The organism is Spirillospora sp. NPDC048824 (assembly GCF_043198455.1).
GTDB lineage: Bacteria > Actinomycetota > Actinomycetes > Streptosporangiales > Streptosporangiaceae > Spirillospora.
In genome coordinates this window covers 1-57671 of sequence record NZ_JBICUS010000001.1, presented here as the reverse complement: position 1 = coordinate 57671, position 57671 = coordinate 1, and the positions used below count along the sequence as shown (strand labels likewise).

General features: G+C 70.9%; 48 protein-coding genes, 1 tRNA gene and 1 pseudogene (1 of these 50 running past the window's edge). 25 read left to right on the top strand and 25 right to left on the bottom strand.

The features are described from left to right. The 5 genes in view from ACGFIS_RS00250 to ACGFIS_RS00230 are tightly spaced (at most 46 nt apart) and all read left to right on the top strand, a layout consistent with a single transcriptional unit that may run on beyond the window. Positions 1-1568 carry the 3' portion of a glycosyltransferase family 2 protein gene (locus ACGFIS_RS00250; protein WP_392968706.1) on the top strand. It extends 43 nt beyond the left edge of the window, so only the last 1568 of its 1611 coding nucleotides appear in the window; its start codon lies beyond the left edge, outside the window; it ends in the stop codon at positions 1566-1568. 3 nt (positions 1569-1571) lie between these two features. After that, positions 1572-2885: a nucleotide sugar dehydrogenase gene (locus ACGFIS_RS00245; RefSeq protein ID WP_392968703.1), complete on the top strand. Its 1314-nt coding sequence runs from the start codon at positions 1572-1574 to the stop codon at positions 2883-2885. After that, entirely contained in the window at positions 2882-4111 is a 1230-nt protein-coding gene (locus tag ACGFIS_RS00240) for a glycosyltransferase (RefSeq protein WP_392910156.1), read from the top strand. Before ACGFIS_RS00245 ends, ACGFIS_RS00240 begins: the two co-directional genes overlap by 4 nt. Further along, on the top strand, positions 4108-4671 hold the full coding sequence (locus ACGFIS_RS00235) for a hypothetical protein (RefSeq protein WP_392910154.1): 564 nt from the start codon (positions 4108-4110) through the stop codon (positions 4669-4671). Before ACGFIS_RS00240 ends, ACGFIS_RS00235 begins: the two co-directional genes overlap by 4 nt. A 46-nt stretch (positions 4672-4717) precedes the next feature. Then, entirely contained in the window at positions 4718-6310 is a 1593-nt protein-coding gene (locus ACGFIS_RS00230; RefSeq protein WP_392910152.1) for a glycosyltransferase family 4 protein, read from the top strand. On the opposite strand, the gene ACGFIS_RS00225 is transcribed toward ACGFIS_RS00230, so the two are convergent. The 11 genes from ACGFIS_RS00225 to ACGFIS_RS00175 form a co-directional block, all read right to left on the bottom strand. Then, positions 6244-6864, bottom strand: coding sequence for an acyltransferase (locus ACGFIS_RS00225; RefSeq protein WP_392910150.1), 621 nt, complete (start codon positions 6862-6864; stop codon positions 6244-6246). The genes ACGFIS_RS00230 and ACGFIS_RS00225 overlap by 67 nt on opposite strands. After that, positions 6861-8885: a glycosyltransferase family 2 protein gene (locus tag ACGFIS_RS00220; protein ID WP_392910148.1), complete on the bottom strand. Its 2025-nt coding sequence runs from the start codon at positions 8883-8885 to the stop codon at positions 6861-6863. Before ACGFIS_RS00220 ends, ACGFIS_RS00225 begins: the two co-directional genes overlap by 4 nt. A 55-nt stretch (positions 8886-8940) precedes the next feature. Then, a complete protein-coding gene (locus ACGFIS_RS00215) occupies positions 8941-10746 on the bottom strand; it encodes a CDP-glycerol glycerophosphotransferase family protein (protein ID WP_392910146.1) in 1806 nt (601 codons plus the stop codon). Between the two features lie 90 nt (positions 10747-10836). Next, positions 10837-12255, bottom strand: coding sequence for an SDR family NAD(P)-dependent oxidoreductase (locus tag ACGFIS_RS00210; protein WP_392969291.1), 1419 nt, complete (start codon positions 12253-12255; stop codon positions 10837-10839). Positions 12256-12431: 176 nt separating this feature from the next. Next, the gene (locus tag ACGFIS_RS00205; RefSeq protein WP_392910142.1) at positions 12432-13586 is read right to left on the bottom strand and encodes an acyltransferase family protein; all 1155 of its coding nucleotides are present in this window, start codon (positions 13584-13586) and stop codon (positions 12432-12434) included. Positions 13587-13730: 144 nt separating this feature from the next. Then, positions 13731-14834, bottom strand: a complete 1104-nt coding sequence (locus tag ACGFIS_RS00200) for an acyl-CoA dehydrogenase family protein (protein ID WP_392968700.1) — start codon at positions 14832-14834, stop codon at positions 13731-13733. After that, complete coding sequence (locus ACGFIS_RS00195; RefSeq protein ID WP_392968697.1) at positions 14825-15817, bottom strand: VOC family protein; 993 nt, start codon at positions 15815-15817, stop codon at positions 14825-14827. The genes ACGFIS_RS00200 and ACGFIS_RS00195 overlap by 10 nt, the downstream gene beginning before the upstream one ends. 8 nt (positions 15818-15825) lie before the next feature. Continuing rightward, complete coding sequence (locus ACGFIS_RS00190; protein ID WP_392910136.1) at positions 15826-16584, bottom strand: enoyl-CoA hydratase/isomerase family protein; 759 nt, start codon at positions 16582-16584, stop codon at positions 15826-15828. 44 nt (positions 16585-16628) lie between these two features. After that, positions 16629-17861, bottom strand: a complete 1233-nt coding sequence (locus ACGFIS_RS00185) for an acyl-CoA dehydrogenase family protein (protein WP_392910134.1) — start codon at positions 17859-17861, stop codon at positions 16629-16631. Then, on the bottom strand, positions 17858-19450 hold the full coding sequence (locus tag ACGFIS_RS00180; protein WP_392910131.1) for an AMP-binding protein: 1593 nt from the start codon (positions 19448-19450) through the stop codon (positions 17858-17860). Before ACGFIS_RS00180 ends, ACGFIS_RS00185 begins: the two co-directional genes overlap by 4 nt. 372 nt (positions 19451-19822) lie before the next feature. Beyond that, positions 19823-20818: an aldo/keto reductase gene (locus ACGFIS_RS00175; protein ID WP_392910129.1), complete on the bottom strand. Its 996-nt coding sequence runs from the start codon at positions 20816-20818 to the stop codon at positions 19823-19825. A gap of 128 nt (positions 20819-20946) precedes the next feature. Here ACGFIS_RS00175 and ACGFIS_RS00170 point away from each other — a divergent pair, with 128 nt between their 5' ends. Continuing rightward, positions 20947-21807: a helix-turn-helix transcriptional regulator gene (locus ACGFIS_RS00170; RefSeq protein WP_392910127.1), complete on the top strand. Its 861-nt coding sequence runs from the start codon at positions 20947-20949 to the stop codon at positions 21805-21807. Between the two features lie 34 nt (positions 21808-21841). Here the strand turns inward: ACGFIS_RS00170 and ACGFIS_RS00165 are convergent, their stop codons facing one another. Beyond that, on the bottom strand, positions 21842-22465 hold the full coding sequence (locus tag ACGFIS_RS00165; RefSeq protein WP_392910125.1) for a helix-turn-helix domain-containing protein: 624 nt from the start codon (positions 22463-22465) through the stop codon (positions 21842-21844). A gap of 70 nt (positions 22466-22535) precedes the next feature. On the opposite strand from ACGFIS_RS00165, the gene ACGFIS_RS00160 reads away from it, so the two are divergent. After that, complete coding sequence (locus ACGFIS_RS00160; RefSeq protein ID WP_392910123.1) at positions 22536-23717, top strand: pyridoxal phosphate-dependent decarboxylase family protein; 1182 nt, start codon at positions 22536-22538, stop codon at positions 23715-23717. 95 nt (positions 23718-23812) lie between these two features. After that, complete coding sequence (locus ACGFIS_RS00155; protein WP_392910121.1) at positions 23813-25528, top strand: BCCT family transporter; 1716 nt, start codon at positions 23813-23815, stop codon at positions 25526-25528. A gap of 6 nt (positions 25529-25534) precedes the next feature. On the opposite strand, the gene ACGFIS_RS00150 is transcribed toward ACGFIS_RS00155, so the two are convergent. After that, positions 25535-26197: a hypothetical protein gene (locus ACGFIS_RS00150; RefSeq protein ID WP_392910119.1), complete on the bottom strand. Its 663-nt coding sequence runs from the start codon at positions 26195-26197 to the stop codon at positions 25535-25537. Positions 26198-26278: 81 nt separating this feature from the next. Further along, positions 26279-27073, bottom strand: a complete 795-nt coding sequence (locus ACGFIS_RS00145; protein ID WP_392910117.1) for a GntR family transcriptional regulator — start codon at positions 27071-27073, stop codon at positions 26279-26281. Between the two features lie 401 nt (positions 27074-27474). Between ACGFIS_RS00145 and ACGFIS_RS00140 the strand changes: the two genes are divergently transcribed. After that, positions 27475-28392: a hypothetical protein gene (locus tag ACGFIS_RS00140; protein ID WP_392910115.1), complete on the top strand. Its 918-nt coding sequence runs from the start codon at positions 27475-27477 to the stop codon at positions 28390-28392. 6 nt (positions 28393-28398) lie between these two features. Here the strand turns inward: ACGFIS_RS00140 and ACGFIS_RS00135 are convergent, their stop codons facing one another. Both ACGFIS_RS00135 and ACGFIS_RS00130 read right to left on the bottom strand, forming a co-directional pair. After that, entirely contained in the window at positions 28399-29223 is an 825-nt protein-coding gene (locus tag ACGFIS_RS00135) for an oxygenase MpaB family protein (RefSeq protein ID WP_392910113.1), read from the bottom strand. 101 nt (positions 29224-29324) lie between these two features. Then, positions 29325-30056, bottom strand: coding sequence for an isocitrate lyase/phosphoenolpyruvate mutase family protein (locus ACGFIS_RS00130; protein WP_392910111.1), 732 nt, complete (start codon positions 30054-30056; stop codon positions 29325-29327). 134 nt (positions 30057-30190) lie between these two features. On the opposite strand from ACGFIS_RS00130, the gene ACGFIS_RS00125 reads away from it, so the two are divergent. The 4 genes from ACGFIS_RS00125 to ACGFIS_RS00110 all read left to right on the top strand — a co-directional run bounded on the left by ACGFIS_RS00125 (position 30191) and on the right by ACGFIS_RS00110 (position 36076). Continuing rightward, a complete protein-coding gene (locus tag ACGFIS_RS00125; protein ID WP_392910109.1) occupies positions 30191-31219 on the top strand; it encodes an alpha/beta hydrolase in 1029 nt (342 codons plus the stop codon). Positions 31220-31550: 331 nt separating this feature from the next. Next, positions 31551-33959: a M4 family metallopeptidase gene (locus ACGFIS_RS00120; RefSeq protein WP_392910107.1), complete on the top strand. Its 2409-nt coding sequence runs from the start codon at positions 31551-31553 to the stop codon at positions 33957-33959. A gap of 71 nt (positions 33960-34030) precedes the next feature. After that, positions 34031-35554, top strand: a complete 1524-nt coding sequence (locus tag ACGFIS_RS00115) for a M28 family peptidase (protein ID WP_392910105.1) — start codon at positions 34031-34033, stop codon at positions 35552-35554. A 303-nt stretch (positions 35555-35857) separates the two neighbouring features. Continuing rightward, positions 35858-36076, top strand: coding sequence for a DUF2277 domain-containing protein (locus tag ACGFIS_RS00110; protein WP_392910103.1), 219 nt, complete (start codon positions 35858-35860; stop codon positions 36074-36076). A gap of 13 nt (positions 36077-36089) precedes the next feature. Here the strand turns inward: ACGFIS_RS00110 and ACGFIS_RS00105 are convergent, their stop codons facing one another. Beyond that, the gene (locus ACGFIS_RS00105; RefSeq protein ID WP_392910101.1) at positions 36090-37109 is read right to left on the bottom strand and encodes an aspartate-semialdehyde dehydrogenase; all 1020 of its coding nucleotides are present in this window, start codon (positions 37107-37109) and stop codon (positions 36090-36092) included. Positions 37110-37208: 99 nt separating this feature from the next. Then, a complete protein-coding gene (locus ACGFIS_RS00100) occupies positions 37209-38360 on the bottom strand; it encodes an acyl-CoA dehydrogenase family protein (RefSeq protein ID WP_392910099.1) in 1152 nt (383 codons plus the stop codon). A 138-nt stretch (positions 38361-38498) separates the two neighbouring features. On the opposite strand from ACGFIS_RS00100, the gene ACGFIS_RS00095 reads away from it, so the two are divergent. After that, positions 38499-38840, top strand: coding sequence for a PspC domain-containing protein (locus tag ACGFIS_RS00095; RefSeq protein WP_392910097.1), 342 nt, complete (start codon positions 38499-38501; stop codon positions 38838-38840). Positions 38841-38886: 46 nt separating this feature from the next. Here the strand turns inward: ACGFIS_RS00095 and ACGFIS_RS00090 are convergent, their stop codons facing one another. Both ACGFIS_RS00090 and ACGFIS_RS00085 read right to left on the bottom strand, forming a co-directional pair. Then, a complete protein-coding gene (locus ACGFIS_RS00090; RefSeq protein WP_392910095.1) occupies positions 38887-40233 on the bottom strand; it encodes an MFS transporter in 1347 nt (448 codons plus the stop codon). 95 nt (positions 40234-40328) lie between these two features. Beyond that, complete coding sequence (locus tag ACGFIS_RS00085; protein ID WP_392910093.1) at positions 40329-40679, bottom strand: metallopeptidase family protein; 351 nt, start codon at positions 40677-40679, stop codon at positions 40329-40331. Between the two features lie 23 nt (positions 40680-40702). Here ACGFIS_RS00085 and ACGFIS_RS00080 point away from each other — a divergent pair, with 23 nt between their 5' ends. Both ACGFIS_RS00080 and ACGFIS_RS00075 read left to right on the top strand, forming a co-directional pair. Then, a complete protein-coding gene (locus ACGFIS_RS00080; protein ID WP_392968693.1) occupies positions 40703-42424 on the top strand; it encodes a metallophosphoesterase in 1722 nt (573 codons plus the stop codon). Positions 42425-42497: 73 nt separating this feature from the next. After that, positions 42498-42570, top strand: a tRNA-Glu gene (locus ACGFIS_RS00075). A 792-nt stretch (positions 42571-43362) separates the two neighbouring features. On the opposite strand, the pseudogene ACGFIS_RS00070 reads toward ACGFIS_RS00075, so the two are convergent. The 4 genes and pseudogenes from ACGFIS_RS00070 to ACGFIS_RS00055 form a co-directional block, all read right to left on the bottom strand. Next, positions 43363-44424, bottom strand: a pseudogene (locus tag ACGFIS_RS00070) (recombinase family protein); the annotation flags it as partial. Further along, positions 44385-44597, bottom strand: a complete 213-nt coding sequence (locus ACGFIS_RS00065; RefSeq protein ID WP_392968690.1) for a hypothetical protein — start codon at positions 44595-44597, stop codon at positions 44385-44387. The pseudogene ACGFIS_RS00070 and the gene ACGFIS_RS00065, both read right to left, overlap by 40 nt. A 378-nt stretch (positions 44598-44975) precedes the next feature. Beyond that, positions 44976-45854, bottom strand: a complete 879-nt coding sequence (locus ACGFIS_RS00060; RefSeq protein ID WP_392968687.1) for a TRM11 family SAM-dependent methyltransferase — start codon at positions 45852-45854, stop codon at positions 44976-44978. Next, complete coding sequence (locus ACGFIS_RS00055) at positions 45851-46789, bottom strand: hypothetical protein (protein ID WP_392968684.1); 939 nt, start codon at positions 46787-46789, stop codon at positions 45851-45853. The genes ACGFIS_RS00060 and ACGFIS_RS00055 overlap by 4 nt, the downstream gene beginning before the upstream one ends. Before the next feature lie 467 nt (positions 46790-47256). Between ACGFIS_RS00055 and ACGFIS_RS00050 the strand changes: the two genes are divergently transcribed. The 9 genes from ACGFIS_RS00050 to ACGFIS_RS00010 all read left to right on the top strand — a co-directional run bounded on the left by ACGFIS_RS00050 (position 47257) and on the right by ACGFIS_RS00010 (position 57242). Then, positions 47257-47715, top strand: a complete 459-nt coding sequence (locus tag ACGFIS_RS00050) for a pilin (protein WP_392968681.1) — start codon at positions 47257-47259, stop codon at positions 47713-47715. Positions 47716-47827: 112 nt separating this feature from the next. After that, positions 47828-48031, top strand: coding sequence for a hypothetical protein (locus ACGFIS_RS00045; protein WP_392968678.1), 204 nt, complete (start codon positions 47828-47830; stop codon positions 48029-48031). A 55-nt stretch (positions 48032-48086) separates the two neighbouring features. Beyond that, positions 48087-49415, top strand: coding sequence for a hypothetical protein (locus ACGFIS_RS00040; RefSeq protein WP_392968675.1), 1329 nt, complete (start codon positions 48087-48089; stop codon positions 49413-49415). 23 nt (positions 49416-49438) lie between these two features. Continuing rightward, positions 49439-50398: a PrgI family protein gene (locus ACGFIS_RS00035; RefSeq protein ID WP_392968673.1), complete on the top strand. Its 960-nt coding sequence runs from the start codon at positions 49439-49441 to the stop codon at positions 50396-50398. 101 nt (positions 50399-50499) lie between these two features. Next, positions 50500-52230, top strand: a complete 1731-nt coding sequence (locus ACGFIS_RS00030) for a VirB4 family type IV secretion system protein (RefSeq protein WP_392968670.1) — start codon at positions 50500-50502, stop codon at positions 52228-52230. Further along, positions 52227-54734: a helicase HerA domain-containing protein gene (locus ACGFIS_RS00025; RefSeq protein ID WP_392968668.1), complete on the top strand. Its 2508-nt coding sequence runs from the start codon at positions 52227-52229 to the stop codon at positions 54732-54734. The genes ACGFIS_RS00030 and ACGFIS_RS00025 overlap by 4 nt, the downstream gene beginning before the upstream one ends. After that, positions 54731-55639: a replication-relaxation family protein gene (locus tag ACGFIS_RS00020; protein WP_392968665.1), complete on the top strand. Its 909-nt coding sequence runs from the start codon at positions 54731-54733 to the stop codon at positions 55637-55639. Before ACGFIS_RS00025 ends, ACGFIS_RS00020 begins: the two co-directional genes overlap by 4 nt. Then, positions 55639-56634: an NlpC/P60 family protein gene (locus ACGFIS_RS00015; RefSeq protein WP_392968663.1), complete on the top strand. Its 996-nt coding sequence runs from the start codon at positions 55639-55641 to the stop codon at positions 56632-56634. The genes ACGFIS_RS00020 and ACGFIS_RS00015 overlap by 1 nt, the downstream gene beginning before the upstream one ends. Further along, the gene (locus ACGFIS_RS00010; RefSeq protein WP_392968660.1) at positions 56631-57242 is read left to right on the top strand and encodes a DUF2637 domain-containing protein; all 612 of its coding nucleotides are present in this window, start codon (positions 56631-56633) and stop codon (positions 57240-57242) included. The genes ACGFIS_RS00015 and ACGFIS_RS00010 overlap by 4 nt, the downstream gene beginning before the upstream one ends. Positions 57243-57265: 23 nt before the next feature. Here the strand turns inward: ACGFIS_RS00010 and ACGFIS_RS00005 are convergent, their stop codons facing one another. Then, positions 57266-57574 carry a transposase gene (locus ACGFIS_RS00005; protein WP_392968657.1) on the bottom strand — a complete coding sequence of 103 codons (309 nt, stop codon included), beginning with the start codon at positions 57572-57574 and terminating at the stop codon, positions 57266-57268. Positions 57575-57671: the final 97 nt, after the last annotated feature.

Here is a 57671-nt window from a genome sequence, read left to right as displayed (position 1 = left end):
GGGAACCCGACGTCAGCGTCGTCGTCGCCGTCTACAACACGATGCCGTACCTCACCACCTGCCTGGACTCGCTGGTGGGGCAGAGCATCGGCCGCGACCGCATGGAGGTCGTCGCGGTCGACGACGGCTCCACCGACGGCGGCGGAGCCGAACTCGACCGGTTCGCCGAGGAGTACCCGGACGTCGTCACGGTGCTGCGGCAGCCGAACTCGGGCGGCCCCGCCGCCCCCAGCAACCGGGCCCTGGACGTGGCGTCCGGCCGCTACGTCTACTTCGTCGGCGCCGACGACCACCTCGGCCCCGAGGCGCTGGAGCGGATGGTGGCGGCGGCCGACGAGTGGGGCTCGGACGTCCTCGTCGGCAAGATGGAGGGCGTCAACGGGCGGGAGATACGGCAGGATCTGTTCACCGAGAACCGCCCCGACGTCGACCTGTACGACTCCCCGCTTCCCTGGCTGCTGTCCAATTGCAAGCTCTTCCGCCGCGACCTGGTGGAACGGCACAAGCTGCGCTTTCCCGAGCACATGCGGATCGGCAGCGACCAGCCCTTCACCATCGAGGCGTGCGTACGCGCCGGGAAGATCTCGGTGCTGGCCGACTACACCTGCTACTACGCGATGCTCCGCGAGGACGACGGCAACATCACGCAGGGCACCGTGGACGTCTACACCCGGCTGGAGTGCGCCGAGCGGCTCTTCGATTTCGTCGCCGGGCTGATCGAGCCGGGACCGCGACGGGACAGGATCACCCACCGGCACGCCAAGTGGGAACTGACGAAGCCGCTCCGTGAGGGCCTGCTCCAGCTCGACGACGACGCGCGGCGCGACGTGTGCGCACGCGTCGGCGCCCTCGTCGAGCGGCACGTATCCGACGAGGTCCTGGCGCTGCTGCCGATCCGGCGCCGTGTCCGGCTGCGCCTTGCGCAGCACGGCGAGGTCGACCGGCTGTGCGACGCCATCCAGGCGGACGCGGACGGGAAGCGGTTCCCCATCGCGCTCAAGGAGGGGCGCGCGTACTACGCCTACCAGGGGTTCGAGGATCCGGACGCGAACCTGCCGGGCGAGCTGTACGAGATCACGAAGGGGCTGCGCAGGCGGTTGCTGGACGAGGTCCGGGCGGTCGGCGCGCGACACGCGGGGGGAGACCTGGAGGTCACCGTCCGGACGCCCTTCACCGGTCCCGGCGCCGAGGACCCGGCGACCGTCCGCCTCACCCTCGCCGGGCGCGGTACCGAGCAGCGCGTGGAGCTGAACGCCGTCGACCGGGCCGCGGGCGAGGAGGGGCTGACGTTCACGGTCCGGATTCCCCTGGCGCTGCTCGTCGGGCCCGCCAGGACGAGGCACACCCTGCGGCTGGCCGTTGACGCGTCCGGGCGGACACACGACATCCCCGTGCCGGCCGACCTTTCCGGCCCGCGCGGCGAACTGGTCTGGCATCGCGCCAGGCCCCACCGGTTGTCGGTGACCCAGGCCGACAAACCCGGCACGGTGATCGAGACGCGACCGGTGCGTCCGGCCCGGGCCGTGGCCCGCAGGGTCCGGCGCGCGACGTCCCTTGGAGGTAAGTAGCACATGCGGATCTGCGTGGTCGCGCTCGGGAAGATCGGTCTTCCGCTGGCGGTCCAGTTCGCCCGCAAGGGCCACCGCGTGATCGGCGCCGACGTGGACGAACGCGTCGTCGCCGACGTCAACGCCGCCCGCGAGCCGTTCCCCGGCGAGGCCGACCTCGGCCTCCACCTCGGCGAGGCGGTCCGGGCGGGGCTGCTGACGGCCACGACCGACACGGCGGCGGCCGTCGCCGAGTCCGACGCCGTCATCGTGGTCGTCCCGCTGTTCGTGGACGGAGAAGGCACACCCGACTTCGGCTGGATGGACGCCGCCACCCGGTCGATCGCGGCGGGACTGCGCCCCGGAACGCTGATCAGCTACGAAACGACACTCCCGGTCGGCACCACCCGCGACCGCTGGGCCCCGATGCTGGCGGAGGGCTCCGGCCTGACCGCCGGCACCGGCTTCCACCTGGTGTTCAGCCCCGAACGGGTGCTGACCGGCCGGGTGTTCGCCGACCTGCGCCGCTACCCCAAACTCGTCGGCGGCATCGACGACGCGTCCGCCGCGCGCGGCGTGGAGTTCTACCAGCAGGTCCTCGACTTCGACGACCGGCCCGACCTGGACCGACCCAACGGCGTCTGGGACCTCGGCTCGGCAGAGGCGGCCGAACTGGCCAAGCTCGCCGAGACCACCTACCGCGACGTCAACATCGGCCTGGCCAACCAGTTCGCCCGCTACGCCGACACCGTCGGAGTGGACGTCACCAAGGTGATCGAGGCGTGCAACACCCAGCCCTACAGCCACATCCACCGGCCCGGCATCGCCGTCGGCGGACACTGCATCCCCGTCTATCCGCGGATGTACCTGTGGAACGACCCGGACGCGACCGTCGTCCGCGCCGCCCGCGACGCCAACACCGCGATGCCCGACTACGCCGTCGGCCTCCTCACCGGCGCCTACGGCGACCTCACGGGCGCACCCGTGCTCGTCCTCGGCGCGGCATACCGGGGCGGCGTCAAGGAGACCGCCTTCTCCGGCGTCTTCCCCACCGTCCAAGCGCTGCGCGCACGCGGAGCCGTCCCCTACGTCTCCGACCCGATGTACACGCCGCAGGAACTGGAAGCCCTCGGCCTGCCCCCGCACCGCGGCGAACCGGTGACCGCCGCGATCGTCCAGGCCGACCACGCCGCCTACCGCGACCTGGCACCCGACGACCTGCCCGGCGTCAAGGCCCTCGTCGACGGCCGCCGCATCACCGACCCGGCCCGCTGGACCGGCGTGGAACACGTCGTCATCGGCGGCTCCGCCGACCGGGCCCACGGGACGGATCGGTGAGCGAACCGGCCGACCGCCAGGTCGCGGTCGTCACCCCCTGGTATCCGTCCGCGGACCGAGCCTTCGCGGGGGTCTTCGTCCAGGCGATGGTCGAAGCCACGGCGCCGGCGTGCGACGCGGTCACCATTTATCACACCGACGCGTGGCGGATGCCGGATCCGACCGTCCTCGCCGCGGCGTCCGACGCACATCGTGTGCTGCTGCCACGCGCGTTCCGCCCGGAGCCGGCCGTCGCCGGGGCCGAACTGTGGCGTGTCCCGGTCCCCGATCCCGTCCCCACGGGGGGCAGCTTCGCCGAGCGGGCCCGCCACCATGCGAACTGGCTCCGCGAGGCGCTCGGCGGGAAGCCGATACCGGCGGCGGTCGTGCACGCGCACGTCGGCCTGCGCGGCGGCTGGACGGCACTGGAGAACGCCCGGCCCGACGCGCGCGTGTTCGTCACCGAGCACGCCTCGTATCTCACGACGCTGCTGGAACAACCCGAATCACGGGAGATGTACGAGCAGGTTCTCGATCGATGCACCGGTTTCTTCGCGGTCGGCGAGACGGTACGGAACCCGCTGGCCGAAACGTTTCCGGAGCACGCGGGCAAGATCGAGCTGGTCCCGAACCCGGTGTCCTTCGATCTGCCCCGGCCGCGTCCCGTCACCGGGTTGCGCCGCTGGCTCTACGTGGGCAACCTCACCGAGCACAAGGGTGTCGACCTCCTGCTGGAGGCGTTCGCCGAGTGCCTGGCAGATGACCCGGCGCTGACACTGACACTGGTGGGCACGGGCAAGCTCGCTCCCCGGCTGAAACGCCGTGCCACCGAACTCGGAATCGACGGCGCCGTGAGCATGACCGGGGCGCTCTCACCTGACGAAACCCTGCGCCGGATGAAGGACCACGACCTGCTCGTCCACCCGTCCCGGGGTGAGACGTTCGGCGTTTCGATCGTCGAAGCCGTGGCCGCCGGGCTGCCGGTCCTGGTCACCCGCTGCGGCGGCCCGGAGATCACCCTGGCCGGTGTCGAGGCCGCCGCCGGAGAGCTGATCGACGTGGACGACGACCCGGAGACGATCGCCGCCGGATACCGCCGGCTGAGGAAACGCTTCCCGGACGGTCTCGACCTCGGGAAGGCCCGCGCGGTCCTGGCCGAACGCTACGGGTACCGCACGGTCGCCGAAGCGCACCACCGGCGCTGGTTTCCAGAGGCCGCCGTGGCCACCGACGGGAGGCGGACGTGAACGTCGTGTTCCTGGCCCTCGGGGCGACCCGCCGCACAGCGGTGGTCGCCGAGTCGGGGCGTGTGGTCGCCGGGGGCGGCACCGCGACCGTCCTGCTCGACCGGCCGTCCAGCTGGGAGAAGGACCCGCTTCCGGACGGTGTCGTGGTCGTCGAGCTGCCGGTGCTGGAGCAGAGCTACCGTCCGGCCGCGGTCTCGCTCCTGCTTTTCCGCATACCGAGACTGCTTTTCCGCGTGTGTGCGCGAGGGCCGCTGCGCGAATGGGGTGAACGGCTCGACCGCGCGTTCCGGCGGCGCGTCGCGCGTCCCGTCGACCGGGGGCTGGCGCGGATCTACCGGCGCGACCCCGCCGTGGTCCGCACCCGGGCCGTGCGCCGGGCCGTGCTGGCCGGTGGATCCCCGGACCTGGTCGTGGTCGCGGACCCGCAATCCCTCACACCCGCCGCCGAACTGGTGGCCAAGGGCCCGGGACGCCGTCTCGACGTGGCCTTCTACGCCCCGGCGAAACCCGACCAGGTAGCGCGAGGCGCCCTGCCGTACCGGCCCCGTCAGGCCCGCTGATCTTCGCGAAACCGATGCTCCGGGAGGAGCGATGGAGGAGAACCCAATGGAGATCGAAGACGGATCCGGCCCCTCGGCGTCACGGGGCCGGATCGTCATGATCGTCGACAACGGGGTCACGGCGGACTCCCGGGTGCAGAAGGCGGCGCACTCGGCCGCCGCGGCGGGCTGGGAGGTGCACCTCATCGGCCGCGCCCCCGGGAAGAAGTCGCGTTCCTGGATGCTCGGTGACGCACACGTGCGCCTCATACCCGTCCCGATGACGCTGGGCGACCCCCGGCGCGTGGTCCGCGCCCAGCTCCGGCGTCCGCTCGCGTACTCCGACGAGCACATCGCCGAGTACCGCCGCAGGCTCGTCCAGTCCCGGAGGGCCGATCTCGCCGCCGGACGCCTCGCCCTCACGTCAGGCGCGTCCTCGCCGCGCGCCCTCTGGCTGATGGCCCGGCGGGTGGCCGCCAAGCTCCAGGACCGCTGGGTCGCGCTGCGCGAACGCCAGACCGAGTCCCTGGCCAAAGCCCGGCGGGATCTGCACTCGCCGCTCGAAAGGCTCGCCATCCGCTTCTGGCAGAAGCTCCTCGGCGACCGATGCTGGCGGGTACTCGACCGCACCCTGTGGGACTGGGAGATCGCCTACGGCAAGGTGATCGACAAGCTGCGGCCCGACATCATCCACGCCAACGACTTCCGCATGCTCGGTGTCGGCGCCCGCGCCGCCCGCCGGGCCCGCGCCGCGGGCAGAGACGTCAAGCTGGTGTGGGACGCGCACGAGTTCCTGCCCGGCATCAGCCCGTGGCGCGCCGGGCCGCGCTGGCTGCCCGCGATGTGCGCACACGAGCGGGAGTACTCCGGGGTGGCCGACGAGGTCCTGACCGTGTCGGAGGCGCTCGGCGACCTGCTGGTCGAACGGCACGGGCTGGGGAAGCGGCCCACGATCGTCCTCAACGCCCCGGTCACCGAGCCGGTCGCGGACGGGGCCGAGCCCACGCCGGACGAGGCCGGGCCTGTGCCCAGCCTCCGCGAACTGTGCGGCGTCGGCCCGGAGACCCCGCTCGCCGTGTACAGCGGCGCCGCCGCGGTGCAACGCGGGCTGGACGTGATGGTCGAGACGCTGCCGAAGCTGCCGGACCTGCACGTCGCGCTCGTGGTGTCCAAGCCGAACTCGGACTATGTCCAGGGACTGCTCGCCCGCGCCGCCGAACTCGGCGTCGCCGACCGCGTGACCGCGCTGGGCTACGTGCCGTTCGACCAGGTCGTGGAATTCCTGTCGGCGGCCGACTTCGGGGTCATCCCGATCCACCACTGGCCCAACCACGAGATCGCGCTGATCACCAAGTTCTTCGAGTACTCCCACGCCAGGCTGCCGATCATCGTCAGCGATGTGAAGGCGATGGGCGAGATGGTCCAGGCCACCGGGCAGGGGGAGGTCTTCCGCGCCGACGACGCCGCCGACTACCTCCGGGCCGCCGAGGCTGTGCTCGCCGACCCGGACCGGTACCGCGGCGTGTACGACAGCCGTCCCGAACTGCTCCGCGAATGGACCTGGGAGGCGCAGGCCGAGGTCCTGGACGGGGTTTACGCCCGACTGCTGCCCTCGGACTCGACGAGGACCACCGCGTCCCCGGCGGGCCTCTCGGCGTAGACCTCGCCCGTTCGCGGGCACTCCCAGCCGCCGTCCGGACGCTGGGTGAGGCGTGCCCCCGCCCGGCCGACCCAGCCGATCCGGCGGGCGGGGACGCCGGCGACCAGCGCGAAGTCGGGGACGTCGCGGGTCACGACGGCGCCCGCGGCGACCATCGCCCAGCGGCCGATCCGCACCGGCGCGACGCACACGCTGCGGGCGCCGAGGGACGCGCCCTCGCGGACGTGCACGCCGACGGCCTCCCAGTCGCCGCCGCGCTTCAGCGTCCCGTCCGGGTCCACCGAGCGGGGCTCCCGGTCGTTGGTGAGAACGACGGCGGGACCGACGAACACGCCGTCCTCCAGCACGGCGGGCTCGTAGACGAGCGCGTGGTTCTGCAGCTTGACGTTGTCGCCGATCCGCACGCCCGCGCCGACGTAGGCGCCGCGGCCCACGATGCAGCCCGCGCCCAGCTTGGCGTCCTCACGTACCTGAGCGAGATCCCAGACCGTGGTGCCCTCACCGAGTTCGGCGCTCGGGTCGACCTGGGCGCTCGGCGTGATCCGGTGACTCATTCTCTGCCCTTCTTCACATGCTGCTCGGTTTCCGGCGCCGCGCCGGAGCGGGCGCCCAGGCTTCGTCTCACCCGCCGCAGCCGTGCCGACAGCGGAACCGTGACGTGCACGGTGAGCGGCTTCTTGTCGAGCCGGACGTACATGCGGCGCGGCGGCAGAATGGACGCGGTCACCGGTCCGAGAACACCGCTTCCGTCCGGGAGGCGGATCTGCGTCGGCTCGCCCAGCCCCTCGATCTCGAACGACGCCCTCCAGCGACCGGGCCGGGCACCGGTGAGCGCGACATCGGCGCGATGGTGCGTCCGCCGGTCCGGATCGGTCACGAGCGGAGCCCGGAGCACGGTGCCGGCGTCTCCGCCGCCTCCGGGGGGTCCGAGGGGTCCGAGAAGCACGCTCATGCTCGGCGCGGGACCGGGCCCCAGGACGGGCGGCGGTTCGCCCAGAACGCGCAGCCGGCGGCCGGGCCCCCAGCGGACCTCGACGTTCCGCAGGTCGGTGGGAGCCAGGGCGCCGCCCACCTCGACGGTGAACGGCCCGCGTCCCCGCGGCGGCAGCGGCCGGACGAGGCGCCACCGCCCTTCGGCCTCGACGAGCACGGCGTGCGGGACGGCCATGCCCCGCGGCTTGGTCAGCGGCGCGGTGAGGATGTGCCCTTCGAGGACCGCCTCCATGCTCATCGTCCAGCGGCCGTCCGCCCAGGAGGCCGGCACCGGCGGGACCGTCGCGGTGAAGGTCGTCGCGCGCCCGTCGTCGTCCGGGCCGCCGGGGCCCGTCGCGCATTGGAACCGCCGGCGGGCACCTTCGCCGTTCTCCAGCACCAGATGGACGGTGGGCCGCCCCTCGTCCACGCCGCGCACCACGACCGTCCCGCTGACCACCAGTCCGGACCGATCCCACGCGGCCCCGGTGAGGGCGGGCTGGAGAACCGGAGATGTCTCGAAGCACGTGTCGGGGATGCCCGTGGCCTCGTCCCGGAAGAACGGATACCGGGCGAAGGCGCGCGCGTCCTCCAGAAGGACGCGGGGACGTTGCCCGCTCCGGTGGAACCGCAGGAGCTCCTCCAGTTCCGCGTCGAGATCGTGCTGCAGACAGTGGGCGAGCACCCGGCGCAGGGGGTTGTAGCGGGCCAGCAGTCCGGGGGTGAGCCAGGTGTCCAGCAGCTCCCGGCACCCGGCGAGGGTGACCTTGCGTTCGTCGTCGGAGGAATCCAGGAACAGCAGTTCGAGCCGCCCGAACACCTCCAGCTGCAGGTACCGGTGGTGCAGCCGCTCGCGGATCTCGCCGGGTTCGGTGTGCTCGGCGACCAGCGCCATCGCCTGGGCGGCGATCGCGTGGACGTCGGCGGTCGGGGCGCCGCCGACCTGGGTGCTGCTCGTCCCGTCCGCCCTGGCGTCCCAGTAGTAGCAGTCGTAGTCGGCGAGGACCGACACGCCGCCGGCGTTCAGGTAGGCGCCCGCGGTGAAGAGCTGGTCCTCGTGGGACAGCAGGCCCTCGGTGAAGCGCAGCCCGGCGCGCTCGATCAGGGAACGGCGGAACAGCTGGAGCGCCGCCATCGACATCCGGGGGAACAGGTCGCAGTCCGGGTCGAGCACATGGGTGCGTTCGATGGTGCGGTCGAAGACCTTGGGCACCTTGCGCCCGCCCGTCCCGACCTGCTTTCCGAGCACGATGTCGGTGCCGTTGCGCTCGGCCATCTCCGTCATCCGCGCCAGCGCCTCCGGGCCCAGCCGGTCGTCGGCGTCGAGGAAGAACACGAACCGCCCGGACGCCCGGTCGAGGCCCCGGTTGCGCGGCGCGCCCGCGCCCCCGGAGTTGGGCTGGTGGATGACCACCAGCCGGTCGTGGGCGCGGGCCAGCTCGTCCAGCAGTTCCGCGCTGCCGTCGGTCGAGCCGTCGTCGACGGCGATGATCTCGACCTGGTCGGCGGGCAGCGTCTGGGCGAACGCCGACTCCAGCGTCCGCCCGACCGTCTCGCGGCAGTTGTAGACCGGCACGATCACGCTGACCAGGTGTTCCGTCACGGTCCCCCCAACCGTCGCCGAGCCCTGATGTCGTGACCCAGGTCCGAAGGACACTCTAAGCGGGTTCGGCGGCGGCGGTGACCGCCGACCCCGCCTGGCCGTACATGGTCGCGCGGGGCCCGGCCTCGGCGAGCGCGTCGACGGCGGCGGCGAACCGCGTCATCGCGTCCGGCTGCTCGGGGCCCAGAAGGTAGTCCCTGAGATCGCGCCGCTCGCCGGCCAGCGGATCCCGGCCGGGCGTCGCCGCGACGGCGAGGATGTCGGGCAGTTCGGCGCAGGACGGGCCCAGCAGGTACGAGGCCGACGCCGACGGGAACTCGGCGCGGAAGACGGCCTCGTCCTTGCCCTCCGGGTTCGTGACCACGTACGGCTTGAGACTCGGCATGTAGTCGGAGATCACGCTGGAGATGTCGGTGATGAGCACGTCCGACTGGTTGAAGCACTCGTGCAGCGAGGCCTCCGCGCCGGTGACGACGCGGTGCGAGCCGCCGCCCTCGTTGGCCCGTTCGATCATCTTGATGATCCGCTGGTGCGCCGCCCCCGCGGACGCCAGCCGCGTCCCCGTGTACGGGTGCGGCCGGTAGATGACCTGGAGCCGCGATCCCCGTTCCAGGAGCGTGCCGATGATCTTCTCGCCCATCGGAAGCAGCGAGCTGTAGCTGTGGTCGCCGTCCCAGCCCTCCCAGGTCGGGGCGTACAGGAGGGTCGGCACCTGGTTGCCGGACGGCCCGGTGGCGACGCCTGCGAGCTGGGGCCGTCCCACCTCGACGATGGCCTCGTCGCGCACCCCCGCATCGGAGTTGCGGTAGCGGTCACGGCCGGCCGGACCGGCCACCCACACCTCGTCGAAGACTTTGCTCACCGGGTTGGAACTCGAATCCTTGTCGCTGTCCCCGTGGCCGATGAACACGTGCTTGATGTCCGGCTCGCGGAGCATGTGGAGGTTCTTGCCGGTGTTGCCGGTGTAGAGCGCCACCCGCACGCTCGACCAGTCGAAGTTCATGACGTCGTCGGCCCGCGTGATGCAGACGACCGGCAGCGGCGTGGCGGCGAGCGCGGCCAGGGCCTCCGGCGAGCGGACCAGGACCATCGCCTTGCGGTTCAGCCGCTCCAGCGCCTCCAGCCACATGTTGCCCTGGTACACGTTCACGGCCGTTCCGGTGAAGTACAGGATGACCTCGGGCTTGTAGGCGCGCACCCGCTTCCGCACATTGCGGCCCACCCTGTCGGCGTCCTGCAGAGCGCGCATCCGGCGCAACAGCCCGGTCTGCGCGGTCTGCGCGGCCAGCAGGGCCGCCCCCGTGACCAGCAGCCCGGTGATGAGCAGCGCGGGAAGGTCGACCAGCAACCCTGCGGTGCCGAGCAGGACGGGGAGGACGTCGGCCCGGCCTTCGAGGAGATCGACCAGCCGCGTCTGCCAGGCGGGCCCGGCCTTGGGGAACTCCGGTTCCCCCTTCCCCAGGTTCCGGGTGACGAAGGGGATCTTGCTGACCCGGCGGAGCGCGACCGACCCCGCCAGGACGGCGGTGCGCAGCCAGTCGAGGACGACGAACCCGACGGCGGCGGTGACGATCAGCGCGTCTCCGGTGTCACCGGCCCGGACGAGCAGCAGCACGAGCGCGGCCTGCCGGACGAGCATCCGCGCGCCCACGCCCATCTGGCCCCAGCGCAGCAGCCGCGCCGCGTCCGGTGTCAGCCGCTCGACGGCCGGCTCGGCGAGGTAGCAGGCGATCACCGCGCCGAGGAACCAGCCGGGGGATCCCGCCACGGCCGCCACCAGCAGCAGCACGAGCGTGATGGGCAGTAGCAGCACCGGTGAGAAGCGCGCGAGCTTCCGGAACCGGGAGACAAGTCGCCGCACGGGCGAACCTCCATCTGTTCAGCGCGGCCCTTGAGGGGCGTTGGGGGTAGGGCACCGGGGCACCCGCGGGCCGACGGGTGCGCAGGGGGATCAGCCGGATGTGCCGCCGGCGAGGGGGTCTTCGCGGCGCACGTCGATGACCTGCCCGGTGAGGTCGGAGAGCAGCACGCTCAGCGACGTCCGGGCCACCTGGTCGGCGCTGAGCAGGGTGTGCGGGGGTTCCTGCCCGAACGCCGCCGTCCGCATCGGGGTGCTCGTGCGCTCCGGGTTGATGCAGTTGATCCGGACCCCGTCGCCCGACCACTCGTCTGCGAGCGCCTGGGTCAGGTTGACCGTCGCCGCCTTCGCGGACGAGTACAGGCTGTAGTCGGCGCGGCCGCGGGTGTAGGAGCTGGACGTGTACAGCAGCAACTGGCCGCGGCTCTTCGCGAGGTAAGGGAACGCCGCGCGGGCGATGTGGATCGGCGCGAGGTAGTTGATCCGCAGCGCCTCCTCGATCGCCTCGGGGTCGATCGCGTCGAGCCGGCCGATCCGCAGGATGCCCGCGGTGTTGACGACGTGGTCGACGCGTCCGGTCGCCGAGTACGCCTGCGCCAGCGCGGCGGCGACGTCGTCGGGCCGCTCCACGTGCGTGCGGGTGGCTCCGCGGCTGTATCCGAAGACGCGGGCGCCGAAGCCCTGGGCGAGTTCGGCGACGGTGGCGCCGATGCCCTGGCTGGCGCCGAACACGACCACCGTCTTCCCGGCGAGCGCCTCGGCGAACTGGTCCTCGGTGAGGGTCGGCGTGTCCGTCGGGGCGAGCTGGAACAGCTTGTCCGCGATGAACATGTCGACCGGCTCGGTGACCTTCATGTTGTGCTCGTCACCGGGGACGACGTAGATCGGCGTGCCGGGCAGGTAGCGCAGCACCACCGAGCAGTCGTCGGTCGCCTCGAAGTTCTCGTCCTGCCACGCGTTCTCGTAGGCGGCGCGGATGACGGAGAGCCTGAACCCCTGCGGGGTCTGCCCGCGGCGCAGGCTCCCCCGGGGCGGAACGTCGACGATCACGTCCCCGTCGACCTGGATGATGGTGTCGGCGGACGGGATGGCGACGTCCACGGCACGGTGCTCGCGGAGGGCGGCCACGCAGTCGCGGATGATGCGCTGGGACAGCAGCGGCCGGACCGCGTCATGGAACAGCACGCTGGTCGTGTCGGCCGGGTGGTCGGCGAGCGCGTCCAGGGCCAGTTGCGTTGTCGCGTTACGGGAAGTCCCGCCGGGAAGGACCGCGGTGACCTTCTTGCAGCCGGCCTTCTCCACGCACTGCGCCGCGTCCTGCAGGAAGCCGGGGTTCATCAGAATGATGATCTCGTCGATGTCCGGGGCATCCTCGAAGACGCTCAGCGTGTGTTCGAGGATCGTCTTTCCGGCGATCTTGAGGAGCTGCTTGGGCGTGCTGAGCCCCATCCGCTGTCCGCTGCCACCCGCCAGAATGACGGCGACGGTGCGCTGTTCGCCCTGCTGTGCCATTGCCAACGCGTCCATCCTTTTCTCGATTGCAGCCCGAACGGCCACCTAGAGGGAAGGTGAGCAGTCACCGGTCGGATCTCCCAGCGGGGCGACACGGGGGCACTTAGGGCATCGGATCCAAACCGGGAGAATACTGCCGCTTTACTCTACCGCCTCCATCAGTTCACGTAGCGGTCTTACGATCTTCGGCCGCTTTCCGGTGTCCCCGCGTCGCGGGGAGCCGCCTGCCGGGCCGTCCCCGTCCGGGTGAACAGCGGTGCGAGGTTCGGTTCGACGGCCCAGCGGGTCACGAGGCGGACCGGGTGTGTGCTCAGCAGTGTGACGACCACGAAGCACACGACCACCACCGACAGCACGCCGGGGATGTGGTCGAACCAGCCGGATTCATGCCAGTTCTGGAATGTGAAGAGCCGGGTGAGGAACCCGTGCAGCAGATACCCGAACAGGGTCGCCATGCCGAGGTCGCTGTACCAGGTGCGGCGGGACGGAACGACGGCCAGGAACGCGGCGACGAGCACGAAGCCCGCGGCGAGCAGCGCCAACCGCATCATCGTGCCGGTGAGTTCGTCGACGCCCATGTCGCTGTTGGAATGGGTCCAGCGAACCCAGCGCACGTTCATCCGGTCGTAGGTGAGGTAGGCGATCGCGAACCCGGCGGCGAGGGTCACGGCGCCCAGGACGCGGACCGGGGGCCGACGGACGATCTCCAGCAGTTCGGGCCGGAGCGTGAGCCCGAGCACGTAGAACGGGACCAGCCCCAGAATCCGGTACAGGTCCAGACTGCTGCCGATGTCGGTCATGAACACGAGGAGGCTGATGAGCAGTGCCGTCGCCACCGGATACCGCAGCCGTCTCCACACCGGGGTGAGCAGCCGCCAGACGAACAACGCCAGCAGGAACCACGTCACGTAGTAGGGGTTGAGCAGGTCGACCTTGAACTCTCGGCCACCGACCTGCCAGGCGAACAGGCTGTAGGCGGCCTGGAATATGAGGTACGGGGCGAGCGTGGAGCCGACGAGCTTGACCGCCTTGTCGTCGGTGAGCGTGAACCTCTTCGAGAGATAGCCGCTGACCACGACGAACACCGGCATGTGGAACATGTAGAAGAAGTTGTAGAGCGCCGCCGCGAGCGGGACGTCCCTGAGGCTCGCCACGCCGTGCCCGGCGGCGACCAGCAGGATCGCCAGATACTTGGCGTTGTCCAGGTGGGGGTCGCGCCGCCGTGGGGCCGCGCCGCCCGGCGCCTGCCGTGTCTCGGTCTCGGGCGCACGCTCCGCAGAGCGTTCCACGATCGTTTCGCCGGCGACGGACGCCTCAGGTGTCTGTGTCATGGGCAATCTGATTCTGGGAGGGGCCCAAGGAGCATACCGGCCCAGAAACCCCAGATTCCCCCGTGTCGGCCACCCGGTGCGACGCCCGGCCGGATCGGCCGGCCGGGCGTTCGCTTGCGGATGGGTCAGGTCTCGGCGGCCGGGTCAGGGCAGATCGAGGCGGTCGGCCAGGGCGTCGAAGTGGGCGTCGCCGTCACCGAACGCCAGGGACGCCGCCATGGCGTGCTGCGAGAACAGGTGCAGATCGTGCTCCCGGGTGAAGCCGATGGCGCCGTGCACCTGGTGGCCGAGCGCGCACACGCGTTCGTACGCCTCGCTCACCCACGCCTTCGCCATCGACACCTCCTGCGCGGCGTCCCGGTTCACCGACAGCAGCCAGATGGCCTCGTAGGCAATGAACCGGGAACCGAGCACATCGATGGACATGTCGGCGCAGTGGTGCTGGACGGCCTGGAAGGACCCGACCGGGCGGCCGAACTGCTCCCGTTCCGTCGCGTACCCCACCGTCATGTCCAGGACGCGTTGTGCCGCACCCACCATCTCGGCGCAGGTGGCGGCCGCGCCGAACAGTGAGATCGCGTCGGCGGCGTCCGCGGTCATGGCGGATTCGGCCGGCACGCGGACATCCGACAGTTCGACATGGCAGGGGCGGTCCGCGCCGACCGTGCCCAGCGGCTGGAGCATCACGCCGGAGGACGAGGCGTCCACCCAGAACGCGCCGGCCGGGCGGGCCCCGGCTTCGCCGTCCGGCCGCGCCACCACGAGGATGTGCTCGGCCGAAGCGGCGTACGGGACGAACGTGGCGGTGCCGTTCAGGACGAAGCCGCCGCCGTCACGTGCGGCCGCCGGCCCGTCCCCGGGACGGTCCCAGGGCAGGGGCGCGGCGGTCACGATCCGGCCGTCCGCGATGGCGCCCAGCCACCGCTCCTTCTGCTCGGACGTGCCGAACCGGGCGACCGGCATGCCGCAGCACGCCACCGACGCCAGCAGCGGGCTCGGGACCTGCGCGTGGCCGAGCTGCTCGAACAGCAGGCAGACGTCGAGGAACTCGCCGCCGACGCCGCCGTGCTCCTCCGGGAAGGCGAGGCCCGTCCAGCCGAGTTCGACCATCTCCTTCCAGAGCGCGGCGGAGTAGCCGGCCGGGTCGCCGTCCATCGCCCGCGCCCCGGCCGTCGCGGCCCGTGACTCCAGGAGCTCGCGGGCGGTGCCGGCGATCAGCTCCTGGTCCTCGGTGAGGCTCAGGTCCATGGCGGCGGGATCTTGTCGGAGCGGACCCACACGCCCGGCCGTTCCTCCCAGAACAGCTGGACGAGGACGCCACCGGTGTGCTTCGGATGGATGAACGTGTCCCGCCACGCGGCGCCGTCGGTGCTGCCCTCGTTGTCGTCGAACGTCGGCGTGCCGTGGTGCTCGCACGCCGCCATCGCCGCGTCCCAGTCGGCGACCTCGAACGTCACGTGGTGCGCGGCGGGGCCGCTGCGGTTCAGGAACTTCTCGATGAACGAGTCCTCGCCGCGCGAGGTGATGACCTCCCAGCAGATCGTCGACCCGGGGATGTTCAGCACCAGGTCGGCCATGTCGGGATGCTCGTCGTCCGGCGTCCGCCACACCTGCACGAACCCGGCGAGGTCGTGGTACCAGCGGGCCAGTTCGTCGCGGTCGTGGAACGCCTGGCAGACGTGGTCGAGTCCCACGATGCCGAGGGACGGGCCATCGAGCGCAGCTCGTCCGTTGAATGGCGGTGGGTGGGGGCTGGAGGACGGTCCGTCCGGCTCAGTGACCTCCGTGGTGGAGTGCGCCGAGTCGCCGCACATGTCGAGGCCGCCGGGGCCGCGCAGGCGGAACAGGACGCCGGGGCCGTGCTCGGGCGGGGTCAGCGACGCCTCCAGCCATCGCCCCCGGACCCCGTCGGTCGGCTTGATGCCGCGTACTTCGAGTTCCGCGCGGACGGCCTCGAGGTCGGGTACCTCGGCGCCGACGTGGTGCAGGCCGGGACGCCCGTTGTGGTCGTCCAGCCAGGTCTGCAGTGCGGAGCCGTCGCCGGCGGGCGCCACCACCTCCCACGCCTGCCCCCCGCTGCCGGGGATCTCCAGCCGGGCGCCGCGTACGCCCTCGCCCGGGTTGTCCCAGCTCCGGACCCGCCGGAACCCGAACAGGCCCTCCAGCAGCCCGACCTGCGCGTCGAGGTCGGCCGCCACCTGCGCGACATGATCGATGCGGTAGATCTGCACGGGCTCTCCTAGCTCGGGTGGGGCTCGATCCAGTCGTAGCCGTAGGTGACCAGTTCCTTGACGAGCCGCAGGTTGTAGCGGTTCATCGCCGCGATCCGCTCGGCCAGCTCACCGACCCGCTTGTCGAACTCGTCCGCCGGGTACACGTCGTTGACCAGGCCGAGCTGCAGGGCCCGGTCGGCGCCGATGCGCGCGCCGGTGAACAGCAGCTCCTTCGCGCGGGCCTTGCCGATCCGCTCCGGCAGCCGCTTCACGCCTCCCCAGCCGGGCGCCGACCCGCCGAACTCGGGCTGGTCGGGGTCGCCGTCCTCGGTCATCTTCGGGCGGTACGGCGGACGCGCCGACAGGGTGATCTCGACGAGGCCCATCTTGGCGTTGTCGGAGGCGACGATGAAGTCCGCGGCGAGCGCCAGCTCCAGGCCGCCGCCGACGGCGTAGCCGTGCACGGCCGCGATCACCGGGACCGACGTCCGCTCCATCATCGCGAACGTCTTCTCCCCGAGCCGGCCCTGCTCGATCCGTTCACGCGGGGTCAGCTTCTCCGACCAGGCGAGGTCCATCCCGGCGCAGAACGCGCGCTCGCCCGCGCCGCGCAGCACGACCACGCAGACGTCCTCGTCGTCGTCGACGCGGGTGAAGATGTCGCGCAGTTCCGCCATCGTCGTCGGCGTCAGCGCGTTGAGCTTGTCCGGCCGGTTCAGGGTCAGCCAGGCGACTCTCTCCTCGATCCGCAGATCGACGGTCTCGTAGGCGTTCTCGTCGGGCATATGCGTTCGCTCCTCCTCGTTGGTCGGGCTGCGGGGCAGGGTGCTCAGCCGCGGGGCAGATGCAGGCCCCGGGTGGCGATGACGTTGCGCTGGATCTCGGTGGTGCCGCCGAGGAAGGTGGACGCCACCGAGTCCCTGCGCATGTGGGTGAACGCGGCGCCGAGGGGAGCCCCGTCACGCTCCCAGAGGGCGGCGGACCGTCCGAACGCCCGCGCGCCGGTCCGGGCGAGCCGCTGGTGCAGCTCGGCGCCGAAGAGCTGGTTGATGGACGCCTCAAAGTCGGGTTCCTCGCCCGCCGCCTGCCGCGACACCGTGTAGCGGGCCAGGTTGTACAGGACGCGGATCTCGGTCTGCCGGCGGGCGATCTCCTGGCGCAGCGCGGGGCTGGAGCGTCCGAACCGCGCGCCCTCCGGCGACCGCAGGTAGGCGACCAGCTCGGCGAGCGCCTGCTCGTACTTGATCGTCGCGCCGATCCCGGCCCGTTCGAAACCGAGCGCGGACATCGCGACGTACCAGCCGCGGTTCTCCTCGCCGACCCGGTCCGCCACCGGGACCCGGGCGCCCTCGAAGAAGATCTCGCAGAACGGCGCCGCGCCGCGCAGATCGGTGATGGGACGGATCGTCACACCCGGCGCATCCGCCTTGACCAGCAGGAACGTGATGCCCCGGTGCGGGCGCCCGGCATCGGGATCGGTGCGCACCAGGACGAACAGCCAGTCGGCGTACTGGCCGAGGGACGTCCACACCTTCTGGCCGTCGACCACGTACTCGTCACCGTCGCGGACGGCCCGCGCGCGCAGGGACGCCAGGTCGGAACCGGAGCCCGGTTCGGAGAATCCCTGCGCCCATGTCGCCTCGCCCTTCGCGATCGCGGGCAGATGCCTGGCCTTCTGCTCCTCCGTGCCGTGCACCAGCAGCGTCGGGCCGAGGAGGAACGCGCCGATGCCGTTCACGGTCGGCACCCGCGCCCGCATCATCTCCTCGTGCAGGATGAACTCCTCCAGCGGCGACAGCCCGGCGCCGCCGTACTCCCGCGGCCAGTGCGGCGTGATCCAGCCCCGCTCCGCCAGCGCGGCCGCCCATGCCCGCGCGCCCTCGCGGCGGGCCGGATCGTCGGCGACCCGGTCGACGGGCCAGTTGTAGCCCGCCACGTCCTCCGGCTCAAGGCTCTGCTCCTCGCCGCCCGCCGGGCGGTACGACGCGGGGAACCTCTCCTTGACAAAGGCCCGCGCCTCCTCGCGGAACGCGGCCTGCTCCGGTGTGTCGTCCCAGTTCACCGGCCGCCCGCCTCCCGGTCCCACGTCGTCTCGGTGATCCCGCTCTCGCCCTGCGCCCGCAGCTTGAACTTGGCGACCTTGTCGGTCGGCGTGCGCGGCAGCGCCTCCACGAACTCGACGTAGCGCGGCACCATCGACCGCGGCAGCCGCTCCTCGCAGTAGGCGATCAGCTCGGCCGGGTCCATGCCGGTGTCCGGCTGCACCACGATCGACACCTTGATGTCCTCGTCCTCCAGCTCCGAGGGCACGCCGATGGCGGCGCACTCCAGCACCGCCGGATGCTGGTTGATCTCGGTCTCCAGGTCGAAGGCCGAGATGTTCTCACCGCGCCGGCGGATGGCGTCCTTCATCCGGTCGAGGAAGAAGAAGTACCCGTCGTCATCGCGCCATACCCGGTCTCCGGTGTGGAACCACATGTTCCGGAAGCAATGGGTCGTCGCCTCCCAGTTCCCGTAGTAACCGGTCGTCAGCACGAACGGCTGCCTCGGCCGCAGCACCAGTTCACCCGGCTCCCCCGGGCCCACCTCCCGGTCGTACTCGTCCACCACCGCGACCTGGAACCGCTCCTCGTGCGCCTGCCCGCACGAGCCCGTCCGCCACTCCCCGTACGGGCTGCCGGTCGCGATGCCCGCCTCGGTGCTCGTGTACGTCTCCACCGACCGGACCCCGAAACGCTCCCGCATCGGCTCGTCCAGGTTCGACTTGCCCATGTAGAACGTCTCTAGCCGGTGGTCGCGGTCCCGCGACGTCGGCGGACGGTTCAGCAGGATCGGGATCATCGAGAACACGCTCATGCACACCTGCGCGTCGAAGCGGCGCACGTCGTCCCAGAACCTGGAGGCGCTGAACCGCTCGACGATCGCGATCGACCCGCCGCCCAGCAGCGCCGACAGCATCCCGTCCCACAGCGCCGCCGCGTGGAACAGCGGCAGCGGGCAGTAGATCGTCTTGCCCCACCGGTCGAGAAAGTCCAGCGAGTCGTAGGCGCAGGTCAGTGCCAGCGCGTGCGGGACCATCGCGCCCTTGGACGGCCCGGTCGTCCCCGACGTGTACATGATCGCCTGCATGTCGGCGAACCCGACCGGCACCTCGACGGGCCCGTCCCCGTCGTCCGGCAGGGCGGAAAGGTCCCGCGCGGGCTTCCCGAGCCTGTCGAGCAGCACGCCGTTCGCCGCCGCGTCGCGCACGACGACCCCGCCGAGCTTCGGCAGCCGGTCCGCGACGTCGACGAGCCGTTCCGCGTACGGGCCGTCGATGACCAGCCAGCCCGAATCCGAGCTGTCCAGCACGTGCCGCAGCAGCTCGCCCCGGTAGGCGATGTTGATCGGCACGGCGACCGCGCCCAGCCGCGCCAGCGCGAAGACCAGATGGACGAAGTCGGCGCAGTTGGGCAGCATCACGCCCACATGGTCGCCGCGCCCGATTCCGGCGCCCGACAGCGCGCGGGCCAGCCGGTCGGCGGTCGCGTCGACCTCGCCGTAGGTGATCTCGCCGTCCCGGAACTTGAGAAACGTCTGCCTTCGGTGAACCTGCGCCTGCGACCGGAGAACGTCTCCGAGGACGAAGCTCTCCAGCGTCTCCTTGCGCATCCGGACCTCCGCTGTCGCTGTGTGCGTCGTCGTAGGTGGCGTGCGTCGTCGGTGGGTGGCGGTGTTCGGGTGGAATGGAATCGGCCAGGAGTGATCCGCAACCGGACATTGCCTAAATTAGGGGAACACGAAACGCTATAACCGGCAAGACTGACCAAAAGGGAACAACACTGTTCTAGTGGTGATCTACTGGGACGGAAGCGACAAGTGTGACCAAGGCCACACTTCCCTCATTCCCCGATTTCGGTCGCCCACCCCACCATCCCGGTGACGCCCGTAACCCGTCCCCGCCCCGCTCCGGTCGCGGGCTTGAGCGGCATCCTCGATCGTGACCGGCCTGGGCGCCGGAGCGGGGTTCCACCGGGGACGGGCTCAGTTCCCCACGCCGAGGCCGGACATGAACGCGGGCGGGTAACGGTCGCCGCGGGCCGCGCCCGGCGGCACCGCCTCCTCGATCTCGGCCAGGTCGTCCGCGGTGAGGTCCACCTCCATCGCGGGCAGCGCCTCGGCCAGCCGCTCGCGGGTGCGGGCGCCGACCAGCGGCACGATGTCCTCGCCCTGTGCGGCCACCCAGGCGATGGCCAGCTGGGCGACGGTGACCCCCTTCGCCGCGGCGATCCGGCGCAGCGCGTCCACGAGGGCGAGGTTGTGCTCCACGTTCCCGGCCGAGAACCGCGGGCTGAAACCGCGGCCGTCGCCCGGGCCGGCGGTGCGGCCGGGGGCCCAGTGCCCGGAGATGAGGCCGCGGCTGAGGACGCCGTAGGCGGTCAGGCCGATGCCGAGCTCCCGCAGCGTCGGCAGGACCTCCGCCTCCACCGCCCGGGAGATCAGCGAGTACTCGATCTGCAGGTCGGCGATCGAGTGCACGGCGTGCGCCCGGCGGATCGTCGCGGCGTCGACCTCCGAGAGCCCGATGTGCCGCACGTGCCCGGCGTCCACCATCTCCTTGATCGCGCCGACCGTCTCCTCGATCGGTACCGCCGGGTCCAGCCGGGCGAGACGGTAGATGTCGACGTGGTCGGTGCCCAGCCGGGTCAGCGAGTAGGCCAGGAAGTTCTTCACCGCCTCGGGACGGCCGTCGATCCCGCTGAACTCGTGGCCCGGACCCCGCAGCATGCCGAACTTGACGCTCAGCCGGTAGCCGTCACGGTCCCGGCCGCGCAGCGCCTCGGCGAGCAGCGACTCGTTGTGGCCCATGCCGTAGAAGTCGCCGGTGTCGAACAGCGTGACGCCGGCCTCCAGCGCGGCGTGCACGGTGGCGATGCTCTCCGTGCGGTCGGCCGCGCCATAAGCGCCCGACATGCCCATCGCGCCCAGGCCCAGCGCGGAAACGGCCGGGCCGGTCTTGCCCAGCGTTCGTGTCTGCATCGTGCTTCTCCTTCGTCGTCGCTCTGTCACCCACCTTGCGTACGCGCGGCGGCGCACGGGAGAGGAGCGTTCATCGTGGGAGAGCCGCTCCCTGGATGGGCTCGTCCGCCGCGAGGCACCATGGAGCCATGCGCCGTGACGAACTCGCCGATTTCCTGCGCCGCCGCCGCGAGGCGATCCGCCCGGCCGAGGTGGGGCTCGCCGAAGGACCCCGCCGCCGCACCGCCGGCCTGCGCCGGGAGGAGGTGGCGATGCTCGCCGGCATGTCGGTGGACTACGTCGTACGCCTTGAGCAGGGCCGCAGCAGTCAGCCCTCGACCCAGCTGCTCGGCGCGCTGGCCCGGGCGCTGCGCCTGTCCGACGACGAACGCGCCCACCTGTTCCACCTGGCCGGCCACCGGCCCCCGCCCGCCGACGGGGCGGCCCGCCTGGCCCGCGCCGGCCTGGTGCGCATGCTCGACCTGCTCGGCGGCACCCCGGCCATGGTGGTGTCCGACCTGGGAGAGGTCCTCGCCCAGAACCGGGCGTCCGTCCTGCTGTCGGGCGATCACACGGGCTTCTCCGGCGACCGGCGCTACGTCGTGTACCGCTGGTTCACCGAGCCCGCCGCACGCGCCGCACAGCCGCCCGAGGAGCAGGAGCATCAGGGCCGTCAGCTCGTCGCCGACCTGCGCGCGACCGCCGGACGCCGGACCGGCGACCCCGTGGTCGCCGGGCTCGTCGAGCGGCTGCGGGCCGCGAGCGCCGACTTCCGGCGGCTCTGGGCCGAGCACGAGGTGGCGGTCCGGCGCGCCGACCGCAAGACCGTGCGGCACTCCCGCGTGGGCCTGCTGACGATGGATTGCGAAACCCTCGTCACCCCGGACCAGGGTCAGCAGCTGGTGGTGCTCACCCCGGCGGACGACGAGGCCCGCGAACGGCTGGAGCTGCTGCGGGTGCTCGGCATCGAGGAGTTCCCCGCGGGGGCGACGGGCACGCCCGCACGGTGAACCGGCCGTACGCGCGGCCGTACCGGTGCGGCCGTCACCGCGGCGGCGGCTGCCAGGGACGGGACGAGAACGCGCGCCGGTAAGCGGTCGGGGGGACGCCGACGGTGCGGGTGAAGTGGTGGCGCAGGTTGGCCGGGCTGCCGAGACCGCAGCATTGGGCCACCTGTTCCACGGGCAGGGACGTGGTCTCCAGCAGCTCGCGGGCGTAGTCGATGCGCATGCCGCGCACCCAGGCCATGGGCGTCGTCCCGGTGACGGAGTGGAAGCGCCGGATGAGGGTGCGGGTGGTGACGTTGGCCTGGCGGGCCAGGATGGTGACGGTCAGTGGTTCGTGCAGGCGTTCGCGAACCCAGTCGAGGAGGGGGCCCAGCTCTTCCGCGTTCTGGACGGCCGCGCCCGCGTCTATGTACTGGGCTTGGCCGCCCGGACGGTGTGCGGGCATGACGAGGCGTTTGGCGAGGGCTCCGGCGACGGCGGCGCCGTGGTCGGTGCGGACGATGTGGAGGCACAGGTCGAGCCCGGCGGCGGCGCACACGCGGAAGTCGTACCAGGACGTGGTGAGCCCGGGCCGGTGGTAGCCGAACACCTCGCACGGGATGGCCAGCTCGAAGATCGGCACGCCTTCGGTGACGGCCACGGCCACGGCCAGGGTGTGCATGTCATTAATTTAGCGGTAATGGTCGTTTCTGCCACTTGGAGCGGTTCCGCCGGGGCACAAGGGTGAAGGCATGGACGATTTCCCTGTCGGACGTGCTTCCTTCGATCCGCCGCAGCAGGTGGCGGAACGGCTGTGGCGGCACGTCGCCGGCGTGCTCCGGGACGAGCGCGAGCTGATCGCCGGGCGGGACGTGAGCGCGCCGGTGGACGTCCGGCGCCTCCGGGCCGCCGTCGGCGCGTACGACTTCGACCGCCCGGCCGATCCCGAGGCGGTGATCGACGAGGTCGCCGAGCTGCTGCGGGCCGCGACCGTCCACACGACGCATCCCCGCTACTTCGGCCTGTTCAACCCCACGCCGGCCCTGATGGGAGTCGTCGGCGACGCCCTGGCCGCCGCGTTCAACCCGCAGCTCGCCGCGTGGTCGCACGCGCCCGCGGCGGCGGAGATCGAAGCCCATCTGCTGCGGTTCCTCGGCGGACGGCTGGGCTACCCGCCCGAGACGGTGGCGGGGTCGTTCACCAGCGGCGGCGCGGAGGCGAACATGACCGCCGTGCTGCTGGCCCTCACGAGAACCTGGCCGCGGTACGGCGCCGAGGGGTTGCGGGCGCTGAACGGGCGTCCCGTCATGTACGCGTCCGCGGAGAGCCACCTCGCCTGGTTGAAGATCGCGCACGCCACCGGCATCGGACGGGACGCCGTGCGCCTCGTCCCCACCGGGCCCGGCCTGGGACTGGACGTGCGCCGCCTGGCCCGCCGGGTGGCGGCCGACCGGGCGAACGGCGACCTGCCGTTCCTCGTCGTCGCGACGGCCGGGACCACCGCCGCCGGGGTCATCGACCCGCTGCACGAGCTGGCCGACCTCTGCGGCGACCTCGGCATGCGGCTCCACGCGGACGCCGCCTACGGGGGTGCGGCGGCGCTCTCCGACCGGCTGCGGCCCGCGCTGGCCGGCATCGAGCGCGCCGACTCGATCACCCTGGACGCGCACAAGTGGCTGAGCGTCCCGATGGGCGCGGGCGCCCTCCTGTCCACCGACGCCGAGGGGCTCGCGGAGACCTTCCGGGTCACCACGTCCTACATGCCGGCCGATGTCCCCGACACCGTCGACCCGTACACGTCCGGGCAGCAGTGTCCCGTCCGGCTGGACGGACGCGCCGCCCTCCGCGCCTGCGTCATCAGCCACCGCACCACGTCCGCTGACGTGGACGAACTCGTCCGGGCGGTGAACGACGCCCGGAAGGCCGCGGCGTGAGACGCGCACGCCCGGCCCGCCGGATGTGCGCAGGTCGAGAATGAATTGCTCTGCCGGGTAACTGAACAGCGTTTCTTTGGGGAAAGCAGAGCAACATGAAGACGATCGAGCCCGAGCCAGGCGGGCGGGACGACGGGCCCGGCTTCCCCATTTCCCCCGAGAAGGGGAATCGCACCCGCACCGACTGGATCGTCTACGGCGTCACAGCGGTGCTGTCGCTGGCCTTCGTGCTCTGGGGCGCGGCCTGGACCGACAGCCTCAGTTCGACGGCGCAGTCGACGCTGAACTGGCTCCTCGCGAACGTGGGCTGGCTGTTCGTCCTCGCCGCGACCGGGTTCGTGATCTTCTCGCTGTGGCTGGCGTTCAGCCGGTACGGCAAGATCCCCCTCGGCCGGGAGGACGAGGAACCGGAGTTCCGCACCGTCTCCTGGGTCGCGATGATGTTCAGCGCGGGCATGGGGATCGGGCTGATGTTCTTCGGCGCGGCCGAACCGCTGATGCACTACGTCGAGCCGCCCCCGGGAACCGACCCGGCGCAGAGCGAGCCGGCGATCGAGACGGCCATGGCCACCACCATGTTCCACTGGACCCTGCATCCGTGGTCGATCTACGCGGTGCTGGGCCTGGCGATCGGGTACGGGCATTACCGGCGGGGCCGCAGCCAGCTGATCAGCGCGGCCTTCACGCCGCTGCTCGGGCGCCGCCACGCCAGCGGCCCGGTCAGCAAGCTCATCGACATCCTCGCCCTGTTCGCCACCCTGTTCGGCTCCGCCGCCTCCCTCGGCATCGGCGCCCTGCAGATCCGCACCGGGATGCAGGAGGCCGGCTGGATCGAGACCCTCGGCACCACCGTCCTCATCCTGATCATCATCGTCCTGACGATCTGCTTCGTCGTGTCGGCCGTGTCCGGCATCGCCCGCGGCATCCAGTACCTGTCCAACATCAACATGGTCCTGGCCGCCGTTCTGGCGATCTTCGTGTTCGTGGTCGGCCCGACGGTGTTCATCCTCGAACTGCTGCCCACCTCGATCGGCGTGTACATCCAGGACTTCGGCGAGATGGCCTCCCGCTCGGGCGCCACGGGCGGCGAGGCGATGGACACGTATCTCGGCAACTGGACGATCTTCTACTGGGCGTGGTGGATCTCCTGGACGCCGTTCGTCGGCATGTTCCTGGCCCGGATCAGCCGCGGCCGCACCATCCGCCAGTTCGTGGCCGGCGTGATCCTCGTGCCGAGCGTGGTCAGCCTCATCTGGTTCGCCATCTTCGGCGGGGCGGCCATCAGCGAGCAGCGCGGCGGCAGCAACCCGTACGGGAACGGCTCAGAGGAGCAGATCACGTTCAACGTGCTCGGCCAGCTGCCGTGGGAGGCGATCACCGCGATCATCGTGATGATCCTCGTCGCGATCTTCTTCGTGTCCGGCGCGGACGCGGCCTCGGTCGTCATGGGCACCCTGTCGCAGCGCGGCTCGACCACCCCGTCCCGCTGGATCGTCATCTTCTGGGGCGCCATGACCGGAGGCGTCGCCGCGGTCATGCTCGCGATCGGCGGCGACAAGGCCTTGAACGGCATCCAGAACGTCACTTTCATCGGCGCGCTGCCGTTCGCGCTCGTGCTGATCCTGCTCTGCGTCTCCCTGACCAAGGACGTCCGGAGCGACCCGATGATGCAGCGTCAGAACAAGGGCGCCGAAGTCCTCGAGGACGCCGTCATGACGGGCACCCGGGAGCACCGCGGCGAGTTCGAGCTGGTGATCGAACCCTCCTCCAACGACGAACCCGCCACCGGCAAACCCCCCACCCACCCCTGACCCCGGTCAGACCCGCCGCTGAACGAGCTCGTCCAGCTGCCGCACCAACGCGGCCAGAAGCCCGAGCAGCCGTTCGTCGGACGCCACGACCTCCGCGTCGAGACCGGACCGCACAGACCCGGAGGCAGGCGGCATCCACACCCACCCCCGGTCGTGGGTCTCCTTGACCTTGACGGGAACGCACATGAACGAAGACGGCTCGATCACCCCGACGCTGTGCACGACGACCTCTTCGAAAAGGCGATGGGAGACGATGAGCGCGAAGTCGCCCGAGACTTCGGCGAGCTTGTACTTCAGTGGCGCGGCGTCGAGCAGCCGGAAGAGGTGGTTGAGCGCCACACCGGTGGCACCGTGGTCGTCGAACTGGATGTACCCGGCGTTGACGGCGACCCGGAGCCGGATCTGCGCCTCCCGGTTGGCCAGCCTGTTGTGGCGCCGGACGCCGCCGAGCAACTGGATTGCCAGCGGTCCCAGGAGGTCGTCGATCCCGGCCTCGGGCCCCGCGATGACGAACAGGCCGTCCCCGCGGTCCTCGGAGTAGCAGGCGTCCCAGCTCAGCCCGACCGCCTGGCAGGACTCCCGCACGATCCGGTGGATCGACGAGCGGAGGTGCCGCTGGACGGCCGGATCGTGGCGCGACCCGAAGGACGCGATGTCGACGGCGAACATGCCGCAATGCAGTGTCCGCGAAATGTGAGCCACCTGCCTAGCTACGGGGCGGCCCCTCCGCCCCAGGTGGACGCGTGAGCGCTACCCCACGATGGAGATCTGCCCCGTGGCCATGGGTCGTTCGGGGACCTCTCCGATGTCGTAGGACGGCCGGTTGCGATCCGCCGCATACGTGGTGACCGTCAGGCGGATCGGCGTGGAGTCGTTGGTGTAGGCGATGCGGTAGACGACGACGACGGGGATCCCCGGCCCGATCCGGAAGAACGTCCTCTCCTCCGGCGTCGGCATCCGGGCGACGATCTCGTCGCGGTATCCGGTCTGCACGTACCCCAGCTCCGCGAGCGCCCGGATCGTCCCCCGGGGGATCTTCTTCCTGCTCTCAAGCTCGGTACCGCGCACGAGGTCCATCGAGTAGTACGAGCTCTGCAGCGAGTACGGGATGTCGTCGATGAACCGCCTGGAGCCACGCACGACGACCTGGGTGTCCTCGTCGATCTCCAGCCATCCGGCGACCTCCCGGCCGGGATACTCGATCCTCATCTCGAAGTCGCGAATGCTCGGTTTGCGCCCCGCCGCCCGGACGCCGGAGCTGTAGGAGTCCAGCGGCGAGTCCGTCCCGTCCCCGCCCTCCTCCCGGGAAAGGATCACGAAGAACGGGATCGGCCCCTTCGGGACGAACATTCCACGGCCCGGCTGGATTTGGATCAATCCCTCGTGGACGAGATTGGTCACGGCGATCCTGATCGTGTTTCTGGAAGCGCCGAAAAGGCGCTCCAGTTCGGGCTCGGTGGGCAGTCGATCACCGGGTGCCAGGTCCCCCGACCTGATCCTCTCGCGGAGTTTGTCGGCGATCTCCATATGCAGCGCGACGCCCATGGGAATGCCTTCCAGCCGAGTCGATCCCATTGTCACCGCCAACGCCCGCGATGACGCTTCCCGCCGAGGACATAGGTACCTCACCTACGGGTCGACCCTTCCCTCGTCCGCGATGCTCGTGGTGCGGATGGGCCTTGAGTGGCCAGTGGGCACCAGAGAAACCGACAAGGCAGGATCTAACGCCCACTCGGTGAGGAAAGTCCCCGCGACCGCCGGGCCGGTACCGGCATTCGCGAGACAGGGGCGCCGGCAACTGGTTAGCTCTCCCTCATTCACGTGCAAGGGTTCCGCGATCCCCGGCGCTCTTTCTTCAACTTCCCGTGGTCATCTTGCATGATCTGCTGACCGGCGCCCGAATGGGTAGGGACCGAGCACGGCGGGCGCCTCTTTGAGGGGAACGGATGACCTTTGCCAACCAGGCCGACATCCAGCACGAGGCGATCGCAGAACTGGGCGATCAGGAGCTGCTCATCAGCGGCGGCAGGCTCGCCCACTTCTCGTCCGCCTCACTGGACGAGCCGCGTCGCGGGCTGACCGAAGCCGTCATCGTCGTGCACGGTGCGCTGCGGAACGCCGGCGACTACTTCCGGTCGATCAAACCGTCCAGGCACCGGCTGGTCGTCGCGCCGCAGTTCCTCACCGAGGACGACGTGCGCGGCCGCGGGGAGCGGGCCGGCTACCTGCACTGGGGCACCGAGGATTGGAAGGGCGGCCTCGGCGAGATCAGCTCGTTCACGGTCATGGACGAACTCCTGGACAGGCTGGGTCAATTCCAAGATCTTCACAGGGTGACCATCGTCGGCAACTCGGCGGGCGGCCAGTTCGTCAACCGTTACGCGGCCGTGGGGCGCGGGCCCGACGATCTCCAGGTCTCCGTCCGGTTCGTCGTCGCCAATCCGTCGACCTATCTGTATTTCGACAAGAGCCGCCCGAAGGACGAATCCTTCATTCCTCACGACGATCTCGAAGTCGATCAGTGGCGGTACGGATTCGGCGGCGGCGTCCCCGACTATGTCGGCGAGGAGAAGTCGGGCCAGGCCCATTTCGATCGTTACATCGAGAGGGACGTCGTCTATCTGCTCGGTGCGGAGGACGCCGATCCCGGCGCGGTCCTCCTGGAGGTCCACCCCGCCGCCGAAGCGCAGGGGCGCACGAGAAGAGAGCGTGGCGAGAACTACCACAGATACCTGAGCGACAAAGCGCGGCGCCCCGTTCACAAGCTGGTGCACGTTCCCGGGGTGGGGCATGATGCCGCGGCGATGTTCGCCTCACCGCAGGGCAGGAAGCACCTCTTCGAACGGCGTCGCCGTGCGACCTGACCCCGGTCAGACGATGGGGCGGTTCTTCTTGAGGCGGCGGCGGAAGTCGTGGAGGTAGTAGTTGAAGGGGAATTCGCGGGCCGCGCGGGGCAGGACGCCGTTGGTGCGCGCCAGGACGCGGGTGAGGCGGTCGAAGCGGCGCTGGTCGCGGGGCGTCCAGGTGTAGCCGAGTTCGTCGCGGAACCGCTGGGGCAGGAAGCCCAGGGTCAGGAAGCGGTTCGTCCGGGCGAACGGCAGGCGCAGCGGGGCGGGCACGAAGCGGAGTTCGGTCAGGTCGCGCAGGTAGCCCCGGGTGAGGTCGTCCATCTCGATCTTGCTGAGGCCGTCCTGCCAGTACGCCTCGAAGGCGGCCCGGTCCGCCGGCCACATCTCCTGCTTGACCTGGAGGGTGGTGCCGAGGCGGGCGCCGGCCCGGTACAGTTCCGCGACCTCCTCGGGGGACGGTTCGCCGTAGAGGGTGCGGTGGATGATCTCGACGCCCTGGTAGAGGCAGGCGGCGACCCAGAGCTGCAGTTCGGGGTCGAAGGCGTTGTACGGGACGGGTTCCTTCGCGAAGACCTGCCGGTGGGCGCGGTTGACCTCCAGTCGCATCGCCTTACGCTCGTCTTCGGTGCCGAGCAGCGCGACGGCGAGGTAGGTGAGGGTCGTGCGGGTCCGCTTGACCGGGTGCTTGTCGACGCGGCCGCTGTCGACCTTGCTGTTGGCCACGCCGTGCCCGACGGGGAGGCGGGCGAGCTGCATGACGACGTTCGCGGCGGCGGCGGCGAGCGCGAGGCCGCTCATGGACTCCTGGAGGACGTCCGCGGACGTGTCCTCTGCGGTCGCGGTCATACCGGCCTCACTCCCTGATACATAGAGGCGATTTTCGTCTCACTGTGCCACCGTAAGTGAGTACTTGCAAGGGCGCCCGGAAGTGGGCGCCCTCACACGGGTCAGATGTAGGGGTCCTCCTTGGCCAGGACGCGGGCCGCGAACGTCTTCAGCGCCTCCAGTGCCTGGAGGTAGGGCATCGGGCCGTAGGAGACGCGGGCGACGCCCGTGGCGGCCAGGTCGGTGAGGGACGAGCCGGGGAAGTTGTTCGCGTTGACGGGCCCCGGCAGCCCCTTGACCAGGGACGGGACGGCGTCCATGGGCGCCATGATCGGGTAGACGCAGTCGGCGCCGGCCTCCAGGTACAGGCGGCCGCGGGCGATCGCGGCGTCGAGCGGATCCGGGGCCTGTGCGATGAACGTGTCGACCCGGGCGTTGATCACCAGGGCGTCGCCGGCGGCGTCCCGGACGGCGGCGAGGTACCCGGCCTGCGTCTCGGGCTCGGCGAGTTCCCCGGCGTAGGTGTCCTCCAGGTTGCAGCCGGCCGCACCGATGGCCAGGAGGCGTTCGACCAGCTCGGCGGGCTGCAGCCCATAGCCGGCCTCGGCGTCCACGGTCACGGGGACGGCGGCGGCGCGGACGATGCGTCCGGCGGCGGCGAACATCTCCTCGGCCGGCGCGCCCTCGTGGTCGGGATAGCCGAGCATGGCGGAGACGGCGGCGCTCGCGGTGGCGAGGGCCGGGAATCCCGCCTCCTCGACGGTGGTGGCGCTCGCGGCGTCCCAGACGTTCGGCAGAAGGAGCGGGTCCCCGGGACGGTGCAGTTCGCGGAGACGCCTGGCGTGTTCGGTCATCTGGACTTCCTTCCCCTTTTCGACACTGGACCGGCCGGACTACCGGAGTGTGACACCCGGGCCCGATGTTGCGCGGCGCACGGCGGCCTGGGTTAGCGTCGAGGTGATCAACGCCCCGCGATGAGGGAGTCCGCATGCTGCCGTGGTCCGCCGAGTTCGCCGGACGCCTGGAAGAGCACGTCGTCGGCAGTGAGCTGCTGCGCGGCAACCCGCTGAAGGATCCGCACGAGCGTCCCGTCCTGGTGTACGTACCGCCGGGCTACGACGACGAGCCGAGGCGCCGCTACCCCAGCGTGTACGTCATCACCGGATTCACCGGGCATGTCGGGATCTGGCGTAACCGGATGCCCTACCGGCAGCCGTTCCCCGAGACGGCCGACGCGGTGTTCGCGTCCGGGGAGGCGCCGCCCGCGGTCGTGGTGTTCGTGGACGCGTGGACGGCGCACGGCGGCAGCCAGTACGTCGACTCGCCCGGCACGGGCCGCTACCACTCCTACATCTGCGACGAGGTCGTCCCGTGGGTGGACGGGCACTACCGGACACTGGACGCGCCGGAGCACCGGGCGGTCAGCGGCAAGTCCAGCGGCGGCTACGGCGCGATGATCACGCCGATGCTGCGCCCCGACCTGTTCGGCGCGCTCGCGACGCACGCGGGCGACGCCCTGTTCGAGTACTGCTACCTGACCGAGTTCCCCAAATGCGTCCGGCATCTGCGCAAGTACGACGGCGATATCTGGCGGTGGTGGGCCGACTTCAACGGGCGCACGTCGTTCACCAAGCCCGAGGACATGGAACTGCTCAACATCCTCGGCATGGCCCTGTGCTATTCCGCGCGCGACGACGGCACGCCCGAGCTGCCGTTCGACCCGGTGAACGGCGTGATCCGCCAGGACGTCTGGGAGCGCTGGCTCGCCTGGGACCCGGTGCGGATGGTTCCGGGCCACGCCGAGGCGATGCGTTCGCAGCGGGCGATCTGGATCGACGGCGGGACGCGCGACGAGTGGTATCTGGACGTGGGCGCGCAGGCGTTCCACCGGGCCCTGCTGGACGCGGGCGTCGCCGAGGACGTGATCCACTTCGAGCTGTTCGACGCCGGGCACGGCGGCATCGACTACCGCTACCCGCTCGCCCTCTCCTGGCTCTGCCACAAGATCGCTCCCTGACGCGGCGGCGCGGGGCCGGGGCGGCCGCCGAACGCTCACCCGGCATCGAACGTTCCCCGGCGGACGGGCCGGGCCGGCTCGACCGGCCCGGCCCGTCCGCGCTGCGTAAACCCTGTTTTCCGAACTTCCATTAACAGCTCCGCGGGAATTGAAAATCCAGTCTTAAATGGATTCATTGACACTTTTCACACCAGGGAGTGCACTTCGGGGCAGCTCATCCGGATGAGTCCCCCCATCCCAACCCCGCCGGACGGGCGGCGGGCCCGCGGAACGCTCCCACAAGGACGTCCACGTGCCCCGCCCTGCCCGGCACGTGGAAGGAGCACCCCCCGTGAGACACCAGACCGCGTTCGGGGCGGCGGTACTGTCCGCCGGCCTCGCCGTGGCGATGTCCGTTCCCGCCACAGGTGCGACGATCCGCACCGCCCCAGCGGCCCCGGCGAAGCCGGACCCCCGCACCGTCGCCGCCGCCTCGGCGGACCGCCTGGTCGCGGCGAAGCCCGCAGAGTTCAAGAAGGCCCCCGAAGAGAAGATCGTCCGGCGCGGCGTCACGTCCGGCCTCAACGGCCTCCAGCACGTCTCCTACGATCGCACCTACGACGGCCTGCCCGTGTACGGCGGCGACTTCGTCGTCACCACCAACGCGAGCGGCGGAGTGCTGAGCACGTCCGTCGGGCAGACCCGGAAGCTCGACGTCTCGACCACGGCGGAGGTCTCGGCGGCGCAGGCCGCGAAGACCTCCCGCGCCCGCGTGTCCAAGGTCGAGAGCGCGTCCACGCCCGTCCTGAAGGTCATGGCCGAAGGCTCGGGACGCCTCGTCTACGAGACCGTCGTCAGCGGCGTCCAGAAGAAGGCTCCGACGAAGCTGCACGTGTTCGTCGACGCCAAGACCGGCAAGGTCGTCCGGACCTGGGACGAGGTCATGGACGCGGCCGACGACGTGAGCTACTACCACGGCACCGTCGACATCAGCACCGCGGCGACGTCGATGAGCGACCCGCAGCGTTCCGGCGTCCGGTGCGGCGGCCAGAACGGATCCACCTACACCGGCAGCGACAGCGCCTGGGGCAACGGAAGCGGCACCAGCCTGGAGACCGCCTGCGTCGACGCCATGCATGCACTCCAGAAGGAGTGGGACATGCTGGACGAGTGGCTCGGCCGCAACGGCATCGACGGCAGCGGCGGCGGCTTCCCCATGCGCGTCGGCCTGAACCAGGCCAACGCGTACTGGAACGGCAGCTACACCAACTACGGCCGCAACTCGTCCGGTACCCGGCAGGCCACGGGCGCCGACGTCGTCGCGCACGAGAACGGCCACGCCGTCTTCAGCACCACCCCCGGCGGCGCCGGCGGCGGCAACGGCAACGAGAAGGGCGGCATGAACGAGTCGGCCGGCGACATCTTCGGCGCGCTGACCGAGTTCTACATGAACGAGCCGTCCAACCTGGACCCGCCGGACTACCTGGTGGGCGAGGAGGTCGACCTGGTCGGCTCGGGCCCGATCCGCAACATGTACAACCCGGGCGCGCTCGGCGACCCGAACTGCTACTCGTCCTCGATCCCGAGCACCGAGGTGCACGCGGCCGCGGGCCCGCAGAACCACTGGTTCTACCTGCTCGCCGAGGGCTCCAACCCCAGCGACGGGCCGAGCAGCCCCACATGCAACGGCTCGACCGTCACCGGCATCGGCGTCCAGAAGGCCGGCCAGATCTTCATGGGCGGCCTGAACCGCAAGGTGTCGAACTGGAGCCACGCCAGGGCGCGCGTCGAGACGGTCAACGCGGCACTGCAGCTGTTCCCCGGGTCCGCCACCGAGTGCAACGCGGTGAAGGCGGCCTGGAGCGCGGTCAACGTCCCGGCGCAGAGCGGCGAGGCGGGCTGCGGCACCCAGCAGAACGACTTCTCCATCTCGCTGAGCCCCGGCACCGGCCGGACCCAGGCGGGCGGGACGGCGACCGCGACGGTCGGCACGCAGACCACGGGCGGCAGCGCCCAGCAGGTCTCGCTGTCGGCGACGAGCAGCCCGTCCGGCCCGACCGCGACGTTCTCGCCGAGCACCGTGACGACGGGCCAGTCGTCCACGATGACGGTGAACGTCCCGTCCGGAACCGCTGACGGCACGTACCGGCTGACCGTCCTCGCCGAGGGCGCCTCCGTCGAGCGGACCGCCACGTTCACGCTGACCGTCGGCGACGGCCAGCAGGGCACGGTCTTCTCGGACGACTTCGAGTCCGGCCAGGGCTGGACGACCGACCCTGACGGCACCGACACCGCGTCCGCGGGGGCCTGGGAGCGCGGCACCCCGCAGCCGACCAGCTGGTCGGGGACGAACCTGCAGATCGGCGCGGCCGGCGGCAGCGCCGACCTGGTCACCGGCGCGGCGGCCGGGACGGGCGCGGGCAGCTACGACCTCGACGGCGGCGTCACCAGCGTCCGGTCGCCGGCGATCAGCCTGCCCAGCGGCACCCTGTCGCTGAGCTTCTCCTGGTACCTCGCCCACCTGGACAACAGCTCGACGGCCGACTACCTGCGGGTCCGCGTCGTCGGGCCGAACGGGTCGAGCACCGTGCTGAACCAGGCCGGCGCCGCCGCGAACAACGGCGGGGCGTGGCGGACGGCGACGTACGACCTGTCCGCCTACGCCGGCCAGAGCGTCCGCATCGTGGTCGACGCGGCCGACGCCGGCACCGCCAGCCTCGTCGAGGCCGGCATCGACAACATCCTGATCACCAGTTCCTGACCGCCCCCCGTCCGCGGCCCGTGACGGGGCCCGCTCCCCCGTCACGGGCCGCTCTCCCACTGGAGGAACACATGAGATCGCGCAAGATCGCGACCTTGGGCACGGCGGCCCTGCTGGTGGCCGCCCTCCTGCCCGGCGCCACCGCGTCGGCGGCGCCCTCCGCGGCCGTGGCCGCCCCCGACATCCCGCTCGCGAACGTCAAGGCCCACCTGTCGCAGCTCCAGAACATCGCTGACAGCAACGGCGGAAACCGCGCCCACGGCCGTCCCGGCTACCGCGCCTCCCTCGACTACGTGAAGGGCAGGCTGGACGCGGCCGGATACCAGACCAGCATCCAGTCGTTCAGCTACAGCGGCGCCACCGGCTACAACCTGATCGCCGACTGGCCGGGCGGCGACACCAACGACACCCTGATGGTCGGCGGGCACCTCGACGGCGTCACCGCGGGGCCCGGGATCAACGACAACGGCTCCGGTTCCGCCGCGATCCTGGAGACGGCGCTCGCCGTCGCCCGGGAGGACTACCAGCCCGACCGGCACCTGCGGTTCGCCTGGTGGGGCGCCGAGGAACTCGGCCTCGTCGGGTCGACGTACTACGTCAACAACCTGTCGTCCGGCGAACGGTCGGACATCGGCGGCTACCTCAACTTCGACATGATCGGCTCCCCCAACCCCGGCTACTTCGCCTACGACGGCGACGGGTCCAGCGGAAGCGGCGGCCCCGCCGGCTCCGCCGAGATCGAACAGGTGCTGCGGAGCCACTTCGCCACCATCAACGTGCCCGTCCAGGACACCGCGTTCGACGGACGCTCCGACTACGGCCCGTTCATCCGGGTCGGCATCCCCGCCGGCGGGCTGTTCACCGGCGCCGAAGGACGCAAGACGTCCGCGCAGGCGCAGATGTGGGGCGGCCAGGCCGGCGTCGCGTTCGACCGCTGCTACCACGCGTACTGCGACACCACGTCCAACATCAACGACACCGCGCTGGACCGCAACTCCGACGCCATCGCCCACGCCGTCTGGACGCTGGGCGGCGACGGCGGGACGCAGGAGCCGCCCGGTGACACCGTCTACTCCGACGACCTCGAATCCGGCACCTCCTGGACGGCCGACCCGGGCGGCACCGACTCGGCCACCGCGGGCACGTGGGAGCGCGGTACCCCGCAGCCGACGAGCTGGTCGGGCACCAGCCTCCAGCTGTCCGCGGCCGGCGGCAGCGGCGCGCTGACGACGGGCGCCGCGGCCGGGTCCGGCGCCGGGTCCTACGACCTGGACGGCGGCACCAGCAGCATCCGGTCGGCGGAGATCCCGCTGCCGGCCGGGACGCGGACCCTGTCGTTCGCCTGGTACCTCGCCCACCTGGACAACAGTTCCTCGTCCGACTTCCTGCGGGTGTCGGTCGTGGGGCCGAACGGGTCGACGACCGTCCTGAACCAGGCGGGCGCGGCGACGAACCGGTCGGGCAACTGGCAGACGCACAGCGCCGACGTCTCCGCCTACGCCGGGCAGACCGTCCGCATCCTCGTGGAGGCCGCCGACGCGGGCACCGGAAGCCTCGTGGAGGCCGGGCTGGACAACATAACGATCACCAAGTAGGGGGGCGTCCGCGCTGCTCAGGAGCCGGTTTCAGAGTTTTCCACGGCCCTGTTCAGCGGCATTGAAAATCCAGTGGCGGCTTGATCCGTTGACCCGGCCGGTCGTCACGGTGCATTTTTGGACAGCCCCCCGCCCCCCAGGGCTGACCGCAGGCGGTCGCACGGGACGAATCTCGGCCCGGATCGTGCACACCGCCGCACCACCGGGGACCCCGCCCCCCGCCCGGCCCCCCGGCGCTCGCAGCGCCGGGGGGCCGTGAACGTCCGGCCGTGAAACGTCCGGGGCCCGAGGCACAATGGGGGCATGTGCCGCAGCATCAAGACGCTCCGTCCGCCGTACTCCGCCGACGTGACCGACGAGGACGTCCGGGCGGCAGCGCTCCAGTACGTCCGCAAGATCTCGGGGTTCCGCGCCCCCGCGTCCCACAACGCGGAGGCGTTCGACCGGGCCGTCGAAGAGATCGCCCGCAGCACCGCCGCCCTCCTGGACTCCCTGGAGGTCCGGGGCAGCCGCGCGAGCTAGACGTACCCGGCCGCTATTCGGCGGCGACCAGTTCGGCGATCTGGACGGTGTTGAGGGCCGCGCCCTTGCGGAGGTTGTCGCCCGCGCAGAACAGGGCGAGGCCGTTGTCGACGGTCTCGTCGCGGCGGATGCGGCCCACGTACGTCGGGTCCTGGCCGGCGGCCTGCAGCGGCGTCGGGACGTCCGACAGGACGACGCCGGGGGCGCCCGCCAGCAGCTCACCGGCCCGCTCCGGGCTGATCGGACGGTCGAACCGGGCGTTGACCTGCAGGGAGTGCCCGGTGAAGACGGGTACGCGGACGCAGGTGCCCGACACCTTCAGCTCCGGGATCTCCAGGATCTTGCGGCTCTCGTTGCGGAGCTTCTGCTCCTCGTCGGTCTCCGCCAGGCCGTCCTCGACGATCGACCCGGCCATCGGCAGGACGTTGAACGCGATCGGCCGCACGTACACGCCCGGCTCCGGGAACTCCACGGCGGAGCCGGAGTTGGTGAGCCGGTCGGCGTTCTGGACGACCTTGGACGCCTGGTCGTGCAGCTCGGCGACGCCCGCGAGGCCGCTGCCGGACACGGCCTGGTACGTCGACACGACGAGCGCGGACAGCCCCGCCTCGTCGTGCAGGGGCCGCAGCACCGGCATCGCGGCCATCGTGGTGCAGTTCGGGTTGGCGATGATCCCCTTGGGGCGGTTCGCCACGGCGTGCGGGTTGACCTCGGCGACCACGAGCGGGACGTCGGGGTCCAGCCGCCAGCCCGAAGAGTTGTCGATCACGACGGCGCCGGCGGCGGCGACCTTCGGCGCGAGCGCCTTCGAGGTGGTCTTGCCCGCGGAGAACAGCACGACGTCCAGGCCGGAGTAGTCGGCGGCCGCCGCGTCCTCGACGGTGACCTCGGCGCCGTTCCACGGCAGCTTGCGTCCCGCCGACCGGGCCGAGGCGAACAGCCGCAGCTCGTCGACGGGGAATCCGCGTTCGGCCAGGATTTCGAGCATCTTGGCCCCGACCTGTCCGGTGGCCCCGACGATGCCGACTCTCATGCCGCTCCCTCTGGTAGATCCGACCTGGGCGGGTGAGTCTGCCCAGGTCCGTGGCAGGACGTCCAGTCAATAACCCTACGTGGAGGGTTCAAGCCCTCCTTAACGGAACGCGTCCAGGCCGGTGACGGCCTTCCCGAGCGTGAGCAGATGCACTTCCTGCGTCCCCTCGTAGGTGAGGACGCTCTCCAGGTTGTTCATGTGCCTGATCACCGGGTATTCGAGCGTGATCCCGTTGGCGCCGAGGACGGTGCGGGCCTGCCTGGCGACGTCCAGCGCGGCGCGGACGTTCGCGAGCTTGCCGAACGAGACCTGCTGCGGCGTGACGGTCCCCTCGTCCTTGCGGCGCCCGATGTGCAGGGCGACGAGGCCGGCCTGCCCGAGCGCGACCTCCATCCAGGCGAGTTTCTCCTGCGTGAGCTGGAACGACCCGATGGGTTTGCCGAACTGCTCACGGGTCTTGGCGTACTCGACGGCCGTCTCGTAGCAGGACCGTCCGGCGCCGATCGCGCCCCACAGAATGCCGTAGCGCGCCTCGGACAGGCAGCCGAGCGGCCCCTTCAAACCCCGCACCCCTGGGAGCATCGCGTCCGCGGGGACCCTCACGTCGTCCAGGACCAGCTCGGACGTGACCGACGCGCGCAGCGACATCTTCTGGTGGATGTCGCCCGTCGTGAACCCGGGCGTGCCCTTCGGGACGAGGAATCCGCGGATGCCGTCGTCGGCCTGCGCCCACACGACCGCGATGTCGGCGGCGGACCCGTTGGTGATCCACATCTTGGCGCCGTTCAGGATCCAGTCGGAGCCGTCCCGGCGGGCGCGGGTCAGCATGGTGCCGGGGTCGGAGCCGCGGTCGGGCTCGGTCAGGCCGAAGCAGCCGACCGCCTCCCCCGCCGCCATCCTCGGCAGCCACTCGCCCTTCTGCTCCTCCGACCCGTACTTGTGGATCGCCGCCATCGCCAGGGACCCCTGGACGGAGACGAAGCTGCGCAGCCCCGAGTCGGCGGCCTCCAGTTCGCGGCACGCCACCCCGTACGCGACTGCGCTCATCCCGGCGCAGCCGTGGCCCTTCAGGTGCATGCCGAGCAGCCCGAGCCTGCCCAGCTCGGGGGCCAGCTCCCGGACGGGGAACGTGCCGTCCTCGAACCAGCCGGCCACCCGGGGCGCGACCCGTTCCGCCACGAAGGCGCGCACGGTGTCGCGGACCATCCGTTCCTCGTCGGTGAGCTGGTCGTCGACGCGCAGCACGTCCATGTCGGCCTCCTCCTGCGGGGCGGTTCCGCCCATGAGGGTACGTCGGGGACGGCACTGGGACCGGGCAGGGGTTCACTCAGGGATCGATCAGGGCGAATCCGGATGTAAGAGTCGCCCGCCGATGGGCATGATCGAGGCATGGACATGGAGAAGAACACCACCGGAACCCCGGAAAGCACCGACAAGAAGCTGCGACGCACGCGCGACGGCCGGATCCTCGCCGGCGTCTGCTCGGGCGCCGCGCAGTACCTCGGCGTCGACGCCAACATCATCAGGCTCGGACTCGCCGTCTTCACCCTGTTCGGCGGCGCCGGGATCGCGCTGTACGCCATCGCCTGGGTGATCATCCCCGAGGAGGGCGCGCCGAAGTCGCTCGCCGAGGACTGGTTCAAGAAGGCGAGCGACTCCCCGACCATCCAGGACGCCGTCCAGAAGTCCAAGGACGCGGTCAACAAGAACAAGAACCGCACGAACGCCTAGGACGCGGCCCGAGCGGTGGAGGCCGGGCGCCCTCGATCGCGGGCGCCTAGGAGGCGGACGCCGAGCGGCTGACGCCGCCGTGCAGGTCGTCGCCGCCCGCGTGGGACGCGGCGACGACGACGGGCTCGGCGCGCTCCCGGACGCCGCCGATGACACCGCCGCGGAGCCGGTTCCACACGAGCGTGAGCATCGCCGCGGCCGACAGGCCGACCACGCCCGCGAGCGCCACCACCGTCTCCGGCCCGAGGACCTGCGCCATGGCGCCGCCGACGAGGATGCCTGCGCCCTGCCCGGCGAGGATGCCGGACTGGGCGAGACCGAACGCCTGCCCGCGTCCCGCCGCCGGCACCGCGGTCACGAACGCCGCGTTGGCGGCGAGCTGGTAGGCGCTGCCGACGCCCGACAGCGCCCACAGCACGACGACGCCCCACAGCGGCGGGTGCAGGCCCGCCCCGATCAGCGGCAGGCACGCGAGCATCGACATCCACCCCATCGCGCGCAGCCGGTTCGTGGGGCGGACGAACCGGCTGAACAGCAGCGCGCCCACGACCATCCCCGTCGGCATCGCCGACAGCAGCAGGCCCACCGTGACCGCGCCGCCGCCGAACGTCGCCGCATACGGCGCGGCGAGCCCCTCCGGGATCACGTAGAACGCGCACAGCCACGCGAACAGCACCAGCGACCTCAGCACCGGGTCGCCGAACACGAGCCGCGCACCGTCCCGCGTGCCGCGCCACAGGCCGAGCGAGTCGCCCCCGCGCCGCCGCTTGGGCGCCGCCCTCCGCCGCAGCCCGCCGATCAGGATGACGGCCGAGGCGCCGAACGTCAGCGCGTCCAGGGCGAGCGCCTCATGCGTCCCGACGACGGCGACGACCGCGCCGCCCGCCAGGAACCCGAGCATCTGCGTGCCCTGGTGGGTGATGTTGTTGATCGCCGTCCCCGCCACGAACCGGTCGCCCTCCAGCACGTCCGGGAGGGTCGCGGCGCGGGCCGCGGAGAACGGGGTGCCGAACAGGACCGTCAAGAACACCAGGACCGACAGCGCGGCGACCGGCATCGGCACCAGCGCCATGAACGTCACGAGCCCCGCCCGCACCACATCGCAGACGACCATGACGGTGCGGCGGGGGAACAGGTCGGCCAGCCCGGAGAGCACAGGCCCGCCCACGATCGGCGGAATGTACGTCAGCGCGTACACCAGCGCGGTCAGCAGCGCCGACCTGGTGTGGTCGTACACGAGGACGGCCAGGGCGACCTGTGCCAGCTGGTCTCCGATGAACGACAGCGCCTGCGCCAGCCACAGGGCACGGAACTCACCGACCGCGAACACCTCGCGGTAGGTCGCCTGCTGCTCCGGGGGACGACGATGCCGCCCGGTCTGCCTTCCCGCCACGCACGCTCCAGTTCAGCCCGCCCGGTGTTGGGCGACCCTTCCATTAACTCACGCTGCGTGGCAGTTGTGTGACCTACAGTGCGCAATTCACCGGCTCAGTATCCGAGTTCGTGTAGCCTCCGGTCATCGATCCCGAAATGGTGAGCGATCTCATGCACCACGGTGATCCGAACCTCTTCCACCACGTCGTCCGGGGTGTCACAAATTTCGAGAATCTCATTGCGGTAGATCGAAATGTGATCGGGAAGGACGGCGCCGTACCAGTCGCCGCGCTCAGTGAGGGGTACGCCTTGGTACAGGCCGAGAAGTCCGCGTTCAGGCGCATCGTCCTCGACGACGATGACGACGTTGCGCATGCGGGCGGTCAACTCGGGTGGAATCGTGTCGAGGGCCTCGCCCACCAGGTCCTCGAACGCGTCACGCGACAACTCGATCACACTGGCCATTCTGCTCGACAGAAGGGGAACACGTGCCCAAGGTTCGCGCCGCGCTGGCCGGCACCCTCGCGATCCTGCGTCTCAGCGTCTCCCGCTTCCTGAGAATCCCCCGCCACCTCCTCGACCGCTCCGCCCCCGCCAGAGCCCGCGCCGCGGCGGCCGGCGCCCGCGTCCGGGCATTCTGGTCCCCGGTCACCCGCCGCGTCCGCCCGGTCGTCACCGGCCGCGCGTCCCGGCTCCTCCTCGTCGTGGTCGTCGGCCTGGGCGCCGGTTACGTCGGCCTCCTCCTCGGCGGACGCACCGTGACCCCCGTCGGGCCCACCGACGTCCAGCTCAGCCTCCACCCGTCCCTGCACGGCGGGACGAACCTGGAACTGCCGCCGCTCGGCTCCCTCCAGCTCGACACCCACTGGGGCCCGGTGTCACTGGAGGCGAGCCTCAAGGACGTGCGCCCCGAGCAGGCCCAGAAGCTGATCGAGAACGACACCGAGATCGACCGCCTCGCCGACCGGATCGCCGACCAGATCCGCGACGGCGTCGTCGACCTCCTCGTCCGCGCCGCCCTCATCGCCCTCGCCACCGGCTTCATCGCCGGCCTGGCCCTCTTCCGGTCCTGGCGGCACGCCATCCTCGGCATGACGTCCACCGCGCTGGGCCTCGTCGCCGTCACCATCTTGACCTGGGCGACGTTCAACCCCCAGTCCATCGCCGAACCCCGCTACACCGGCCTGCTCGCCAACGCCCCCCAGATCGTCGGCGACGCCCGCAGCATCGTCCAGCGCTTCTCCGAGTACCGCGCCCAGCTCGCCCGCCTCGTCGGCAACGTCTCCGAGCTGTACGCGACCACCTCGACCCTCCCGACCTACGAGCCGGACCCGTCCACCATCCGCGTCCTGCACGTCTCCGACATCCACCTCAACCCCGCCGCCTGGAACGTGATCAAGTCCGTCACCACCCAGTTCAAGGTCGACATCATCGTCGACACCGGCGACCTCATGGACCACGGCAGCGAAGCCGAGGACAAGTTCGCCGACGAGATCTCCAACCTGAAGGTCCCCTACGTCTACGTCCGCGGCAACCACGACTCGGTGGGCACCGAGGAGGCCGTCGCCGACCAGGAGAACGCCGTCGTCCTGAACGGCAAGACCCAGGAGGTCGAGGGCCTGCGCATCTACGGCGTCGGCGACCCCCGCTTCACCCCCGACAAGAGCACCCGCGACGACTTCACCGGCGCCGACGCGATCCGCGCCGAGGGCCTCCGCCTCGCGAACGGGCTCCGCGCCGCCGGCACCACCCCCGACCTCGTCGTCACCCACGACCCCACCGAGGGCGAGGCCTTCACCGGCCTGACCCCCCTCATCCTCGGCGGCCACGCCCACGCCCGCTCCACCAAGCTCCTGCCCACAGGCACCCGCCTGTTCGTCCAGGGGTCCACCGGCGGCGCCGGCCTCCGCGGCCTCGAACACGAGGAGCCGACCCCCATCGAACTGTCCGTCCTGTACTTCAGCCGCGCCACCCACCGCCTCCAGGGCTGGGACGACCTGCGCCTCGGCGGCCTCGGCCTCACCTCCGCCCACATCGAACGCCACCTGGAACCCGCCCCCGACCGCCCCATCAGCCCGCAGCCGCCCGCCTCGTCCCCGCCCCCGTCCCCGTCCTCCCCGTTCCCGTCGGAGTTCCCGTCCGACTGGCCGTCCCGCAGCCCGACCCCCACCAGCAGCGAATCCCCCACCCGCTCCCCCGATCCCGAGTAACCGTTTGCACGCCGCCCCGTCCCGTCCTCTACACTTGGCCGAGTCGCGTGGCAGCCAACCTCGCCACATCCGGGCCCCCTTCGTCTAGCGGCCTAGGACGCCGCCCTTTCAAGGCGGTAGCGCCGGTTCGAATCCGGTAGGGGGTACGCCACAGATAGGTGCGGGTCGCCGTCGCTGGTGGCCGGTACGGGTGCGGTCGCGGAATCTAGCGCGGCCTGGACGGCTTGCTGCTGGATCGGGATCACCGGCCCAGCGATCGTCACCTGGCAGTGGACGCGGTTGGTCGTCCGGTTGCAGCGGAGCTCCAGGTTGAATGCCTTGAATAGGGCTTGCTGGAGGCTTTCCGGGATCGCTTCGAAGTTGATGGGCCCCTCGGGGAGCAGGTCCAGGAGTTCGGGCCGTGCCTCCGGAGGACGTGTGCGTTCCAGCTCGGCCAGCTCTGATCGTTTGGCAGTGAGTTCACCGTTGAGCTCTGCGGAACGTGCCCGGATGTCACGCATCAGGGCTTCCTCTGGGTCGTCGCTCAGTTCGAGATTGCGGACAAGACGAAGGCGACGCCTGTCGAGGTCCTCGATGGTGCGGCGGGTGGCCTCGAGACGCTCCTGATGCTCTCGCACGGCTCGTTCTTCCGCGGAGGACAGCACCGTGCCGACGTAGGCGCGGCGGTTGGGGCCGAAGATGTGGTTGGTGAAGAAGTCTCCGATTCCGGTGATGAGCTGGTCTTCCCGGATCCAGTAGCTCTTTGGATGCCCTGCGGGCACGTAGCCCCTGGCTGGCTCACAGACGTAGTAGACCGTGCCTCGCAGAAACTTGCCTCGTGCTCGTCGGCTGCACTCGTTGCAGACCACGTGTGAGCGCAGACGGTAAGAGCGCTTGGTGAACGGATGCGCGGTGTTGGTGTCGCTCGTACTCCTGGAACGCTCCCGCCTTTCGGACACCTGCTGGGCCGCGACGAAATCCTCCTTGGTGACGAGCGGCTCGTGGGTCGGAGCGGCCGACCAGACCCACGTCTGCGGTGGGTTGATCCGCCCACCGGCGGTCTTGGTAGCGCGTCGGTTCCACACCATGTAGCCCGTGTACTTCGGGTTCTTGATGATCTCTCTGACGGATGAGGCGGTCCAGCGCCCTACCGCGCGGGTGAGGCTGACCGGGGTGGGAGGTGGAAATCGGTCGAGGTCCAAGTTGAGGCGGCTAGCGAGTGCCTTGTAGCCCAGGCGTTCGCCGATCCGGAGCGCGAAGATGTGCGTGACCACCGGGCCGCAGACCGGATCTGGTGTGAGCTTGTGCTTCGAGGCTCCTTCGGCGCGCCGTGCGGCTACAGGGTGCGGAATCTTCAGGCCGACGTAGCCGTAGGGCGGTTTGCCGACGTTGAAGCCCTGCTCGGTATGGACCTCGAAGCCGCCCCACGACTTCTCCAGCAACTCCAGGACGTACCACTCCGCCACGCCCTGCTTCACCCGGCGGGTCAGCACTTGGGTGGCGCGTCTGCTGCCGTCCAGGGTGATCGGTTCGTCGGAGGCCAGGAGTGGAACGCCGACTTCTTCGAGTTGGTTCTCGATCTGCGTGCCGATGTAGGTGCGCCGTGCGATGCGCTCGATCGATTCGCAGATCACGGCGTCGAAGCGCCGATCGGGCAGCGACGCCTCGGCTAGGAGATCTTGGATGCCACCCTCACGGGGAACGGAGATGGCGAACCGTTCATGTCCGCGACCTCGTCCACGCGCAGCCAGGTCTTTGCGGCCGGATTCGATGTCGTAGAAGTGCACGACGATGGCAGCCTGGCTCGGCAGAGCCACCCGGCAACTGTTGAGCTGCCGGGGGATCGACAACGTCGGGTCTTGCTGATCCTCAGTGGAGGTCCGCCCGAGGAACGCGAGGCGGAGTGGCCCCGGCGGCCGGTGGCGTCCCCCTGGACCGGTCAGTCTCCCTCTGCTGCCGGCTCCTCTGCCGCTGCCGATACCTAGGGATTCGAGCGGGATCGGTGCTGGGTTCGCGCCCACCGAAGTACCTCCTTGATCGCACGTGCCTGCGCGTCCTGTAGCCGTTCGCCTGCTGCACCGTCGATGGTGACGACGGTCCAGACGAACTCCGGCGGGTCCCCGGCCGCGCCGGGGACGAGCTCATGCATCTCGTCCGGCGCGGCCGGGACCTGTCGTTCGTCCTTCCGAGTCACCGACTGCCCTTCAGCCAGGACGCGTCGGGGACTTCCTGGCGCTGCCGCGTCCTGCGCTTACGCCGGGGCGAACGGCGCACCTGACATGGACGCTCGCCTTGTCCACGCAGGTCAAGGCTGACCTTGGGACGGCCATATGTTGGTGGGACGGTGACGGGCGGAGCGATGTGCTGCGGACGGCCGGTGGGTGTCGTCAAATGCCAGGCATCCCCGCATCTGTACGCGCAAAGCGTGTATCCGGGGTGGCGATCCGGGCAGCGTGGCGGGCGTGCCGGCGGCTTGCGAAGCAGGCACGCCCGCATCGGCCGCATACGCCGCGTTGGAGCCAGGCCAGCATTTCCAGAACTCGGTCCTGGTTCCGGGGCTTGGAGCCCGTGCTCATGAGCGACCTCCAAGCATCGCGGCAGGCAGGAAAAGCAGGAGATCTTCGTGGGCGGTGGCGCAGGCGGGGATGCCTCGTTCGCGGGCGCGGCGGGTTTCGAGCATCTGGAAGAAGGAGGCCCTGTTGACCAGGCCGCCGTCGCGGAGCCCGGCGAGTAGGGCGACGTGACGGCCAACAAGGACCAGACCGTGCTGGTGGGCGGTGTCGATGACCTGGCCGGGCAGGTCGATCAACTCGCCTTTGACGCGGATGGGGCGGATGGTCACGGCGATCACCCCACCCGGCTGGAGCAGGGTGGCGCTGGCGGCCAGGATGCGGCCGAAGCCGTCCATGAGGCCGGGTAGGGGCTGGTGGGCGAGGTTGCCACGGTCGGTGGAGTAGCGGTGGTTGCGTTTGACGATCTTTCCGCCGCCGTTGTCGCGTCCGGAGCGGATGTGCCCGTGGGTGTGGGATCCGTAGGGTGGTGAGGTGAGCACCAGCGCCGCTTTCCCGTGCAGGGCCTGGTAGATGGTGGCGATGTTGCGGGCATCGCCGCAGGCCAGCTGAGGCGTGCCGGTGGCTCCCTGATTGTGGGCGTGCAGCAGGTTGCCCAGGGTGAGGTGGACGAAGTCGGGCTCGTACTCCACCCCGGCGGCGTCACGGCCGAGGTGAATGGCCTCGACCAAGGTGGTGCCGATTCCGCACAGCGGGTCGATGACCAGGTCGCCGGCGCGGGTGAACGCTTTGATGACGGTGGCGGCGATTGCGGGCAGCATCTTGCCGGGATGCCGCATCGACTCGGGCGTGTATCGTCCCTGGCGCTGTAGCCGGGACGGCTGCTGCCCGGTCGCCAGAACCGATGCCAGAGCCGATGTGGTGGAGGTGTCCTGGTTCATCGGGCGCCTCCGCCTCGTTGGTCCTGCGGCTTGCTGAACAAGATCACATCGGCATGGAGGCTGACGGGCGGCAGCGCACGGGATCGGGTGTCGCGGAGTTCGGCGAGGTCAGCCGGGCCGGCCTGGACGACCAGGGCATCCCCGTCGACCGGCACTCGCAGTGCGATGACGTGCTGGGCGTAGCGGAACCCCAGGCTCTGGGCTTGGCGGATGATGCGGGGTGCGGGGTCGATGAGGCGTCCGGCGTGGTGGCGGGCGGTGGTGGTGATCGCCAGGACGCCACCGGGCCGCAGCACCTTCCACGCTGACGCCAGGAACAGCCCGAGTTGCTGGCTGGTGAGCATCCACAGGTCCGCCCGGCACGCGGGGCAGCCGCGTTCCCCGACTCGTCTGGGGTGGTGGCCGCCGGTCTCGTAAGGCGGTGGTGCGGCGGTGACCAGTGCAACGTCGCCGAGGTGGTCGGCCAGACCGCGGGCCATCTGGTCGGGACGGGCAGGCCGCATCTCCACCCGCGTCAGCTGCTCTTCGGGCAGGGTGGCGCGCAGGCGGGCGCCGATGTGCTGGGCGAGTGGGAAGTGCGGGACCAGCGCGATACCGCGGCGGTCCAGGTCGGCGGCGGCGACCAGGGTGGCTTCGCTGGTGGTGAATCCTTCGGCGACGATGTCGCCTTCGCGGGTGCAGGTGTCGATCAGATGCCGGGCCAGTTCCCTGCCGATCGGCTGCCGGTGCCGCAGGCAGACCTGCCTCGCCGGAGCGGCAGCTTGAAAACGGTCTCTGGCTCCGGCGCCGGTTCCGGAGGCACTGACGGCGCTGTCGGTGTCGGTGCTGGTGTCGGAGCACAGCCAGACGGTCAGCGGCACCATCCGGCGGGTCGCGGTCGGGCCGGCGCCAGGGCCGGTGGGTGTGTGGTTGGAGTTGGACGGTGTGTGGTTCATGTGCTGGGTGACCCGAGACGGCCACCCGATCCCCGTGCACCGATGAAGCACCGCCACCCGGCCCGATCTTCACCCCAGGCTCGTTTCATGTTTTGGTCAAGCCCGCCTGCCCGACTCGTTACCTGACGGCTCCACGCGCAGGCCACTACGGATGCACGCGATACGCGGTCTGGTGGGCGCTGAGCGTCCGTCTGAGGTCGGAAACCAGTGGGTGGCGCGGTTCAAGTTCCGGTAATGGCTACCGGGTGGCGGGTGAATTCGGGGCGGTGTCGCGGTGCTTCAGGGGTGCCTGTCGAGATCACCGGTGAACGGTGCGGTCAGGGCGGACGGCTAGAACCCGGTCCCCGCCGCATCCATCCCGTCACCTCGTGCCCTTCCAAGGAGGACATCCACAGCCCCGGCTGTGCCGTCGCCGGTGGTCTCGCCTGGCAGCCCGTACTCGTCCTGAATGTTTCGGAGACGCTGCCATGCACACTCGCAACCGCCCACGCCAAGGCGCCCGCCGCGCACGGCGTCCGGAGAACAACCAGCCCGCCACCAACTCGGTGGCCACCGCGACCCGAGCGAAACCACGGCGCCCCAGCCGGGCCCGGCTGGTCACCGCGTCCCTGCTGTGGACGGCCGGATGCGTGGCCACGGCGCTGCTGGTGCCCGGCGTCGCCGAGGCCAGCACGAGCCTGGCCGCTGCGGCGTCGTTGAAGGAGGTGATCACCAACCTGCGGAACGTGATCGTGGGTCTGCTGGTTGGGTTGGCGACGTTGTTCGCCACGATCGGCGGGGTCCGCTACATCCTGGCCGGCGGCGACCCGGGTGAGGTGGAGGCGGCCAAGAAGACGCTGCGGTACGCAGCGATCGGCTATTCGGTCGCAGTTCTGGCGCCGGTGCTGGTCAAGCTGCTGCAGAGCATCGTGGGCGAGCCCTCGTGACACGCGCGACCGTCCTGCGCCGGCCACCACCCCAGTCGGCTGGCTTCGGGTCGCCCCCAGCCACTGCGACCAGGGTCGCCGTACTCGTGGCGGTGGTAGCCGGGGCTTGGCTGTGGATGGTGGCACAGCCAGTGAGGGCTGCAGCCGATCCGCCGCCGAGTCCGTCTCCTGGAGCGCCTGTTCAGACTCCACCGGGTTCGCCGCCGACCTCTCCCGCACCGCCCTTGCCAACGCCGACGTCGCCACCGTCTCCGTCTCCGTCTCCGGGGCCATCGCCTACACCGGCGGACCCTGGCGGGCAGGGCACGGGCGGTGAGGGAGAAGAGGAGGGGTGTGGGTTCGCGGATGTGAGTTGTAAGGCCAAGGAGGCGGTGAACGGCTGGTTCGCCGATCTGGTGTCGTCTGCGGCCAAGCCGATCTTCGGTGTGTTGCATGACACGGTGCTGGGCACTCCGGAGGTGGATTCGCCGGAGATGGCGCGGGCGCGTGATCTCTGGGGTGTGTCGCAGGCGATCGCCAACACCTGCTACGTGCTGCTCATCACGGCCGGTGGGGTGTGGCTGATGGCCGGGCACAGCCTGCCCGGCGCCGAACTCACCCCCGGGCAGTTGGCCGTCCGGATCGTGGGGGCGTTCCTGGCCTCCAATCTCAGCCTGATCCTCATCGGGTACGGGATCGGTTTCGCCAACGGGCTCGCCGGCGCGTTCCTAGAGGCCGGGGCCGAGCCGATCGATCCGAGTGTGGTCGCCGATGTGGTGGCCGGGTTCGTGGCCGCGAGCCTGGTGCCGGGGCAGCCGTTCACCGCGATGGTCGGGCTGGGTGTGGTGGTGCTGGCGCTGGGCGTGGCGTTCATCTACGTGATCCGGCTGGCGCTGACGATTGTGCTGATCGCGGCGGCTCCGCTGGCGCTGATGTTCCACGCCCTGCCCATGACCGATGGGCTGGCGCGGCTGTGGTGGCGCGGGATCAGCGGGATCCTGGCGATCCAGGTGTGCCAGTCGCTGGTGCTGGCGACGGCGTTCCGGTTGATGTTCACCGAGACCGACGACACCCGCGACCACCTGATGGGCATGCCATCGCACAACGATGTCACCGATCTGCTGCTGGCGGCCTGCCTGCTGTGGGTGATGTTGCGGATCCCGTCCTGGGTCGCACGCACCATCTGGCGTCCCGCACAGCCGCGGGCGCTGGGCGGCCTGCTCAAGAGCCTGATCCTCTATCGGGGCCTGGGCGCCCTGCTCGGCAACCGGCGCCGCGTCGCCGCACCCGCGCGACTTAGGAACCCGCCTCCACCTCCGCCCGCGCCGCCGGTACCGCCGGTGCCGCCGAGGCGGCCGGAGTTGCCCGGGCCGCCGCGTCCGCCGCTGGCGCTTCCCGCAGGGCCACCGCCTGCGGAACCGCCATCACCTGGTGCCTCTGGCGGTCCCGGGACCGGCCCTCATTCAGGAGGTGGACGTCCGATGCAACTCACGCTCCCGATCCCGTCCGTACCCGCTGGGCCGGGAAGGAGGCGGCCGGTGCAGTTGGCGTTGCCGATCCCCGCGACCCGCGTCCCGCGTCCCGCCGCACCAGCCACTCCTGCCGGGCGCCCGCGGGTGCGGTCGCGGCAGCTGATGTTTCCCGGGATGCCGCGGCGGCCGGTGCCGCAACGGCAGCTGACCTTGTGGACCGACCCACCCAAAACCAGGAGGCGCACGTGAACAGCCGCCCGCATGAGCAGCCGATGAGTGTGAAGATCCCAGCCGACGTCGACCAGCCCGACAAGATCCTCTACGGGCTCACCGCCCGGCAGTTGGCCATCCTGGGCGGCACCGCCGCCGTCGTGTTGTGGGTGCTGCTCACCTTCCAGGCCGTGGTGCCGTTCCCGGTCCTGGTCGCGGTGGTGATACCGGTCGCGGCGGGCGGGATCGTGCTGGCGGTTGCCCGCCGGGACGGGATGAGCCTGGACCGTTACCTTGTCACCGCCCTCACCCACCTGCGCACACCGAGAACCCGAGTCACCACGCAGGGGCCGGTGCAGGCGCCGCCGTCGTGGTGCCGGATGCGTGGGCGGCTGCCCGCACCGCTGCGGCTCCCGGTCCGCGCCGTCCGCCAGGACGGCGCCATGGAACTGGCCGGCGGTGGTGTGGCCGGAATCGTGCGGGCCGGGACGGTGGCGTTCGGGCTGCGCACGCCGGGTGAGCAGGCGAGCCTGGTCGCCGGGTTCGGGCGGTGGCTCAACTCCCTGGACACCCCCGTGCAGATCCTGGTCCAAGCCCGCCCGGTCGACCTGACGGGCCTGGCCGACCACATCACCGCACAAGCACAAGCACCCGCCCTGCCCGATCCGGCGCTGGAGCAGGCGGCAGGCGAACATGCCGCATTCCTGTACGAGATCGGCTCCGCCCACGGTCTACTCGTCCGGCACGTCCTCATCGTGTTCACCAACACCCCAACGAGCTCCGCCTCATCACCTTGGGGCAAGGGTAGGCGTCAGCGGATCGGCCGGGACGCGGGGGCCGAGGTGGTGTTGCGGCGGGCCGCCGAGGCCGTGCAGTCGCTGGCCACGCTAGGGGTGGCGGCCGAGGTGCTGGACAGCGGGTCCTGCGTCGCGGCGCTGGCCGAGTCGTTGTCCCCAGGTGAGCCCCGGCCTGTGGATAACGCTGCGCCGGATGAGCTGATCACCGCTGGGCGGAAGTCGTGATGGGCCGCCTCGCCGAGCATCTTCGAGCAGTCCGCTCCTCGGGCCAAGACGAAGAGACCGATGGCGATTTGTCGGGCATGTTCGGGCCGTCGGCAGTCCGGGTGAACCCACGCTCGCTGGAACTGCCGGGCGGGATGTGCGCCTCGTTCGCGGTCACCGGGTACCCGCGCGAGGTCGGCGCGGGCTGGCTGGAACCGCTGCTGACCTACCCCGGCCGTCTCGACGTCTCCCTGCACGTGGAGCCGGTGCCGCCGCTGGTCGCGGCGCAGCGGCTGCGCCGCCAACTCGCCCGGCTGGAATCGGCGTCCCGCGCCAACGCCCAGCACGGCAGGCTGGCCGACTTCGCCGCCGAGGCCGCCGCCGACGACGCAGCCGAACTCGCCGCCTCGCTCGCCCGCGGGCACGGCCGGCTGTTCCGCGTCGGGCTCTACCTGACCGTCCACACCGTCGATGATGTGGAGTTGGAGGCGGAGGTGCAGCGGGTGCGGGCGCTGGCGGCGTCGCTGCTGCTGGACGTCCAGCCCACCACCTTCCGCTCTCTGCAAGGCTGGACCACCACCCTGCCGGTCGCCCACGACAGCGTGAAGGCACGGCGGGTGTTCGACACCGCCGCCCTCGCCGCGGCGTTCCCGTTCACCTCGCCCGACCTGCAACCCCAGCTCGGTGACACCCCGGTTCTTTACGGGCTCAACGCCTACTCCTCGGGGGTGGTGGTGTGGGACCGCTTCGCCCAGGACAACTACAACTCGGTCACCATCGCCCGCTCGGGGGCCGGCAAGTCCTACTTCACCAAACTCGAAACCCTCCGCCTGCTATACCAAGGCGTCCATGTCGCCGTCATCGACCCCGAAGACGAATACCGGCGCCTGGCCGGTGCGGTCGGCGGCACCCACATCGCACTCGGCGCGCCCGGCGTGTGCTTCAACCCCTTCGACCTGCCCGAAGGGCAGGGTGAGGACACCCTGATCCGGCGGGCGCTGTTCGTCCATACGCTGATCGGGGCGATGCTCGGCGAACCGCTGACCCCGGCGGCGCGGGCGGTACTGGACCGGGCCGTGCTGGCCGCCTACAAGGCGTGCGGGATCACCTCTGATCCGCGGACCTGGAAACGCCGGGCCCCGCTGCTGGCCGACCTTGCCACCGAACTCGACCGTGCTGGACAGGACGGCGCCGCCGAGGCTGCTGACCTATCGGCGCGGCTGGCGCCGTATGTGAACGGTTCCTACCGGGGCCTGTTCGCCGGGCCGACCACCACCCGCCCGGACGGGCACCTGGTGGTGTTCTCGCTGCGGGACCTGCCCGAGGAGACCCGCACCGTCGGGATGCTCCTCGCGCTGGACGCGATCTGGCGGCAAGTCGCCGACCCGTCCGACCGGTGCCGCCGGCTGGTCGTGGTGGATGAGGCGTGGACGTTGATGCGGGAGGACGAAGGCGCCCGGTTCCTGTATCGGCTTGCCAAATCCGCCCGCAAACACTGGGCCGGGCTCGCGGTCGTCACCCAGGACGCCGCTGATCTCCTCGGTTCCGATCTCGGGCAGGCGGTCATCGCCAACTCCGCCACCCAGATCCTGCTCCGCCAAGCACCCCAGGCCATCGACCAGATCGGGGCCGCATTCGACCTCACGGACGGCGAGAAGGCGTTCCTGCTCACCGCCGACCGCGGCCAAGGGCTGCTGTGCGGGTCCGCGACCGGGTCGGACCGGGCCGCGTTCACCGCCATCGCCAGCGGCCACGAACACCGCCTCACCACCACCGACCCCGCCGAACTCGCCGCACTCCACGACCACGACAACCATGCGACCGCTGCCGCGACGGAGGACGACCCGCGATGAACCACTGGACCACGGCACTCGACAACGCCGATGGCCTGTACGACCTCATTACGGAAATATCGCGCTCTCCGCAGCGGCTCGTTGAGCTGGTCACCCACTACGGGTCCGCCGCCACGGCGGGTGTCCTGGGTGGTGCGGCCGTGTGGGCGGCGGCCCGGTGGGGAGTGTGGCGGTGGCGGAACGCTCGGCTCGTGCCCGGCGCGCGGGTCATCGAGATCGCGGTGCCGCCCAAGGTCGAAGCCGGCAGCGCCGCCGCCTGGTGGGCACGCTTGATCGGCCTCACCCTGCCCGCCTGGAAACGCGCCATCTACGGGCAGCCCCACCTGGCGTTCGAATACCTCGCCGACCACAACGGCGTCCGCTTCCAGATCTGGGTCCCTGGAACGGTCCCGCCCGGGCTGGTGGAGAAAACGGTCCGCTCAGCCTGGCCCGGCGCCACCCTCAGTACCCGCCCGGCCGGACCGCCGCTCCCTCTCGCCCCCGACCAGCCGCACGCTGCGGGAGGGCGGCTCGTGCCGGGCCGTTCCGAGCACTACCCGCTCGCGCACGACCACGACACCGACCCGCTACGCGGACTACTCGGGGCCGCATCCGGCCTCGCCGACGGCGAACACCTGGCCGTGCAAATCCTTGCCCGTCCGGCGACCGGGCGGCGCCTGCGCCGCGCGTACCGGGCCGCGTCCGCGCTGCGTGGAGCCCGCTCCACCGCACCCCAAAGCCACATGTTCGACCTGCTCACGCCCGGCATGTCCGCACACCCCAGCCCTATCGAACTCACCCGCCAGCACCCCGAACACGCCGAACAGATCCGCGCCATCCTCAGCAAAGCCGCCAGCCCGCGCTTTGAGGTCCAGATCCGCTACGGCGTCTCCACCCGCCACCCCGACCAAGCCGCCGCCGGGTGGCTACGCGCGCACGCGCACGAGACCGCCTCCACGTTCGCGCTGTTCACCTCCGGCCACCAGCACCTACGCCGACGGCGCCTACCAAACCCGGCTACCCGGTTGGAGTCCCGCCGCCTGTACCGCGGCTTCCTGCTGTCGGTGCCGGAGTTGGCGGCGCTCGCGCACCTGCCGTATGACCTGGCCGCGCCCGGCGTCACCCGCGCCGGGGCCCGCCCGATCGCCCCGTCCCCGGCCGTCCCGGTCTCCGGTCCCGGTGTCCGGGTGCTCGGGGATTCCGAGGCGGGGGCGCCGCGGCCGGTCGGGCTGACGGTCGCCGGCGCACGCCAGCACTTGCACGTGCTCGGGCAGACCGGGGTCGGCAAGTCGACCTTCCTGGCCAACCTGATCTTGTCCGACGCCGAGGCGGGGCGTGGCGCGCTGGTCATCGACCCCAAGGGCGACCTTGTCGCCGATGTGCTGGACCGGCTTCCCGAGCGGGCGGTTGGGAAGACGGTGGTGTTCGATCCCGCCGACCGTGGCCGCCCGCCCTGCCTCAACGTGCTGGCCGGGGGCGATCCGGCGTTCGCCGCCGAGTCGATCGTCACCACCTTCCGCCGCTGCTTCTCTTCCTCCTGGGGACCCCGCCTGGACGACCTGCTCCGCTCGGCGTGCCTGACATTGACGCGGGTCAACGGGGCCCGCGCGACCCTGGCCGATATCCCCCGGCTGCTGGTCGACACCGCCTACCGCACCCGGGTTACCAGCCGCCTCACCGACGAGCTCCTGCAAGGGTTCTGGGCGTCCTACGACGAACTCACCCCAGCGGCCCGCGCGTCGGTGATCAGCCCGGTGATGAACAAACTCCGTGCCGTACTCTTGCGGCCGTTCGTCCGCGACACCCTGTCCGGCGGCGCCTCCACCCTCGACCTGGGCGGCATGCTCGGCAGCGGCGGACTCATCCTGGCCCGCCTCCCCAAAGGCGTGCTCGGCGAGGACGCCGTCCGCCTGTTCGGGTCGCTGCTTCTGGCCCACACCTGGCAGGCCATCACCCCACGCGCCACCCAGCACGAGGGCGACCGGCGGGACGCGTCCGCCTACATCGACGAGGCGCACAACTTCCTCAACCTGCCCGGCTCCATCTCCGACATCCTCGCCGAGGCCCGCGCCTACCGGTTCAGCCTCACCCTGGCCCACCAGCACCTATCCCAACTCCCAAGGGACCTGCGCGACGCGGTGTCCGCCGACGCCCGCAACAAGATCTACTTCGCGGCCTCACCCGAAGACGCCACCGACCTCGCCCGCCACACTGCACCCTTGCTCGCCCCACACGACCTGTCCCACCTTGGCGCCTACCAAGCCGCCGCCCGCCTGATGGACGGCAACGCCCCGACCCCGCCGTTTACCTTCCGCACCCGCCCTCTCCCCGACGCGATCTCCGGCCGCGCCGCAGCCGTCCGGCGCGCCTCGCGTGAGCAGTTCGTGGCCGGGCGGGGCAAACGCCTCATCCCCGCCGTCGGGCTCCGCACCCTCGACACCGAACACCCGGCACCCGCCGAGCCCGGTGCGGGGCCCGAACCAGCCGGACAAGCCGCACCGGCCGAGGGAGAGGATGCGCGATGACGCGATACAAGAGCGCGACCCGTCTGCGCGGGGTGCAGGTGCGGCCGCCGCGGATGACGCCGGAGTTGGTGGCGGAGGTCGCTTACCGGCTCACCGCCCGCGACCGGACACTGCTCGCTCTGGTCTGGGAACACCGAGTCCTGACCACCGGTCAGCTCACCGCTCTGTTGTTCCCCAGCCCCGAACGAGCCCGGCAACGCCTCAACCGGCTCCACCGCCTGCACACCCTGCTGCGGTTCCGGCCCTGGACCCCGGTCGGCTCCCGGCCCTGGCACTGGGTCCTCGGCCCAGCCGGAGCGCACGTCCTAGCCGTCGAGCACGGACAGACGGTGAGCGCATTCGGGTACCGGCAGGACACCGCCACCAGCATCGCCGTCTCGCCCCGCCTCGGCCACCAGATCGGCGTCAACGACTTCTTCGTCCACCTGCACGCCCACGCCCGCCACCACGACGGCACCATCCTGGACCAGTGGTGGTCCGAACACCGCTGCGCCGCCCACTGGGGCGACCTGGCCCGCCCGGACGCGTTCGGCCGCTGGACCCAAGCCCGCCCCGACGGCACACCACGGACGGTGGACTTCTTCCTCGAACACGACACCGGCACCGAAACCCTCGCCCGCGTAACTCGCAAACTCGGCGGCTACGCCGACCTCGCCGAAGCCACCGGCACCACCACACCCGTCCTCATCTGGCTCCCCAGCCCGAACCGGGAAACCAACCTCCGTGCCCTGCTCGGCACCCCCGAGATCCCGGTCGCCACCGCCGTCCACACCCCCGCCACCTCGCCGGACGGTCCCGCCGGGCGAGTGTGGCAGCCCGCCGGAACCACCAGCCGACGGTTCCGCCTCGCCGACCTCGCCACCTTTTGGGGAACAGTCCCACGGCACGAATCGGAGACCGGCTGATGCCACTGGTGATCGGGGCAGCCGCCGCACTGCTCGGTCTGGTCGCCGTGCTCATCGTCGCCCTCGGCGCGGTCATCCCAGGATTCGGAACTGGGAGCGGTGCATGCCAGCCCGCTGCTGGCGAGTCCACCGCCGACATCCCGCCCACATACCTGAACCTCTACCTCAAAGCCGGCAGGGACTACGGGATCGGCTGGCACATTTTGGCGGCCGTCGGGAAAGCCGAGTCTGATCACGGGCGCGGCACCGGCCCCGGCGTCTCCTCGGGCGGCAACTCTGCCGGGGCCGCCGGGCCCATGCAGTTCCTGCCCGGCACCTGGGCCGCGTTCGGTGTCGACGGTGACCGGGACGGCCGCAGGGACGTCTATGACCCGGCTGACGCAATACCCGCCGCCGCCCGCTACCTCAAGCACGGCGGCGCTCCCCGGCGAGTCCGGGCCGCGCTGTTCCAGTACAACCACTCGCGCGCCTACGTGGACAAGGTGTTGAAGCAAGCCCGCGCCTACGCCCAAGGCAGGGCTGGCGAGCCCGAGGTAGCGGCGGGGGCAGGATGCGCAAGCGGCTTCCCGGCGTTGCCTCCCAGCCAGGCCGCCGCGAGAGCGATCGCGTACGCCCGCGCTCAACTCGGCAAACCGTACGTGTGGGGCGCCACCGGCCCGCGCGCCTTCGACTGTTCCGGACTCACCTACGCCGCCTACCGCGCCGCCGGGATCAGCATCCCGCGCGTATCCGGCGCCCAATGGCGGCACGGCCCCCACGTCCCCAACGGCCGTGAGCAGCCAGGTGACCTGGTGTTCTTCAACTCCGGGCCCGGCACCTCCACCAACAACCCAGGGCACGTCGGCCTGGTCATCGGCGGCGGGAAGATGGTCGCCGCGCCGCACACCGGCACGGTGGTGCAGGTCCAGTCCTACCGCCGCTCCACCCTGCTTGGATTCACCCGCCCGACCGCACACCAGCGAGCAGAGACAACGGCGAGAGAAGCGGGCCGGTGACCGATCGCCTTATCAAAGCAACCACGGCGCTGGCGGTGGCGGCGGTCGCCGCCGTCGCCGCGCTCATCTCCTACGCGCACATGCTCGACCTTGTCCGCACCCACGGCGAAACCGGCGCGACGGCGCGGCTGGTCCCCTTCACCGTGGACGGGCTCATCTGGGCGGCGTCGATGGTGATCCTGGACGCCAGCCGCCGCCACCGCCCCATACCGGCACTGGCCGGGTGGAGCCTGGCTGCGGGTATCTGCGCCACCGTAGGCGCCAACCTGGCACACGGCGCCGCACACGGCCCCGTCGGTGCGCTGGTCAGCGCCTGGCCCGCCCTGGCCCTGGTCGGCTCGTTCGAGCTGCTGATGACCCTCACCCGCAGCGCGGTGCCGCGCCCGGCAAGCGGGCCGGAGCTGCCGCGCACCGTACTGGAGCAGCCCGGGACCGAACGCACCACAGTGGAGCAGGGGCCAGAGCAGGCCATCCTCGCCGAGTATCGTGCCAGCCTCCAGGGGCCTGGCCGGCCTCTTTCTCAGCGCCATCTGGCCGAGAAGTACGGCGTCGACCGCCGCAAGGTCAAGCAGATCATCGTCGGTAGCGAGGAGCCGAACTCGCCCTGAGTGCGTGTTTGAGAAGGATCTTGTTATTGGTATGTGAGGGGGCGTGGGCCTTGGCGGACGGCGGGTTGGCCGCCACGGGCCAGGCGGCGGGTCATGAGGCCGATGGCGGCCCAGCGAATCATGGCCTCGCTGGTGGAGGTGTGGCGTTCGTAGTCGCGGGCGAGCCGGCGGTGCCCGGTGAGCCAGGCCAGGGTTCGTTCTACCACCCACCTGCGGGGCAGCACGGCGAACCCCTTCTGGTCTGCGGGTTTGCGGACGACGCTCACCGTGGTGCGCAGGGTGTCGGCGGCCCAGCCCAGCAGCCGCCCGGCAAACCCGGCGTCGGCGAACACTCACCGGCAGGTGGGCGAGGTGAGATACAGGCCCAGCAGTGCACCCTTGGCGCCGTCGCGGTCCTGGACACTGGCCGCGCACACGGTCACCGTGATG

Bases quoted from the DNA above. Each gene is read 5' to 3' on its own strand.
- ACGFIS_RS00245 (WP_392968703.1), top strand. From the start codon at position 1,572: ATGCGGATCTGCGTGGTCGCGCTCGGGAAGATCGGTCTTCCGCTGGCG.
- ACGFIS_RS00230 (WP_392910152.1), top strand. From the start codon at position 4,718: ATGGAGATCGAAGACGGATCCGGCCCCTCGGCGTCACGGGGCCGGATC.
- ACGFIS_RS00225 (WP_392910150.1), bottom strand. From the start codon at position 6,864: ATGAGTCACCGGATCACGCCGAGCGCCCAGGTCGACCCGAGCGCCGAA.
- ACGFIS_RS00210 (WP_392969291.1), bottom strand. From the start codon at position 12,255: ATGGCACAGCAGGGCGAACAGCGCACCGTCGCCGTCATTCTGGCGGGT.
- ACGFIS_RS00205 (WP_392910142.1), bottom strand. From the start codon at position 13,586: ATGACACAGACACCTGAGGCGTCCGTCGCCGGCGAAACGATCGTGGAA.
- ACGFIS_RS00200 (WP_392968700.1), bottom strand. From the start codon at position 14,834: ATGGACCTGAGCCTCACCGAGGACCAGGAGCTGATCGCCGGCACCGCC.
- ACGFIS_RS00190 (WP_392910136.1), bottom strand. From the start codon at position 16,584: ATGCCCGACGAGAACGCCTACGAGACCGTCGATCTGCGGATCGAGGAG.
- ACGFIS_RS00180 (WP_392910131.1), bottom strand. From the start codon at position 19,450: ATGCGCAAGGAGACGCTGGAGAGCTTCGTCCTCGGAGACGTTCTCCGG.
- ACGFIS_RS00175 (WP_392910129.1), bottom strand. From the start codon at position 20,818: ATGCAGACACGAACGCTGGGCAAGACCGGCCCGGCCGTTTCCGCGCTG.
- ACGFIS_RS00170 (WP_392910127.1), top strand. From the start codon at position 20,947: ATGCGCCGTGACGAACTCGCCGATTTCCTGCGCCGCCGCCGCGAGGCG.
- ACGFIS_RS00165 (WP_392910125.1), bottom strand. From the start codon at position 22,465: ATGCACACCCTGGCCGTGGCCGTGGCCGTCACCGAAGGCGTGCCGATC.
- ACGFIS_RS00160 (WP_392910123.1), top strand. From the start codon at position 22,536: ATGGACGATTTCCCTGTCGGACGTGCTTCCTTCGATCCGCCGCAGCAG.
- ACGFIS_RS00155 (WP_392910121.1), top strand. From the start codon at position 23,813: ATGAAGACGATCGAGCCCGAGCCAGGCGGGCGGGACGACGGGCCCGGC.
- ACGFIS_RS00150 (WP_392910119.1), bottom strand. From the start codon at position 26,197: ATGTTCGCCGTCGACATCGCGTCCTTCGGGTCGCGCCACGATCCGGCC.
- ACGFIS_RS00145 (WP_392910117.1), bottom strand. From the start codon at position 27,073: ATGGGCGTCGCGCTGCATATGGAGATCGCCGACAAACTCCGCGAGAGG.
- ACGFIS_RS00140 (WP_392910115.1), top strand. From the start codon at position 27,475: ATGACCTTTGCCAACCAGGCCGACATCCAGCACGAGGCGATCGCAGAA.
- ACGFIS_RS00135 (WP_392910113.1), bottom strand. From the start codon at position 29,223: ATGACCGCGACCGCAGAGGACACGTCCGCGGACGTCCTCCAGGAGTCC.
- ACGFIS_RS00130 (WP_392910111.1), bottom strand. From the start codon at position 30,056: ATGACCGAACACGCCAGGCGTCTCCGCGAACTGCACCGTCCCGGGGAC.
- ACGFIS_RS00125 (WP_392910109.1), top strand. From the start codon at position 30,191: ATGCTGCCGTGGTCCGCCGAGTTCGCCGGACGCCTGGAAGAGCACGTC.
- ACGFIS_RS00115 (WP_392910105.1), top strand. From the start codon at position 34,031: ATGAGATCGCGCAAGATCGCGACCTTGGGCACGGCGGCCCTGCTGGTG.
- ACGFIS_RS00110 (WP_392910103.1), top strand. From the start codon at position 35,858: ATGTGCCGCAGCATCAAGACGCTCCGTCCGCCGTACTCCGCCGACGTG.
- ACGFIS_RS00105 (WP_392910101.1), bottom strand. From the start codon at position 37,109: ATGAGAGTCGGCATCGTCGGGGCCACCGGACAGGTCGGGGCCAAGATG.
- ACGFIS_RS00100 (WP_392910099.1), bottom strand. From the start codon at position 38,360: ATGGACGTGCTGCGCGTCGACGACCAGCTCACCGACGAGGAACGGATG.
- ACGFIS_RS00095 (WP_392910097.1), top strand. From the start codon at position 38,499: ATGGACATGGAGAAGAACACCACCGGAACCCCGGAAAGCACCGACAAG.
- ACGFIS_RS00085 (WP_392910093.1), bottom strand. From the start codon at position 40,679: ATGGCCAGTGTGATCGAGTTGTCGCGTGACGCGTTCGAGGACCTGGTG.
- ACGFIS_RS00060 (WP_392968687.1), bottom strand. From the start codon at position 45,854: ATGAACCAGGACACCTCCACCACATCGGCTCTGGCATCGGTTCTGGCG.
- ACGFIS_RS00055 (WP_392968684.1), bottom strand. From the start codon at position 46,789: ATGAACCACACACCGTCCAACTCCAACCACACACCCACCGGCCCTGGC.
- ACGFIS_RS00050 (WP_392968681.1), top strand. From the start codon at position 47,257: ATGCACACTCGCAACCGCCCACGCCAAGGCGCCCGCCGCGCACGGCGT.
- ACGFIS_RS00035 (WP_392968673.1), top strand. From the start codon at position 49,439: ATGAGTGTGAAGATCCCAGCCGACGTCGACCAGCCCGACAAGATCCTC.
- ACGFIS_RS00025 (WP_392968668.1), top strand. From the start codon at position 52,227: ATGAACCACTGGACCACGGCACTCGACAACGCCGATGGCCTGTACGAC.
- ACGFIS_RS00020 (WP_392968665.1), top strand. From the start codon at position 54,731: ATGACGCGATACAAGAGCGCGACCCGTCTGCGCGGGGTGCAGGTGCGG.
- ACGFIS_RS00015 (WP_392968663.1), top strand. From the start codon at position 55,639: ATGCCACTGGTGATCGGGGCAGCCGCCGCACTGCTCGGTCTGGTCGCC.